The organism is Ruegeria sp. CDSA020, assembly GCF_059612345.1.
Map to the genome: position 1 here is coordinate 1 of NZ_JBXWQK010000009.1, position 55,067 is coordinate 55,067.

General features: G+C 58.9%; 58 protein-coding genes (1 of these 58 running past the window's edge). 32 read left to right on the forward strand and 26 right to left on the reverse strand.

Features of this window, described 5'->3' with window-relative positions; translation table 11 throughout:
* The first annotated feature begins 306 nt into the window (after positions 1–306).
* Genes AC2FJW_RS15465 through AC2FJW_RS15485 form a run of 5 tightly spaced genes read left to right on the forward strand, consistent with a single transcriptional unit; the run spans position 307 to position 4,081 of the window.
* Positions 307–957 (forward strand): histidine phosphatase family protein, encoded by a 651-nt coding sequence (locus AC2FJW_RS15465; RefSeq protein WP_142640087.1) that lies wholly within the window; start codon positions 307–309, stop codon positions 955–957.
* 21 nt (positions 958–978) lie between these two features.
* Positions 979–1,593, forward strand: coding sequence for a glutathione S-transferase family protein (locus AC2FJW_RS15470; RefSeq protein ID WP_496750581.1), 615 nt, complete (start codon positions 979–981; stop codon positions 1,591–1,593).
* Between the two features lie 15 nt (positions 1,594–1,608).
* Entirely contained in the window at positions 1,609–2,655 is a 1,047-nt protein-coding gene (locus AC2FJW_RS15475; protein WP_496750583.1) for a saccharopine dehydrogenase, read from the forward strand.
* A 12-nt stretch (positions 2,656–2,667) separates the two neighbouring features.
* Entirely contained in the window at positions 2,668–2,916 is a 249-nt protein-coding gene (locus tag AC2FJW_RS15480; RefSeq protein ID WP_142640081.1) for a SemiSWEET family sugar transporter, read from the forward strand.
* Positions 2,917–2,938: 22 nt separating this feature from the next.
* The gene (locus AC2FJW_RS15485; RefSeq protein WP_496750584.1) at positions 2,939–4,081 is read left to right on the forward strand and encodes a saccharopine dehydrogenase family protein; all 1,143 of its coding nucleotides are present in this window, start codon (positions 2,939–2,941) and stop codon (positions 4,079–4,081) included.
* A 41-nt stretch (positions 4,082–4,122) separates the two neighbouring features.
* Here the strand turns inward: AC2FJW_RS15485 and AC2FJW_RS15490 are convergent, their stop codons facing one another.
* The 3 genes from AC2FJW_RS15490 to AC2FJW_RS15500 all read right to left on the reverse strand — a co-directional run bounded on the left by AC2FJW_RS15490 (position 4,123) and on the right by AC2FJW_RS15500 (position 6,501).
* On the reverse strand, positions 4,123–5,070 hold the full coding sequence (locus tag AC2FJW_RS15490; RefSeq protein ID WP_496750586.1) for a tetratricopeptide repeat protein: 948 nt from the start codon (positions 5,068–5,070) through the stop codon (positions 4,123–4,125).
* A 257-nt stretch (positions 5,071–5,327) separates the two neighbouring features.
* Positions 5,328–5,645, reverse strand: a complete 318-nt coding sequence (locus AC2FJW_RS15495) for a DUF3775 domain-containing protein (protein ID WP_142640076.1) — start codon at positions 5,643–5,645, stop codon at positions 5,328–5,330.
* A 79-nt stretch (positions 5,646–5,724) separates the two neighbouring features.
* Positions 5,725–6,501, reverse strand: a complete 777-nt coding sequence (locus tag AC2FJW_RS15500) for a DUF1365 domain-containing protein (RefSeq protein WP_496750587.1) — start codon at positions 6,499–6,501, stop codon at positions 5,725–5,727.
* Between the two features lie 147 nt (positions 6,502–6,648).
* Here AC2FJW_RS15500 and AC2FJW_RS15505 point away from each other — a divergent pair, with 147 nt between their 5' ends.
* Entirely contained in the window at positions 6,649–7,305 is a 657-nt protein-coding gene (locus AC2FJW_RS15505; protein WP_496697722.1) for a sigma-70 family RNA polymerase sigma factor, read from the forward strand.
* A 10-nt stretch (positions 7,306–7,315) separates the two neighbouring features.
* Positions 7,316–7,966, forward strand: coding sequence for a ChrR family anti-sigma-E factor (locus AC2FJW_RS15510; protein WP_496697724.1), 651 nt, complete (start codon positions 7,316–7,318; stop codon positions 7,964–7,966).
* A 60-nt stretch (positions 7,967–8,026) separates the two neighbouring features.
* Here the strand turns inward: AC2FJW_RS15510 and AC2FJW_RS15515 are convergent, their stop codons facing one another.
* The 6 genes from AC2FJW_RS15515 to AC2FJW_RS15540 form a co-directional block, all read right to left on the reverse strand.
* Positions 8,027–9,256 (reverse strand): DNA recombination protein RmuC, encoded by a 1,230-nt coding sequence (locus AC2FJW_RS15515; RefSeq protein ID WP_496697726.1) that lies wholly within the window; start codon positions 9,254–9,256, stop codon positions 8,027–8,029.
* A gap of 52 nt (positions 9,257–9,308) precedes the next feature.
* The gene (gene mutL / locus AC2FJW_RS15520) at positions 9,309–11,159 is read right to left on the reverse strand and encodes a DNA mismatch repair endonuclease MutL (RefSeq protein ID WP_496750589.1); all 1,851 of its coding nucleotides are present in this window, start codon (positions 11,157–11,159) and stop codon (positions 9,309–9,311) included.
* 283 nt (positions 11,160–11,442) lie between these two features.
* The gene (locus tag AC2FJW_RS15525; protein WP_496750590.1) at positions 11,443–12,372 is read right to left on the reverse strand and encodes a metal ABC transporter permease; all 930 of its coding nucleotides are present in this window, start codon (positions 12,370–12,372) and stop codon (positions 11,443–11,445) included.
* The gene (locus AC2FJW_RS15530; protein ID WP_496697731.1) at positions 12,369–13,574 is read right to left on the reverse strand and encodes a metal ABC transporter permease; all 1,206 of its coding nucleotides are present in this window, start codon (positions 13,572–13,574) and stop codon (positions 12,369–12,371) included. Before AC2FJW_RS15530 ends, AC2FJW_RS15525 begins: the two co-directional genes overlap by 4 nt.
* A 3-nt stretch (positions 13,575–13,577) precedes the next feature.
* Entirely contained in the window at positions 13,578–14,381 is an 804-nt protein-coding gene (locus tag AC2FJW_RS15535) for a metal ABC transporter ATP-binding protein (protein WP_142640060.1), read from the reverse strand.
* Positions 14,382–14,384: 3 nt separating this feature from the next.
* Positions 14,385–15,338 carry a metal ABC transporter solute-binding protein, Zn/Mn family gene (locus AC2FJW_RS15540; protein ID WP_271952144.1) on the reverse strand — a complete coding sequence of 318 codons (954 nt, stop codon included), beginning with the start codon at positions 15,336–15,338 and terminating at the stop codon, positions 14,385–14,387.
* 198 nt (positions 15,339–15,536) lie between these two features.
* Between AC2FJW_RS15540 and deoC the strand changes: the two genes are divergently transcribed.
* The 3 genes from deoC to AC2FJW_RS15555 all read left to right on the forward strand — a co-directional run bounded on the left by deoC (position 15,537) and on the right by AC2FJW_RS15555 (position 19,789).
* Positions 15,537–16,535, forward strand: coding sequence for a deoxyribose-phosphate aldolase (gene deoC, locus AC2FJW_RS15545; RefSeq protein WP_281973768.1), 999 nt, complete (start codon positions 15,537–15,539; stop codon positions 16,533–16,535).
* Positions 16,536–16,546: 11 nt separating this feature from the next.
* Positions 16,547–18,880 carry an aldehyde dehydrogenase family protein gene (locus AC2FJW_RS15550; protein WP_496750591.1) on the forward strand — a complete coding sequence of 778 codons (2,334 nt, stop codon included), beginning with the start codon at positions 16,547–16,549 and terminating at the stop codon, positions 18,878–18,880.
* 177 nt (positions 18,881–19,057) lie between these two features.
* The gene (locus AC2FJW_RS15555; protein ID WP_281996041.1) at positions 19,058–19,789 is read left to right on the forward strand and encodes a Crp/Fnr family transcriptional regulator; all 732 of its coding nucleotides are present in this window, start codon (positions 19,058–19,060) and stop codon (positions 19,787–19,789) included.
* Positions 19,790–19,792: 3 nt separating this feature from the next.
* On the opposite strand, the gene AC2FJW_RS15560 is transcribed toward AC2FJW_RS15555, so the two are convergent.
* The 7 genes from AC2FJW_RS15560 to AC2FJW_RS15590 all read right to left on the reverse strand — a co-directional run bounded on the left by AC2FJW_RS15560 (position 19,793) and on the right by AC2FJW_RS15590 (position 28,253).
* Positions 19,793–21,097 carry a M16 family metallopeptidase gene (locus tag AC2FJW_RS15560; RefSeq protein ID WP_271952138.1) on the reverse strand — a complete coding sequence of 435 codons (1,305 nt, stop codon included), beginning with the start codon at positions 21,095–21,097 and terminating at the stop codon, positions 19,793–19,795.
* Positions 21,094–22,434: a M16 family metallopeptidase gene (locus tag AC2FJW_RS15565; protein WP_142640049.1), complete on the reverse strand. Its 1,341-nt coding sequence runs from the start codon at positions 22,432–22,434 to the stop codon at positions 21,094–21,096. The genes AC2FJW_RS15560 and AC2FJW_RS15565 overlap by 4 nt, the downstream gene beginning before the upstream one ends.
* Before the next feature lie 81 nt (positions 22,435–22,515).
* Positions 22,516–23,034: a DUF3035 domain-containing protein gene (locus AC2FJW_RS15570; protein ID WP_496750593.1), complete on the reverse strand. Its 519-nt coding sequence runs from the start codon at positions 23,032–23,034 to the stop codon at positions 22,516–22,518.
* Positions 23,035–23,084: 50 nt separating this feature from the next.
* Entirely contained in the window at positions 23,085–23,555 is a 471-nt protein-coding gene (lspA, locus tag AC2FJW_RS15575; protein WP_496750595.1) for a signal peptidase II, read from the reverse strand.
* Complete coding sequence (purH, locus tag AC2FJW_RS15580; RefSeq protein ID WP_496750597.1) at positions 23,555–25,144, reverse strand: bifunctional phosphoribosylaminoimidazolecarboxamide formyltransferase/IMP cyclohydrolase; 1,590 nt, start codon at positions 25,142–25,144, stop codon at positions 23,555–23,557. The genes lspA and purH overlap by 1 nt, the downstream gene beginning before the upstream one ends.
* Positions 25,145–25,166: 22 nt before the next feature.
* Entirely contained in the window at positions 25,167–26,906 is a 1,740-nt protein-coding gene (locus AC2FJW_RS15585; protein ID WP_496693042.1) for a heparinase II/III family protein, read from the reverse strand.
* Between the two features lie 90 nt (positions 26,907–26,996).
* A complete protein-coding gene (locus AC2FJW_RS15590; RefSeq protein WP_496750599.1) occupies positions 26,997–28,253 on the reverse strand; it encodes an RsmB/NOP family class I SAM-dependent RNA methyltransferase in 1,257 nt (418 codons plus the stop codon).
* Positions 28,254–28,342: 89 nt separating this feature from the next.
* Between AC2FJW_RS15590 and AC2FJW_RS15595 the strand changes: the two genes are divergently transcribed.
* Positions 28,343–28,525, forward strand: coding sequence for a DUF1674 domain-containing protein (locus tag AC2FJW_RS15595; protein WP_496703553.1), 183 nt, complete (start codon positions 28,343–28,345; stop codon positions 28,523–28,525).
* Here AC2FJW_RS15595 and AC2FJW_RS15600 read toward each other — a convergent pair whose 3' ends face one another.
* Complete coding sequence (locus tag AC2FJW_RS15600; RefSeq protein ID WP_496703552.1) at positions 28,526–29,383, reverse strand: LysR family transcriptional regulator; 858 nt, start codon at positions 29,381–29,383, stop codon at positions 28,526–28,528. It abuts the gene before it with no gap.
* 98 nt (positions 29,384–29,481) lie between these two features.
* Here AC2FJW_RS15600 and tmpA point away from each other — a divergent pair, with 98 nt between their 5' ends.
* The 3 genes from tmpA to AC2FJW_RS15615 are packed head-to-tail and all read left to right on the forward strand — an operon-like array spanning position 29,482 to position 31,870.
* Positions 29,482–30,618 (forward strand): 2-trimethylaminoethylphosphonate dioxygenase, encoded by a 1,137-nt coding sequence (tmpA, locus tag AC2FJW_RS15605; protein WP_496750601.1) that lies wholly within the window; start codon positions 29,482–29,484, stop codon positions 30,616–30,618.
* The gene (gene tmpB / locus AC2FJW_RS15610) at positions 30,615–31,205 is read left to right on the forward strand and encodes a (R)-1-hydroxy-2-trimethylaminoethylphosphonate oxygenase (RefSeq protein WP_496693045.1); all 591 of its coding nucleotides are present in this window, start codon (positions 30,615–30,617) and stop codon (positions 31,203–31,205) included. Before tmpA ends, tmpB begins: the two co-directional genes overlap by 4 nt.
* Positions 31,202–31,870, forward strand: a complete 669-nt coding sequence (locus AC2FJW_RS15615) for an ureidoglycolate lyase (RefSeq protein WP_496750603.1) — start codon at positions 31,202–31,204, stop codon at positions 31,868–31,870. The genes tmpB and AC2FJW_RS15615 overlap by 4 nt, the downstream gene beginning before the upstream one ends.
* A gap of 25 nt (positions 31,871–31,895) precedes the next feature.
* Here AC2FJW_RS15615 and dapB read toward each other — a convergent pair whose 3' ends face one another.
* The gene (dapB, locus tag AC2FJW_RS15620; protein WP_142640026.1) at positions 31,896–32,705 is read right to left on the reverse strand and encodes a 4-hydroxy-tetrahydrodipicolinate reductase; all 810 of its coding nucleotides are present in this window, start codon (positions 32,703–32,705) and stop codon (positions 31,896–31,898) included.
* A gap of 91 nt (positions 32,706–32,796) precedes the next feature.
* On the opposite strand from dapB, the gene rbfA reads away from it, so the two are divergent.
* The 14 genes from rbfA to AC2FJW_RS15690 all read left to right on the forward strand — a co-directional run bounded on the left by rbfA (position 32,797) and on the right by AC2FJW_RS15690 (position 43,397).
* Positions 32,797–33,192: a 30S ribosome-binding factor RbfA gene (gene rbfA, locus AC2FJW_RS15625; RefSeq protein ID WP_142640024.1), complete on the forward strand. Its 396-nt coding sequence runs from the start codon at positions 32,797–32,799 to the stop codon at positions 33,190–33,192.
* Positions 33,189–33,926 (forward strand): phosphodiester glycosidase family protein, encoded by a 738-nt coding sequence (locus tag AC2FJW_RS15630; protein ID WP_496697752.1) that lies wholly within the window; start codon positions 33,189–33,191, stop codon positions 33,924–33,926. Before rbfA ends, AC2FJW_RS15630 begins: the two co-directional genes overlap by 4 nt.
* A 60-nt stretch (positions 33,927–33,986) precedes the next feature.
* On the forward strand, positions 33,987–34,892 hold the full coding sequence (truB, locus tag AC2FJW_RS15635) for a tRNA pseudouridine(55) synthase TruB (protein WP_496750604.1): 906 nt from the start codon (positions 33,987–33,989) through the stop codon (positions 34,890–34,892).
* Between the two features lie 21 nt (positions 34,893–34,913).
* Positions 34,914–35,417 (forward strand): DUF1643 domain-containing protein, encoded by a 504-nt coding sequence (locus AC2FJW_RS15640; RefSeq protein ID WP_496707055.1) that lies wholly within the window; start codon positions 34,914–34,916, stop codon positions 35,415–35,417.
* 94 nt (positions 35,418–35,511) lie between these two features.
* Entirely contained in the window at positions 35,512–36,525 is a 1,014-nt protein-coding gene (locus tag AC2FJW_RS15645; RefSeq protein ID WP_496750606.1) for a calcium-binding protein, read from the forward strand.
* 145 nt (positions 36,526–36,670) lie between these two features.
* The gene (gene rpsO / locus AC2FJW_RS15650; protein ID WP_142640015.1) at positions 36,671–36,940 is read left to right on the forward strand and encodes a 30S ribosomal protein S15; all 270 of its coding nucleotides are present in this window, start codon (positions 36,671–36,673) and stop codon (positions 36,938–36,940) included.
* 688 nt (positions 36,941–37,628) lie between these two features.
* Entirely contained in the window at positions 37,629–37,838 is a 210-nt protein-coding gene (locus AC2FJW_RS15655) for a hypothetical protein (protein ID WP_142640013.1), read from the forward strand.
* 270 nt (positions 37,839–38,108) lie between these two features.
* Positions 38,109–38,462 (forward strand): ArsR/SmtB family transcription factor, encoded by a 354-nt coding sequence (locus AC2FJW_RS15660; protein ID WP_142640011.1) that lies wholly within the window; start codon positions 38,109–38,111, stop codon positions 38,460–38,462.
* Positions 38,443–38,865: an SRPBCC family protein gene (locus AC2FJW_RS15665; RefSeq protein ID WP_496707052.1), complete on the forward strand. Its 423-nt coding sequence runs from the start codon at positions 38,443–38,445 to the stop codon at positions 38,863–38,865. Before AC2FJW_RS15660 ends, AC2FJW_RS15665 begins: the two co-directional genes overlap by 20 nt.
* Entirely contained in the window at positions 38,862–39,230 is a 369-nt protein-coding gene (locus AC2FJW_RS15670) for a DUF1761 family protein (RefSeq protein WP_142640007.1), read from the forward strand. The genes AC2FJW_RS15665 and AC2FJW_RS15670 overlap by 4 nt, the downstream gene beginning before the upstream one ends.
* Before the next feature lie 236 nt (positions 39,231–39,466).
* Complete coding sequence (pnp, locus tag AC2FJW_RS15675) at positions 39,467–41,617, forward strand: polyribonucleotide nucleotidyltransferase (RefSeq protein ID WP_496697763.1); 2,151 nt, start codon at positions 39,467–39,469, stop codon at positions 41,615–41,617.
* Positions 41,618–41,790: 173 nt separating this feature from the next.
* Complete coding sequence (locus tag AC2FJW_RS15680) at positions 41,791–42,063, forward strand: PepSY domain-containing protein (RefSeq protein ID WP_142640003.1); 273 nt, start codon at positions 41,791–41,793, stop codon at positions 42,061–42,063.
* A gap of 23 nt (positions 42,064–42,086) precedes the next feature.
* The gene (locus AC2FJW_RS15685; RefSeq protein WP_496750608.1) at positions 42,087–42,617 is read left to right on the forward strand and encodes a helix-turn-helix transcriptional regulator; all 531 of its coding nucleotides are present in this window, start codon (positions 42,087–42,089) and stop codon (positions 42,615–42,617) included.
* A 48-nt stretch (positions 42,618–42,665) separates the two neighbouring features.
* Positions 42,666–43,397, forward strand: a complete 732-nt coding sequence (locus AC2FJW_RS15690; protein ID WP_496750610.1) for a glycosyltransferase family 25 protein — start codon at positions 42,666–42,668, stop codon at positions 43,395–43,397.
* A 70-nt stretch (positions 43,398–43,467) separates the two neighbouring features.
* On the opposite strand, the gene AC2FJW_RS15695 is transcribed toward AC2FJW_RS15690, so the two are convergent.
* Positions 43,468–44,118: a peroxiredoxin gene (locus AC2FJW_RS15695; protein WP_142639998.1), complete on the reverse strand. Its 651-nt coding sequence runs from the start codon at positions 44,116–44,118 to the stop codon at positions 43,468–43,470.
* A 207-nt stretch (positions 44,119–44,325) separates the two neighbouring features.
* Between AC2FJW_RS15695 and AC2FJW_RS15700 the strand changes: the two genes are divergently transcribed.
* Positions 44,326–45,765 carry an aldehyde dehydrogenase family protein gene (locus tag AC2FJW_RS15700; RefSeq protein WP_496750612.1) on the forward strand — a complete coding sequence of 480 codons (1,440 nt, stop codon included), beginning with the start codon at positions 44,326–44,328 and terminating at the stop codon, positions 45,763–45,765.
* A 12-nt stretch (positions 45,766–45,777) separates the two neighbouring features.
* Here AC2FJW_RS15700 and AC2FJW_RS15705 read toward each other — a convergent pair whose 3' ends face one another.
* From AC2FJW_RS15705 to AC2FJW_RS15715, 3 genes are all read right to left on the reverse strand, one after another.
* The gene (locus tag AC2FJW_RS15705) at positions 45,778–46,677 is read right to left on the reverse strand and encodes a cation diffusion facilitator family transporter (protein WP_496697771.1); all 900 of its coding nucleotides are present in this window, start codon (positions 46,675–46,677) and stop codon (positions 45,778–45,780) included.
* Positions 46,678–46,753: 76 nt separating this feature from the next.
* The gene (locus tag AC2FJW_RS15710) at positions 46,754–47,605 is read right to left on the reverse strand and encodes a bifunctional helix-turn-helix domain-containing protein/methylated-DNA--[protein]-cysteine S-methyltransferase (protein ID WP_281973788.1); all 852 of its coding nucleotides are present in this window, start codon (positions 47,603–47,605) and stop codon (positions 46,754–46,756) included.
* Between the two features lie 77 nt (positions 47,606–47,682).
* Entirely contained in the window at positions 47,683–48,726 is a 1,044-nt protein-coding gene (locus AC2FJW_RS15715) for a heme-binding protein (protein WP_496697776.1), read from the reverse strand.
* A 210-nt stretch (positions 48,727–48,936) separates the two neighbouring features.
* On the opposite strand from AC2FJW_RS15715, the gene nth reads away from it, so the two are divergent.
* Positions 48,937–49,581, forward strand: a complete 645-nt coding sequence (gene nth / locus AC2FJW_RS15720; protein WP_496750613.1) for an endonuclease III — start codon at positions 48,937–48,939, stop codon at positions 49,579–49,581.
* Positions 49,578–50,567, forward strand: coding sequence for an adenosine kinase (locus tag AC2FJW_RS15725; protein ID WP_496750616.1), 990 nt, complete (start codon positions 49,578–49,580; stop codon positions 50,565–50,567). The genes nth and AC2FJW_RS15725 overlap by 4 nt, the downstream gene beginning before the upstream one ends.
* A 56-nt stretch (positions 50,568–50,623) precedes the next feature.
* Here the strand turns inward: AC2FJW_RS15725 and trhA are convergent, their stop codons facing one another.
* Positions 50,624–51,271, reverse strand: coding sequence for a PAQR family membrane homeostasis protein TrhA (gene trhA, locus AC2FJW_RS15730; RefSeq protein WP_496750617.1), 648 nt, complete (start codon positions 51,269–51,271; stop codon positions 50,624–50,626).
* A 1-nt stretch (position 51,272) separates the two neighbouring features.
* On the reverse strand, positions 51,273–51,758 hold the full coding sequence (locus AC2FJW_RS15735; protein WP_496703528.1) for an RNA pyrophosphohydrolase: 486 nt from the start codon (positions 51,756–51,758) through the stop codon (positions 51,273–51,275).
* A 138-nt stretch (positions 51,759–51,896) separates the two neighbouring features.
* Between AC2FJW_RS15735 and AC2FJW_RS15740 the strand changes: the two genes are divergently transcribed.
* Positions 51,897–53,924, forward strand: a complete 2,028-nt coding sequence (locus AC2FJW_RS15740; protein WP_496750618.1) for an FAD-dependent oxidoreductase — start codon at positions 51,897–51,899, stop codon at positions 53,922–53,924.
* A 51-nt stretch (positions 53,925–53,975) separates the two neighbouring features.
* Here AC2FJW_RS15740 and AC2FJW_RS15745 read toward each other — a convergent pair whose 3' ends face one another.
* Both AC2FJW_RS15745 and AC2FJW_RS15750 read right to left on the reverse strand, forming a co-directional pair.
* On the reverse strand, positions 53,976–54,584 hold the full coding sequence (locus AC2FJW_RS15745; RefSeq protein ID WP_496697784.1) for a LysE family translocator: 609 nt from the start codon (positions 54,582–54,584) through the stop codon (positions 53,976–53,978).
* Between the two features lie 127 nt (positions 54,585–54,711).
* Positions 54,712–55,067 carry the 3' portion of a DUF4399 domain-containing protein gene (locus tag AC2FJW_RS15750; protein WP_281973795.1) on the reverse strand. The gene runs 85 nt beyond the window's last position, so only the last 356 of its 441 coding nucleotides appear in the window; the start codon falls outside the window, past its right edge — the gene reads right to left on this strand; the stop codon is at positions 54,712–54,714.

The following is a 55,067-nucleotide window of genomic DNA, read 5'->3' on the forward strand; positions in this document are numbered from 1 at the left end:
CAGCCCGCAAAATCAACCAACTTCCCACCCAACTCAACATGCAAACCATGCAAAGGCGTGCGCTTAATATCCGTCATAAATAAACCCTTTCCCAAGCCAGTTTTCCGAGGTCATCGAATAGCTTGCAACGATGAATTTGCAGGACAGTCTGATATCACCAAGGTTCCTGTGGACGGTCTTGCGAGTCAACAACAATACCGCCCGGCCAGATTCGGGGGTGAGCGAGAATAATTTCCAAACCGCAACGAACGGCTCTGGCCCCGGACCTAGACCTGTCCTAAGACTTGCCACGCAAGAGGGACCGACATGTCACATATCACACTGGTGCGTCACGGGCAGGCCAACACCACCGCGCGCGACGAAAAGAACTATGACAAGCTCAGCGATCTGGGACATCAGCAGGCCCGCTGGCTGGGGGCGCATTTGCAGGACACACGCAGCCATTTTCCCCGGGTCTATTGCGGCACCCTGATCCGCCACGCCGAGACCACCGCCAGCATGGGGCTGACTGATCCGATCCGCGATCCGCGGCTGAACGAGATCGAGTATTTCACCATCGCGCAGCTGTTCGAGGAACAGCACGGAGTGAAAGTGCCCACTGATCGCGAAGGTTTTGTCGAGCATCTGCCCCGCACCTTTGCCGCCTGGGCCGATGGCGCCATCAAAAACACACCGGAAACCTTCGAGGAATTCGAAACCCGGGTGCGCGACGCGCTGACCGATATCGGAACCGAAGGCGGCCCTGCCATTGTTGTGACCTCGGGCGGGTTGATTTCGATGGTTGTCCGGCAGGCGATGGGCCTGGATATCCCGGCCATGGCGCGGGTGGCTCTTGCCATCATGAACACGTCAATGCACCGTTTATACCCGATAGGTACTCAGCTCAGCCCGGTTCTGTTCAATGCCGTTCCGCATCTGGAAGCACCAGACCGGCAGTTTGCACAGACCCACCTGTAACCCCAAACCAGAGGCTTTGTGATGCAACTTTACTATGCCCCTCGCACGATTTCGGTCGCCGTTGCGATTGCACTGGAAGAGGCCGGGCTGGACTATGAAGCGATCCAACTGGGCTTTGCCGGTGGAGAGCAAACCAAATCCGCCTACAAGCAGATCAACCCAAAAGGCCGGGTTCCGGCGCTGGTGGTAGACGGTGGGATTTTGACCGAAACCGGGGCACTTTTGGAGTTCATCGCAGCAATGGCTCCGAAGGCCGGGCTGGTGCCTGCGGACCCGATCATGGCCGCCCGGATGCGCGAGGTGATGTATTACCTTGCCTCGACCATGCATGTGAACCACGCCCATAAGCTGCGCGGCGCACGGTGGGCCGACAAGAAATCCAGCTGGAAGGATATGACGGCAAAAGTCGCGCAGACCATGGCAGCGTCCTGCGACTATATCTGTTCGAACGGTCTGCGTGGACCGTTTGTGCTGGGCGAGGCGTTCTCGCTTGCCGATGCCTATTTGTATGTGGTTTGCAGTTGGTTGGAAGGCGACGGCGTCGACGTCGCAGCCTACCCCAAGATCGTCGCCTTTCGTGAGGCGGCAGAGGCGCGCGCTTCGCTGAAAGCCGTACGTGCCGCCGGAATGCTCTGATAAAGGGGACAAAATATGACGCATCTATGGGTCCGGGCCGAACAGCGCCCGAACGAAGAACGGGTCGGGCTGACCCCTGAAGGCGCTTTGGCTCTGATCGCTGCTGGCATCCGCGTAACGGTCGAGGAAAGCCATGTTCGCGCCATCCCCATCGACGGTTACAAGGCTGCTGGCTGCGAGATCGCGCCCGAGAATTCCTGGCCAGATGCACCTAATGACGCGATCATCTTTGGCCTCAAGGAACTGCCCGACGATGGCACGCCCCTGCCCCACCGCCACATCATGTTCGGCCATGCCTATAAGGGTCAGCATTCCGGCCGGGCGCTGCTAGAACGGTTCAAGGCCGGGGGCGGAACGCTGTATGATCTGGAATATCTTGTCGACGAAAACGGCCGCCGAGTCGCCGCCTTTGGCTATTGGGCCGGCTATGCCGGGGCTGCGGTGACACTCAAGACTTGGGCCGCGCAGCAGCGGGGCGCGGAATGCCCTCCGGTTGGTGTCTATCCCAGCAAGGACGCGTTGAATTCCGAGCTTCAGGCTGAACTAGATGCCATCGAGGCCAATAGACCAAGGGCCATCGTCATCGGTGCTCTTGGCCGCGTGGGTACCGGCGCCAGCGACCTTTGCACGGCGATGGGTGTCAGTGTCACCAAGTGGGACATGGCCGAAACCGCCAGCGGCGGGCCGTTCCCTGAAATCCTCGACCACGACCTGTTCCTGAACTGTATCTTCGCGCGCCCAGGTACGCCGATTTTTGTCCCACATGAGGCACTGGCCGCTGACCGCAAGCTGACCGCCATCGGCGATGTCGCCTGTGACCCCGACAGCGATTATAACCCTGTTCCGGTTTATGACCGAGCAACAACTTGGGACGCACCTGCCCTGCGCGTGGCGACCAATCCGGTTCTTGATGTAGTTGCAATCGACAATCTGCCGTCGATGCTACCGGTCGAAAGCTCGGAAGATTATGCAGCACAGCTTCTGCCTTCTCTGCTGACCCTGACCGATCTGGACAGCGGCGTCTGGGGCCGGGCCCGCGATACGTTCGACAACCATGTCTAGGAGTAGCCACGCATGGAACACCTGATCGGAGGCGCGGCAGCAGTTCTAGGCACTGTATGTTGGCTTCCTCAAACCCTAAAGACCTGGCGCTCCCGCGAGACCAAGGATCTGTCTATGCCGGCGAACCTGTTGATTCTGGCCACGTTGAGCCTGTGGCTGATTTACGGAGTGATGATTGCGGCATGGCCGCTGATATTGGGTAATGTGATCTCGATCCTGCTTGTCAGCGCGATCGTGATTGCAAAACTGAGGTTTGGCTGAACAGCCGTAAAGGAGTTTTCACATGACGATTCACTGGTGTGGCACCGGCCTGTCGGCCATTCCCGGCTTACGCCGCCTGATCGAAGGCGGGCAAAAGGTCACGGTCTGGAACCGGACAATCGAAAAGGCCAAGGCCGAAGTTGGTGACCTGACCAGCGATATCCGCGTTTTTGACATCGACGCCTTGGCGGCGGTGCTGGAACAGGGCGATGTCATCGTTTCGATGTTGCCCGGCGATTGGCACGTGCCCTTGGCCGAGCTTGCAATCGCGAAACAGGCGAATTTCGTCTCATCCTCCTATATCGCGCCCGAGATGCGCGCGTTGGACGACGCGGCCCGCGAAGCCGGGGTGGCGCTGGTCAACGAGGTCGGGCTGGACCCGGGCATCGATCACTTGATGGCTCATGCACTGATCGACGACTATCGCGCTTCGGACGCGTTCGACCCGCAGAACCACCTGAGTTTCATCTCTTATTGCGGTGGTATCCCCAGGCATCCGAACCCGTTCCGGTACAAGTTCAGCTGGTCACCGCTGGGTGTGCTCAAGGCGTTGCGTTCACCATCGAAATCAATTCGCAATTATGCTCCGCTGGACGTGGCGCGCCCATGGGATGCGATTACCAGCTATATCGCCCCCCTGCCCACACCCGAAAGCTTTGAGGTCTACCCGAACCGCGACTCGATCCCGTTCATGGCGCAGTACGATTTCGAGGATCACTGGCCGGTCAAGGAATTCGTCCGCGGTACGCTGCGTCTGAATGGCTGGGCCGATGCGTGGTCGGATGTGTTTGCCGAAATCGAAACCCTGTCCGGGCCCGAAGGCGATGCACGCCTGAAGGAGATGTCGGACCAGTTCTGGGCCGAAAACGCCTATGACGAGGGCGAGCCGGACCGTGTGGTTCTGTGTGTGGGCCTGAAGGCGGAAAAAGACGGCGTTCCGGTCTGGCACAAAACCTATGTGATGGATGCCTGGGGTGACGACCGCGGCACGGCAATGGCGCGGCTGGTCTCGGTCCCCGTTTCACTGGCTGTCGAAGCCGTCTTGAACCGCGCTATCCCGGCAGGCGTTCATGCGGCCCCCAATGATCCAAAGCTGGTGCAGAGTTGGATGGCTGAAATTGACCGGCTGGCGCAGCATCTGCAGGTGGTGGATCACGCGGGCTGAAAACTAAGCCCGCACCAACCTGGATTGGCCGGGTTGGTACATCAATTCAGATGCGTATACGCGAGATCGACAAGGTTTCTACGCAATTCCGGTCCAAACAAGTGTTCAGCTGCATAGCGGTGTTCTTCGGAGCCCTTATCCGAGCCCGAAAAGTAATATTCGCCACCCGAAACACACTCAAACATGGCGCTGTCTACTATCAACCTATTTGCATATTCTTTTGACGCAGTCTGCTCGAATCCGATTGCTGTGCCGAGGTAAACAACCTGCACCAGGACCTTTGCACGCCAATCACCTTGGTCGATCAGGTCATACGGCGTATCAAAACCAGCTCCGCTGTGAAAATCTGGATATTGCTCTGCAAACTGCAATGCAATGTCTTCGCAGCTAAGCTCAGCATAGCTCGCGCGTTTTTCAGGAAACAGAGGCGGGCAATCTGGGCCAGCAAGTCGGCAGGCCTCAAGGAACTTGCGGCGATCATATGCATTGTGTGGATCGGCATGTAACGCTTCGGAAAAGGCCAAAGCCGAGGGTCTATACTCCTTTGCCCGCAATCTGAAATAGCCAGCATAGCTCCAGGCCCACGGGCCCACTTTATGGTTGGCTATGGCGTCTTCAACCAGAGGCTCAACCTCTGACAACCGATCCATCCGGCGCAAGAGTTTGGCTTTTGTCTCTAGCGAATAGTCATTACCCGGGGCAATCTCCAGCGCTGCCTCAATTGCCTCCATCGCCGCTGGGTATTCTTCGGCGCGGGCGTGGGCCAGCGCCTTCCACTGCCACGGCACGCGGCTTTCAGGGTCTTCTGCAATAGCCAGATCAGCCTCGCTTTGGGCAGCCTCCCAGTCTCTATTCCACATATGTGCCCGCATCTTGTGTCGATGGATCAGCGACCGGGTTGACGGGTTATATGCCGCCCATATCAACAACGTATCACAGGCGGCCAACTTGTCTTCCAAGTCAGCCTTACTGAAGTTGCAGGTAGCCATCAGCTTTTTACGTTCTTGGCCTAGCACCAAAACCCCAGCGATTGCGATCAAGACAATACCCGTTAGAACACGGGCGAGCTTCGATTTTCTGTGTCGCAAAGAAGCTGGGGTATCGGATGTCATTCATTCAACCAAAAGTAGTTCACCCGAACCTAAATCAAACCTGGCTGAAATTGTCCACGACCATCCCTTTATCCGATTAAACCGCCAGACAAGAAGGTGTGGAAAACTCTGTCCTCGATCCGTTGCGCAATCGCCTACATCAGATCGTTTTCCACATCTTCCGCCGATACCCCCAGCGCATCCAAACCATTTTCCAGATGATCTGACATGTGCGGCGTGCCGATCAGGTAATCAGCGCAGGGGGTTGAGGCTTCGGCCCTTGCGGTGGCGATGGCTTCGACCAGATCCTCGGCGAAGAAGCTTTCGCGCCCGATCCACATGATAGCCACCAGTTCGGCCTGTTCGTCCTCGCTCATGTGATCAATGAACGCGCGCAACTCGCCCTCGGCCCGATTCAGCTCGCGCCCCATCAGCGCAACCTGAGCAACTTTTCTTGCTGAAATTTCCAACATGACCCGACTCCTGTGTTCGCGGCTTTCGAATGAAACAACCACTAGGCAGAGCTCGAGTCTTTGATCTTGAACAAACGCGTTAGCGCAGGCGCACACGCGAAACCGGCTGATCCGGCACCGGTGCGGTTCTGAACGGGCGAAAGGTGGCTTTTTTCACCCAAAGTTTAAGTGCCTGCCAGATGATCAGCGCAAAGGTCCGCCGCGCACCAAATGGGCGGCGCAGCAGCGACCACAGGATCACCCGGTTGGTCAGCGGACGGCGTGTCCCGGTTAACGTCGCGATCAAACCGCCCTCGGGGCGGGCATAGTCGATCCACACGCCGACACGCTCGGGGCGGTAATCGAACCGGAAGGTGTAACTTCCTTCGATCTTCTGGAAGGGCGAGACATGCAGCAGTTTGTCAGCCACCATCCTGTCGGTTGCCTTGATGGGTGAAAAGCCGGGATTGTGGCACAGATAGCTGTGGCGCGTGCCATAGGTATTGGTCACCTCGGCCACAACCGCATAGAGCGCACCCTGCCCATCGAAACAGAACCAGAAGCTGACCGGGTTGAAGACATGACCCAAAACCCGGGGCTGGGTCAGCAACATCAGGCGCGCCGGTTGCGCCACCTGCATCTGATCGAACTGGGTGCGCAGCCATACGGCAGCGCCGCCTTGGCCCGGCGCCCCCCCGTGGTCCTGCGACCGCCAGTTGGTAAGGTTGGCCCGGTTCACCGAAAACAGCACTGGTGTAGTCAGATCACATTCGGGGTTCAGAAGAATGTAGTCGACCGAATAGCGGAAGGCGTTTTCGATCGCCCCCTTGCGCCCGTGAAAAGTATGGCCCGCAACGTGATCAACGGTCTGTGTCATTCGATATGGTCCGACCCGCTTGTAACCGCCCGGAGGGGCGTGGTTTTCTGAAGGTTTCTGTTACTTAGAATACGGCATCCAGCCAGGATTGGATCAAAAATATCGCTTCAGAGTGATCCGGCTTGGGACACCAACCGTATTGTGGTTATGTTTACCGAGATAGACACCGTGACCTTGGACGAGCCGGCGGCTACACCCGCCGTCCTCAAGCCATGGCGCGCAAGAAAACGCATCAAGGGTAAACAGGTGAACGGAACACAAAGCAGTTGCGACACCAGGATTGAGTGGGTGGACCATGTCAGGCGCATTCGGGATGCGCAGGATCAGGCGGCTTTTGCCGAGCTGTTCCAGCATTTTGCGCCGCGTATCAAGGCGTTCCTGATGAAGTCAGGCTCGGACGCGACCATGTCCGAGGAATGTGCGCAAGAGGTGATGGCGACCTTGTGGCACAAGGCCCATCTGTTCGATCCGACCCGGGCAACGGTGGCCACATGGGTGTTCACCATCGCACGGAACAAACGCATCGACGCCCTGCGCAAGCAACGGCGCCCCGAACCGGAAGAACTGGGATGGGGCCCCGAGTCCGAACCTGATCAGGACGACGTGATCGTCTTGCAACAAGAAACCGCGCAGCTGCGCACTGCCTTGAAGGCGTTGCCTGACGCGCAAAGAGACTTGATCGAAAAGGCCTATTTCGGAGACCTGAGTCACCGGGAAATTGCGTCTCAGACTGGATTGCCTCTGGGAACGATCAAATCAAGAATTAGGCTGGCGCTGGATCGCCTGCGCCACGCAATGAACTGAGACAGAGACGATGAGCAAACAGATTAAGCATCACCTGACGGAAGATCTGCTGATGGCATATGCCGCCGGCAGCCTGCCCGAAGCGTTCGATCTGATGGTCGCGACCCATCTGTCGCTGTGTGACCATTGCCGCGCGCAGGCTGAAAGCTTTGATGCGGTTGGCGGACAGATACTGGACGAGCTGCCCTATCCTGCCCAAATGAGCGACAGCGCGCTGGCTGCGACGATGGCGCTGATCGCCCAAGGCGCACCGACCCCCAAGCCCGTGAACAAGGGCTGCGCCGTGCTACCTGCCCCCCTGCAGGACTACGTCGGCGGCACTGTCAATGACATCCGATGGCGGCCCATCGGAATGGGCGTCAGACAAGCTATCTTGCCGACGAGCGGCGACGCTTCGGCACGTCTGCTGTTCATTCCGGCCGGAACCGCAGTTCCGGATCACAGCCATAACGGTATGGAATTGACCATGGTTCTGCAGGGTGCTTTCTCGGATGAGGTTGATCACTTTGCACGCGGCGATGTCGAGATTGCCGATGAAGATCTGCATCACACCCCGACCGCAGACATTACCGCAGATTGCATCTGTCTGGCCGTTACCGACGCGCCGCTAAAATTCACCAAGCTCATGCCCCGCTTGTTCCAGCCCTTCCTGCGTATCTGATCTCTGGGACCTGACGCGGTGCGCTGGCCAAATCCGGCCAATGTCGCATCGAACAGCTTGTCAGATTTCGTGCCGCGCCAGCGGTACAACGCCCGGCGTGTCGTCAGGTGCGATCTCTTCGAAATCGAAATTGTCCAGTCGCTGCGCCCGGCGCCCTGCCTTTTCAGCGCTGATCTTGATTTCCGAGATATCCTTGGCCGCCTGCCCGAAATGACGGTCCAGATTGGAAACCCGATCGCCCAGGCGATCTACATCCTTGTGCAGCAGACCCAGCTCTTTGCGGATAGCACCCGCCTGTTCCCGCATCCTTGCGTCCTTCAGGATCGCGCGCATCGTGTTCAGCGTTGCCATGCAGGTGGTGGGCGAGACGATCCAAACGCGTTTGGTAAAGCTCTCCTGCACCAATTCGGGAAACTTGGCGTGCAACTCGGCATAAACCGCTTCAGAAGGTAGGAACATCAACGCGCCATCGGCGGTTTCCCCGTCCAGAATGTATTTCTCGGAGATGTCGTTGATATGCTTGCGCACAGTTGTTCGGAACATCTGCACCGCTGCTTTCAGCTCCGCATCATTGGTCGACCCGATCAGCGCCTCATACGCTTCCAACGGGAATTTGCTGTCGATCACAATGGGGCCTGGTGGGTTGGGCAGGTGGATCAGGCAATCTGCCCGACGCCCGTTCGACAAGGTCGCCTGCAGTTTGAAACTGTCCGAGGGCAACGCCTTGGAGACGATATCGTTCAACTGAATCTCTCCGAACGCACCGCGCGTCTGTTTGTTCGACAGAATATCCTGAAGCGACAGCACATCGCCCGACAGTTTGGTGATGTTATCCTGCGCCTTGTCGATGGCCGCCAGACGCTCCTGCAACTGGGTCAGTGACGTCGCCGTCTGTTTCGACGAGCCGTGAAGCGATTCCTTCATCCGCTCCTGCATCTCGGCCAGCGCACGCGCGGATTTCATCGCATTATCTGCCAGCCGATCGTTCATCTGCTGCTGCACCGAAGACAGGCGGGATTCAACCGTCTGGATCACCTGCAGCTGCGCATTGGCCTGCGTGTCCGAGACATGCTGCAGACCACCGCGCAGCTGCTCTTGTCCTTGTCCCAACTGCTGAACATGCTGACCCAGATGCGCCATTTGCCGCGACAGTGGCTCGGCCATCCTGGCTGACCGGTTGGCCGCTCGCAAAGACAGGAACAGCAGCAACAGGATCAATGCCACCACCCCGCCAACGACCAAGATCACGGGGTCGTTCAAGGCAAATTGGGTTCCTGCAATCTCGATCATATCGCCTCGGGTGTTCTTGTTTTATTCTTCATAGCCCGCGCACCCCGCGGGATCAACTGCGTCCGAACAAACGTTCGATATCGGTCAGCTTCAGTTCCACATAAGTTGGCCGCCCGTGGTTGCACTGGCCGGAATGAGGCGTTGCCTCCATCTCGCGCAGCAGGGCGTTCATCTCTTCGGCCCGCATTCGGCGGCCCGAGCGGATCGAACCGTGACAGGCGACACGACTGAGGATCGCCTCAATCCGCGCCTGCACCATCTGGCTTTCACCCTGATCGGACAGCTCATCCAGAATATCCAGAATCATTGCGCGGGCGTTGACCTCACCCAGAATGGCCGGGGTTTCACGCACGGCAACCGCACCGCCGCCGAAGGGCTCGAGCGTCAGGCCAAAGCGCGAAAGGTCATCTGCCACCGCCATAAGTCGCGCGCAGTCGCTTTCAGACAACTCTACGATCTCGGGGATCAGCAGCGCCTGCGCCGCCACGCCGTTCGCCGCCATCTGGGTTTTGAGCTTTTCATAGACCAGCCGCTCATGCGCGGCGTGCTGATCGACGATCACCATGCCATCAGCGGTCTGGGCGATGATGTAGTTTTCATGCACCTGCCCGCGCGCGGCCCCCAAAGGCAGGTCTTCGGTCGGCGCCTCGGAAGCGGGCTCCGCGACCGGCTCGACCACGCTGCCGCTGTAATCGCGGGTCAGTTCAGCAAAGCCCGGCGCCTGCGCCTGATAAGCCATCTGGCGCGCGGCGGGTGAGGGGCGATCCATCTGATACACCCGCGCCGGGGTGGAGTGAGACGGCTCGGGTCGCATCGCGCCAAGCGTCGCGTTTGCGACGGTCGAGGACGCCCGGTGCCCCGCTTCGGCCAGTGCGTGCCGCAGGGCCGAGACGATCAGCCCGCGTGCGACGCCGGGATCGCAGAACCGGACCTCGGATTTCGCGGGGTGCACGTTCACATCCACCAGCGTCGGATCACAGTCGATGAACAGAGCCGCCGCCGGATGCCGATCACGGCTGAGAAAGTCGAAATAGGCCGCCCGCAATGCACCGGTCAGCATCTTGTCACGCACAGGCCGTCCATTGACGAACAGGTACTGCGCCACCGCTGCGCCCCGAGAATAGGTCGGCAGAGCGGCATAGCCATACAGCCGGATACCCTCACGCGTGGCGTCAATTTGCAACGCGTTCTCGGCAAACTCGCGCCCGATCACGCGGGCCAGTCGGGCATGCAACGCGTTAAACAGATCACCATTCTCGCGGTCAGCACGGAAGGTTACGCGCCCCTCGCCGCCGCCCGAGACATCGCGCAGGGTAAAGGTGACCGAGGGCTCGGCCATGGCCAGACGTTTGACCGTATCGGCGATGGCCTGTGTCTCGGCGCGGTCGGTACGCATGAATTTCAGACGCGCAGGCGTGGCAAAGAACAGATCGCGCAACTCGACCACGGTACCCGCGCGCAGAGCCGCGGGTTTCACCGCGGACATTGTGCCACCAGCGACCTGAATCTGCGCCGCATCCGCCCCCGGAACACGACTGGTTATGGTCAAACGCCCGACCGCGCCCAGCGACGGCAACGCCTCACCGCGAAATCCGAAAGTATGAATGTTCAGCAGATCCGACCCGTCGATTTTCGAGGTTGCGTGGCGGGACAAAGCCAACGGCAAGTCCGTCGCCGCAATACCACAGCCGTCATCGGTGACGCGAATCAGCGTCTTACCCCCATCGGCGATCTCTATCGCAACCCGCGTGGCACCTGCATCAATGGCGTTCTCGATCAATTCCTTGACCGCAGAGGCCGGTCGCTCAACCACTTCGCCGGCTGCGATCCGGTTGATTGCAGCATCGTCCAACTGCCGAATTACCGGTCGAAACTCGTTGATATTGGGGTTTGCCTGCTCCATACCCCTAGACCTAGCACATGCGCACACGATTCTGCCACCGCTATGGTATTCAGATTTTGTGCAAGAGGGGGGGCGTTCGGACAATCGCGCCATGTCGGCCTGCAAGGCGACGACCTTGATCACGATTGCCCGAACAAGCCGGGGTGAGTGGTGGTCAGTTGCTTAACAATACAACAACCTTAGCACGATCTGCAGATTAAGGCTCATTAACTCTGGCCGCGCTGTTCGCGTTGGCAAAGTTCAGCCGAAATACGGCATCAGCCAACAGCAGGAATTTGCCGGATCAGACAGTGCCTGGAGCGCCCGCGCGGGTCCGGCAGGGGCCGAAAACAGCCGCAAGCGCCAGAATCACACCCGATACCGTTGCGATCATTCCGGCGGCACTCACGGCATCGCGGGCACCCAGCCATAATGGGCCATAGCCCGCCAGAACATAGCCCATCACGGCCGAAACAACGGCAAATACAACGCTCCATGCGATTTGAGTTTCCAATCGGTTGGTCATCAACCGCGCCGCAGCGGGGGGGCAAATGAACATGGCGATCACGATGATCGAGCCAACCGCGTCGAAGGCTGCGACGGCAGCTATCGCCGCTGTGATCACCAGCGCAAACCCCAAAGGACCGGTCCGAATACCAATCGTGCTGGCAAAACCTTCGTCAAAGGTCGAAATCTTCAATGGTCGCCAGAATATCCAGGTAAACAGGGAAACCCCTGCAAGTGTCAGCGCGATACGCGGCAATTCCGGGGGCAACCCTGCAAGCGCTGCCGGGTCCCACAGCGAGACCCATCCCGTTGCGTCCAGCCAGATCAGACTTTCGAGATTGCCATACAGCGCGTGTTCCACATCCAGATGCACGGTCGAGGTGTCCGTCTGCTCCAACAAAAGAACGCCCGCCGCAAATAGGGTAGTAAAGACCACGCCCATTGCCGCACCGGGTTCGATCTGACCCAGCCTGCGGATCGCCTCGATCATCACCACAGCAACCACGGCAGCACCCGCCGCGCCCAGCATCATTGGCCAGGTCGAGATCGCGCCGGTCAGAAGAAAGGCAACCACGATACCCGGCAGCACCACATGGCTGATGGCATCCCCGATCAGCGCCTGTTTGCGCAGAACCAGAAAGTTCCCCGGAAGGGCGCAGGCGATGGCCGCAAATGTCCCGATCAGCAGCGGTGTCAGTGACAGGGGAACGAATTCTTCGCCGCTCATGGTGCTATCCCCTGCGGGCCGCCGATCTGGCGGTCGATCTCGGTAATCTGGTCGCGGGTCAGCGCGGTTTCGATATCGCGCAGCCCATCATACAACGCCGCTGTTGCTTCGTGGGCCTGGTCCGTGCGAACGACCTCCCACCGCTTTTCGTCGCGCAGGGCTTTGGCGGCGCGGGCCTTGCCAGCCTCGGTTGCCACGCCGTCGGGGCGGGCCAACCCGGCCCGGCGTAACAAACGCAGGGTCAGCGGCTCATAGATTTTCTGCCCTTGTGCCAACGCAAGCAAGCCCTGCCGGATATGAACCCGACGCTGGAATTGCAGGTGCCGCAACACCGCCGCCAGAACACCGCGAACCGGCGCCAACAGCAACGACAGGACAAACACGGCAAAACTGACAAGAACGATAAGCGGACCCGTCGGCAGATTGGGAGCCGCCGCCGACAGCGCCGCACCGATATAGCCCGAGACGCCCCCGATCAGACCCGCCAGCAACACTACTCTTTCGGACCGCTCAGTCCAAAACCGGGCTGTCACCGGCGGAATGATCAAAAGCGCAACGATCAGGATCAACCCGACAACTTTCAGGCCAACCACTGTGACGGCCATTACCAGACCCATCATTGCAAGGTCGATGCGATGCACCGGCAGGCCCCTGGCTGCGGCAAATTCAGGGTCAAAGGCCACGATCGTCATTGGACGGCGGATAATCATGACAAGCGCCAGCGTTGCCGCGCCTCCGATCGCAATGATCATCGCATCTGCCCAAAGCATCCCAGCGGTCGAGCCCAGCAGAAACCCTTCAAGCCCCGCCTGTCGGCCCACACCCATGGTCTGGATCACCGTCAGCAGCACAATGCCGAAACCAAAGAATACAGATAGGACCGCTCCGATCGCGGCATCCTCGGCCAGCCGCGTGTGCCGCGTCAGCCAGTTCATACATAAAAGGCCGATCCAAGCGGATATTGCCGACCCAACGAGCAGGCCGATCAGGTTTCTGCCGTCCCCACCGAGGGCCACAAGCACCATAAAGGCCAGACACACACCCGGCAATGTCGCATGGCTGATCGCATCGCTGACCAGTGCACGTTTGCGCAAGAACAGAAATGTGCCGGTTACCCCGGCGGAAATGCCCAGCAGGCTTGCGCCGATTGCGACAAGCGTGGCGTTATAGCCAAGCTGAAGGGTCAGAGCATCCCAATGCATGACTCACCCCAGCGCGCGTGAGATCTGGTCGATCTGCGCAGTAGCCAGACGGCCGCCATAGGCAGATTGCAATGTCTTGGCCGTAAATGCCTCGGCCACGGGCCCCTCGGCGACTTTGCGCGTGTTGATCAGGAAAACATGGTCGAAATAGTCGGTGACGGTCGCCAGGTCATGATGCACCGCAACCACGGTCTTGCCCGCCTCTTTCAGCGATTTCAGGACGGAAATGATGGCCTTTTCCGTTGCCGCATCAACCCCGGCAAAAGGTTCGTCCAGCAGATACAGATCGGCGGCCTGCGCCAAGGCGCGCGCCAGAAAGACCCTCTGCTGCTGGCCGCCTGACAACTGGCCGATCTGCCGGTCGGCAAAGTCACGCATCCCTACACGGTGCAGGCAATCCATCGCCTGCGCCTTATGCCGGGCGCGCACCCGTCCCAACAGCCCCAGTTCGCGCGACAAGCCCATCAGAACCACGTCAATCACGCGCGTCGGGAAGTCCCAGTCCACGCTGGCCCGCTGCGGCACATATGCGATCCGGGACCGCTGTCGATCCAGCCGATCGCCAAACACCGTCACCTGACCGGACAGGGGTGAGACAATCCCCAAAGCCGCCTTCAACAGGGTCGATTTACCAGCACCGTTTGGCCCGATGATCGCTGTCATGGCACCCGGTTGCACGGTCATATCAACCGAGAAAACTGCCGGCTTCTGCCCGTACGAGACGGTCAGGCCACGAATGGCCAGCGGGCTTTTTCCAATGTCGTTTTCCGGAAGGGGGATGCCCTGATGTGCCGCCAGTTCCAGCATCTCTTAAAACCCCGCCGACAGATTGCCGCTCATGCCAGTTTTGGGAATATCAGCCCCCAGAGCGCCTGCGATTACTGTGATATTGTGATCCAGCATCCCGATGTAGGTACCCTCATAGGTGCCGGGCTCGCCCATCGCGTCCGAATAAAGCTGTCCACCGACTTCGACCTGATGTCCCCTGGCCGCTGCGCCCTCGATCAGCGCACGCATCGACCGATCCGAGACCGAGCTTTCCACGAAAACTGCCGTCAGTTGCCGGTCAACCAGCGTATCGACCAATTCGCTAATCCGGTTCAATCCCGCCTCGGATTGGGTTGAAATGCCCTGAATTCCAAGCACATCGTACCCGTATTCAGCACCGAAATACCCAAAGGCATCATGTGCCGTCACCAGAACACGGTTGTTTTCCGGGACCGCTGCAAGCACTTGCTTGCCATAAGTCTCCAGTTCCGCGATCTGCGCAAGAAAGGCCTCTGCGTTTGCCGCAAAGGTGTCCGCGGCCTCGGGGCGCGCTTGTGTCAGGGCTTTTTGCACCTCGACCACGACATCGCGCCACAGGGCCGGGCTCATCCAAAGATGGGGATCGTATTTGTCAGCATAATTGTCATGCGCGTGCAGCTTTGACTTATCAACGCCTTCGGCTACCGCAACGACCATGCGTTTACGCCCTAGGTCATGGAAGAACTCTTCCATCTGCGCCTCAAGATACAGACCATGCCACAGGATCAGATCGGACCTGGTCATAGCGACGATATCACTGCGGGTCTGACGATAGGCATGCGGGTCGACGCCGGGGCCCATAAGGCCCTTCACCTCGACCTGATCACCTCCGACCTGACGGGCGGCATCGGCAATCATACCGGTCGTGGCCACCACTTTCAGCGGCGCATCGGCCCAGGCCGAGAATGGGAATACAGCGGCGAATGCCAGCGCTGCAAGGAAACTACGACGAATCATATCAGACCCCGGAAATGGTATCTTGCTAAGATGAATATGAGAACCGCTCGCAACTAAGTCAATGCTATTGAGAATTATTCGCAAGAAAACGCCTATTTTGTCCATTTGGTCAAAAAATTTACCCTTCCAATGCCGGATGGCCTTCCATTTGCATCTTACCCGTGCGAATTTGATACAAACCTCCCAAAGGATGTGAAAATGGAAACGCAGAGCTCAGAAAGCCCCGTGCGCACCGCGCATCTGCCGCAAGTGACCGAGCCCCGGAACCCTGGAATGGAGCTTGATCTGGATTGGGTGCGGGCCGTACAGGTCAACACCTCGGCCGTTGAGCGCCGCGCAGCCACCCTGCCGGGTCGGCGCTCGGTGAAAAAGGACTACCAGGCGGCGTGGCTGCTCAAGGCGATCACCCTGATCGACCTGACCACCCTATCGGGAGACGATACCGTCGGCCGTGTCCGGCGCCTGTGCGCCAAAGCGCGGCAACCCGTGGCTTCTGCAACACTTCAGGCGTTGGACATGCCACCGATCACCACCGGCGCGGTCTGTGTCTATCACGACATGATCGAAACCGCTGTGGATGCGCTGAAGGGCACCGGGATTCCGGTGGCCGCCGTATCGACCGGATTCCCTGCAGGCTTGTCCCCGTTCCACCTGCGCGTGGCCGAGATCGAAGAAAGCGTCAAAGCCGGAGCCGAGGAAATCGACATCGTAATCTCTCGGCGTCATGTGCTGTCGGGCGACTGGCAGGCCTTGTATGACGAGATGAAAGCCTTCCGCGTGGCTTGTGGCGACGCGCATGTCAAAGCCATCCTTGCAACCGGCGAACTGGGCAGCCTACGCAACGTGGCGCGCGCCTCGCTGGTCTGCATGATGGCGGGGGCGGATTTCATCAAGACTTCGACCGGTAAGGAAAGCGTCAACGCCACGCTGCCCGTGTCGCTGGTGATGATCCGGGCGATCCGCGATTACTATGACCGCACCGGGTATCGTGTCGGATATAAACCCGCAGGCGGGATTTCCAAAGCCAAGGACGCACTAGTTTACCTGTCGCTGATCAAGGATGAGTTGGGCGACCGTTGGCTGGAGCCGGACCTGTTTCGCTTTGGCGCGTCGTCGCTTTTGGGCGATATCGAACGGCAGCTAGAACATTTCGTAACGGGTGCTTATTCCGCCGGTTACAGGCACTCGATGGGCTGAGGACGAAAACAATGACAGTCAAAGAGATTTTCGAGACCATGGATTACGGCCCTGCCCCCGAAAGCTCAGCCGAAGCGCTGGCCTGGCTGGTCGATCAGGGTGACAAATTTGGTCACTATATCGACGGGACCTTCACCAAACCGGGCAAGGGGTTCGACAGCCGCAACCCGGCGACCGGAGAGGTTTTGGCCAAGCTGACCCAGGCCAAGCAAGCCGATGTCGACGCCGCCGTATCCGCCGCCCGCAAGGCGCAGCCAAAATGGGAGAAGATGGGCGGTGCGGGTCGTGCGCGCTACCTCTATGCCATCGCGCGCCTGCTGCAAAAGCACTCGCGCCTGTTTGCAGTGCTGGAAAGCTTGGATAACGGCAAGCCGATCCGTGAATCGCGCGACATCGACATCCCTCTAGTACAGCGTCACTTTTACTACCACGCCGGCATGGCGCAGTTGATGGAAAGCGAACTACCCAACGCCGAAGCGCTGGGAGTGTGTGGACAAATCGTTCCTTGGAACTTTCCGCTGCTGATGCTGGCTTGGAAGATTGCTCCGGCGCTGGCCATGGGTAACACGGTCGTTCTGAAACCTGCCGAATATACCTCTCTGACCGCGCTGCTGTTTGCCGATATCTGCTCACAGGCCGGGCTGCCCAAGGGTGTGGTCAACATTGTCACGGGCGATGGCGCGGTAGGTGAGATGATCGTGGCCTCGGACGTGGACAAGATCGCCTTTACCGGCTCAACCGCAGTGGGGCGGCGCATCCGTGAGGCGACCGCCGGTTCGGGTAAGGCGCTGACTTTGGAGCTGGGCGGCAAGTCCGCCTATATCGTCTTTGACGACGCCGATATCGATTCCGCCATCGAAGGGCTGGTCGACGCGATCTGGTTCAATCAGGGTCAGGTTTGTTGCGCGGGTTCGCGTCTGTTGGTTCAGGAAGGCATCGCCGATCGGTTCCACGAGAAACTGCGCGCCCGAATGGACACTCTGCGCATCGGTGATCCATTGGACAAATGCATCGACGTGGGTGCTGTGGTCGACCCGGTCCAGTTGCAGACCATCAAGAGCATGGTCGACAACAACACCGCGGGTCACGTTTATCAGGCGGCTGGCGCGCTGCCCGAAAATGGCTGTTTCTACCCGCCAACGCTGATCTCGGGCCTCGAAACCTCTGATCTACTGATGCAGGAGGAGATTTTCGGTCCGGTGCTGGTGTCCTCGACCTTCCGTACTCCGGAAGAGGCGGTTGAGCTGGCCAACAACACCCGTTACGGGCTGGCGGCGACGGTATGGACCGAGAACGTGAACCTTGCACTGGATATCGCACCGAAGCTGGTCGCGGGCGTTGTCTGGGTGAATGCCACCAATCTGTTCGATGCCGCAGCCGGGTTCGGCGGTGTGCGCGAAAGCGGCTTTGGCCGCGAAGGTGGCTGGGAAGGTCTGACCGCTTACACCAAGCATAAAGGCAAAGGCAAGCCATTGGCCAAGGCCGAGGCAGCGATGGGCGAAGGTGCCCCGGTCGATCCGATTGACCGTACTGCCAAAATGTATGTCGGCGGCAAACAGGCCCGTCCTGACAGCGGATATTCGAAACCCGTCTGGGGCAAGTCTGGACTGCTGGGCCATGTGGGTCTGGCCAACCGCAAAGACGTCCGCAACGCGGTCGAGGCCGCAGCGGGGGCCAAGGGTTGGTCCAAGACCACCGGCCATCTGCGGGCACAGATCCTGTATTACATCGGCGAAAACCTCTCGGCCCGCGCGGGTGAATTCGCTGCGCGCCTTGATGCCATGACCGGCAGGAAAGACGGCGCGAAAGAGGTCGAAGCCTCGATCCAGCGCCTGTTCACCGCCGCTGCCTGGGCCGACAAGTATGACGGCCAGGTGCACGGCGTTCCGATCCGGGGCGTGGCCATTGCCATGAAAGAACCTGTCGGCGTGATCGGCGCGCTCTGTGCTGACGAGGCGCCGCTGCTGGGTCTGGTCTCGGCCATGGCGCCTGCGGTTGCGATGGGCAACCGGGTGGTTCTTGCGGCAAGCGAGCCTTACCCGCTGGCGGCGACGGATTTCTACCAAATCCTCGAAACCTCGGACGTGCCCGCTGGCGTGGTCAACATCCTGACTGGCAGTCACACGGAACTGGCGAAGCCGCTGGCTTCGCATCTGAATGTGGATGCGATCTGGTCATTCTCGTCTACCGATCTGTCGGCCGAGATCGAGCGGGCTTCGGCCGGGAACCTGAAACGGAGTTGGGTTAATAACGCCATGGCAACCGACTGGCACGAGGATCAGACTCGCCGCTTCCTGCAGGCTGTGACCGAGGTTAAAAACATCTGGGTGCCCTACGGCGAGTAGGGCCCCAGCCCTGGAAAACCCAGGGGTGCAAACAGTTTGTTCGGGTACAGATGGCGCGCTGCTGCATAGAGTGATCATTGAATGCACATAACGATGATTAACATGTGACATTGTTCATATACAGCGCCGCCACTATCCCTCAGCTTGGACCCAGTCTTTACAAGGTTGGATCGGGCCATGCTGAGTTTTCCATACGAGTTTCCAGAATTGGTACAGGTCGCCACGATGATCGGCGTCTTTGGCGCGGGCCTCTACATCACCAGCTATTTTCTGCTGCAGATGGGGATCATCCGGGGCAACGGCAGCCTCTACCCCCTGCTTGTGATCGCCGCAGCCGGATGTGTTCTGTTCAGCATGTCGGAAGAATTCAACCTCGCGGGCTCGATCATTCAACTGGCCTATATCTCGATCTCGATCCTGGGCCTGCTGCGCGGGTTTCTGTCCCGACATCTGCTTCGGTTCTCAGACGACGAACGTCAGTTCATCGCCCTGCACCTTGAATCGCTGAAACCCCATCAAGCCCGGAAACTGTTGAACACCGCCGCCGTCAAGACCTATGAAAACGGTGACATCCTGATCGAAGAAGGCAAGACAACCGACTTTTTGGGCTTTGTCTTAAAGGGGCGGACCACGATCCTGAAAAACGGCCGGGTCATCAACCAATGTGGAGAAGATGAGATTTTGGGAGAGCTGACCTTTGGCCTTGGGCTGCCTGCCACAGCCACGGTAATAGCCACCGAACCCACCAAATGCCTGGTCTTCGACAATATCAGCCTGATGCGCTTGCTGCGGCGGAGCCGCCATATCGACGATGCATTGAAAGCAGCGCATTTCCGACATACACGGCAAAAGCTGTTGAACAGCAACAAGCACACGCTGCAGGCCCAGAGAAGACCTGCAGCGGCCTAAGGGTCAGCCGTCCAGACCTTCGGGTTTGCCAACGATGGTAAAGTGCAAACCATCTGGGTCCAGCAGTTCGGAGGCCACCCGGTTCACATCCTCAAGCGTCACTGCATTCACCTTGTCATTGCGTGTGGCGATATAGTCGATAGGCAAATCCTCCATCTGCATACCCACCATGATCCCGGCGATCTGGCTGTTGCCATCAAAGCGCAGCGGATAGGCACCGGTCAGATAGGTCTTGGCGTCGTCCAACTCCTTCTGAGTGACCCCTTCGGATGCGGCGCGCGCCCATTCGTTGCGGATCACATCAACGGCTTCGGCGATACGGTCATTGGCCGAGGACACCGACCCAAGATACACAGAGGCCAGATCCTTTGGCACCAGATAGGTCGCCACGCCATAGGTCAGACCGCGTTTTTCGCGCACTTCCTGCATCAGGCGACTTTCGAAACCCCCGCCGCCAAGAATGTGGTTCAACAGATAGGCGGAAAAGAAATCCGGGTCGTCGCGGTCGATCCCGGCATGGCCGAACAGAGCCACCGATTGCGGCGTATCGAACTCGATCACGCTCACTCCGCCAGTGATCGTCACATCGGCCCGCTTAGGGATCGGTTTGCCGGTATCCGGCAGATCAAGCAAGAGCTCGTCCAGCACCGCGCCCAGTTCCTCTGGGGTGATATCGCCGACCGCGCCTACATACAGTCGATCCTTGGTAAACACGTTCTCATATGCCGTGACCACATCATCGCGGGTCAAGGCGCTGACACTCTCGATCGTGCCCTTGCCTTCGGAACCGTAGGGGTGATCGCCATAGGCCATTTCCGCGAAGCTGCGCCCGGCAATGTCACTGGGGCTGGTCTGATCTGACCGCAGACCCGACAGAACCTGAGCGCGAACACGGTCTACAGCATCCTGATCGAAACGCGGTTCGTGAATCGTGGTCCGCAACAGGTCAATCACCTCATCCCTGTTTTCGGTCAGAAACTGTGCCGAGATCGACACTGAATCGTCTGAGGCGCTATACCCGAACGACGCGGCCAGAGATTCCAGCTCGCGCGCATAGGTGCGGGCATCCATTTCGCCAGCGCCTTCTTCGATCAGGCCGCTCATCAGATACACCGCGCCGCGCTTTGTCGGGTCGTCCAGCGACGTGCCACCGCGGAACCGCAGCTCCAGGGCGGTGAAGGGGATCGAGTGATCCTCGACCAGCCATGCGGTGATGCCACCCGGCGAGGTGACTTCTTCAATCTCGATCTCGGCCCATGCAGGAACTGCGATGACCAAAGCAATCAGAGTTACAAATATCCGCTTCATTGCGTTACCTCATCGTCTCGCATCAGCCAGCCCGTGACCGAGGTTTCAGGCTGCAGCACCTCGCGCGCGGCGGCGATGATCTGATCACCGGTCACCGCCTGCAGGACATCAGGCCAAGCCTGTACATCTTCGACCGTCAGCCCGCTGGTCAGGGCACGGCCATAGCGATTGCCGATCCCGTCCACATTGTCACGCGCATAGGTCTGCGCGGCGCGCAGCTGCATCTTGATCCGATCCAGATCCTCTTCGTTCACACCTTCGGCGATGAAATCGGTCACGGCCTGATCCATCGCATCCTCGGCCTCTTGCAGCGACACGCCTTCGGCCGGAACAACCAGCAGATCAAACGTGGTATCGTCAAGCGACACGCCTCGGTAGAACGCACCGGTATAGACGACCTTTTGCTGCTCGAACTGCAGTTTTTCATTCAGGTACGACGTCGTGCTGCCCCCCAGTAATTCAGCCAGAAGGAACAGGGCGGCGGCTTTTTCCTGCGCACCTGCGTCCCGTTCGGGTGCTAGATAGCTGCGCTGAACATAGGGCTGCGATACGCGCGCATCCTTAAAGGTCAGACGGCGTTCAGCGGTTTGTGGCGGCTCCTGTGATCGCACCCGTTCGGGCAGGTCCGGGTTTGCCGGGATTACCCCGTAATATTGCTCGGCCAGGGATTTGACCTCGTCTGGCTCAACATCGCCGGTCACCACCAGGATGGCGTTATTTGGCGAATAGTGGATCTGATAGAAGGACAGTGCATCGTCCAGGTCCAGCGTTTCCATCTCATGTTTCCAACCGATAACGGGGACACCATAGCGGTGGTTGAGGTATTGCGCCGCGCTGACCTGTTCACCGAACAGGGCGCGCGGGTTGTTTTCGGTACGCTGGTTACGTTCTTCCAGGATCACGTCGCGCTCGGTGGCGATGTCATCATCGGACAGGCGGATATTGCGCATCCTGTCTGACTCCATCCGCATCATCAGCTCAAGCCGGTCGGCAGCAACACGCTGAAAATAGGCGGTGTAATCATACGAGGTGAACGCGTTGTCATTGCCGCCATTGGCCGCGACGGTGGCAGAAAACTCGCCCGCCTCCAGCGTGTCGGTGGCCTTGAACAACAGGTGTTCCAGAAAATGCGCCACACCGGACGAACCAACCGGCTCATCCGCCGATCCGGCGCGATACCAGACCATGTGCTGCACGACTGGGGCGCGGTGATCCTCGATCACGACAACGTCCATACCGTTATCCAGCGTAAAGGTGGTGACCGCCTCGTGCCCATCTTCGGCAAAAACCGGGGTGGCGGCGATCAGAGCAGCCGACAGTGCCAGAGCCCGAACCATGGGGCATCCTCCGTTTCGTTTCTGGTGTTCAAACTACGGTGGTGCCGCCCGGGTTCAACCCCGATGACGGAAAGTTAAGAATTATTCATTGACCGGCGGCGCCGATGGCGTTTCGATCCCAGCGTTCCGCGCAGCCTGGGTTTGCTTGTTCGGGTCGATAGCCCAGCGACGGTAAACCTGCGAATATCGATCTACGTTGAACAGCCGCAAACGGGTCCAGCGCCCCTGACGCTTGCGGAAATCCACATCTTCTTGGTTGACGACCTGCCGTGTGTTTGACGGAACGCCATATCGGCTAGAGGCCGTGACAAGCGCGCCATCAGAGGCAGGCACAGCGGTATTTGGATTCGAAGCAGCCGGATTCCCGCCCAGCGCGGCAATAGCATCCCCTGTGGGATTGGCATCGGTCAGGTTGGTGCCACCCGGTGTCGGTGCGGGCAAAGAGTTGTAGTTCTCGGGCTGGGTCAGAGGTTTGACCGGCAGAATCGCAAACTCGTCCGGGCCCGGGCCCGGCGGCTCGAGGTGGCGCAGACCGATATCCGAACATCCCGCAACCGCAAGACTCATAGTCACAACAAATATGGAACGCGGCAACCGCATGAAAGTCTCCAGCCTGTTTCAGGCGCTTTTATCGTATTTCCAAACCCGCGTCACGAGGGCTTTTTCCTATCAAACAGCACCAACCCGAACGCACCTGCGAATATGAATACATCGGCCAGATTGAACACATAGGGGTTGTCGAAACCACAGCAGGACATGTTCAGAAAATCCAGCACATATCCGTACAACACGCGGTCCACCACATTGCCAAGCGCACCGCCGATCAGCAGGCCGCCACAGACCAAGATGAGCTTTGAGGGGGCCGTGCGCATCAACCAAATCAACACGCCCACTGAAATCACCAGCGAAACTCCGATCAGAGCCCAGCGCGCGGCGTCGCCATTGCCCTGAAACAGGCCGAAATTGATGCCGCGATTCTCGCCATATCTGAACACCAGAAAGGGCGGCAGAACGCTGATCGGCCCTTCGGCCACGCGCATCACATGAACGACCAGGTACTTGCTGATCTGGTCGATCAGAAACGCGGTCAGCGCCGCCCAGAGGAGCAATCGGGCACGCATCAGTGACGGAAATGCCGCATGCCGGTAAAGACCATGGCCAGACCGGCCTCATCTGCGGCGGCGATCACGTCGTCATCTCGCATCGAGCCGCCAGGCTGAATCACGCAGGTGGCCCCGGCCTCTGCGGCCTCCATCAAACCGTCGGGAAAGGGGAAGAACGCGTCCGACGCCACCGCTGAGCCGATGGTCAGCGGCTGTGGCAGGCCTAGAACATCGGCCATGCGCTCGGCCTTTTTGGCCGCGATCAGGGCCGAATCCACGCGGCTCATCTGGCCAGCGCCGACACCCACGGTCGCGCCGTCCTTAACATAGACGATGGCGTTGGATTTCACGTGCTTTGCCACCTTCCAGGCAAACAGAAGGTCGCGCATCTGTTCATCCGTCGGGGCCTTCTTGGTGACAACCGTCAGGTCATCCATGCCGACGAAACCGTTATCCTTGTCTTGCACCAACAGACCGCCCGCGACCTGACGCACGGTTTTGCCACCGGCGGTCACATCCGGCAGGCCTTCGGTCGTCAGAAGGCGCAGGTTTTTCTTGGCGGCAAAGATCGCCTTGGCCTCATCCGAGGCGCCAGGTGCGATCACAACCTCGGTGAAAATCCCTGTGATCTCCTGCGCGGTTTCAGCGTCCAGCGGCTGATTCAGGGCCACGATCCCGCCAAAGGCCGAGGTACGGTCACAGTCGAACGCGGCCTTATAGGCGTCCAGCAGCGTGCCTCCTGTCGCAACGCCGCACGGGTTGGCATGTTTGATGATGGCACAGGCCGCACTCTTGACGGGATCGAATTCCGCAACCAGCTCAAACGCCGCATCAGTGTCGTTAATGTTGTTATAGCTCAGTTCCTTGCCCTGATGCTGAAGGGCGGTCGCCACACCGGGTCGGTTGGTACCGTCGGTATAAAATGCAGCGGTCTGATGGCTGTTCTCGCCATAGCGCAGTGTCTGTTTCAACTCGCCCGCAAAAGCGCGGCGTTTGGGGGCCTCAAGCAGCAGCGCATCGGCCATCCAGTTCGACACGGCGGTGTCGTAAGCAGCGGTGCGGGCATAGGCCTTTTGCGCCAGCCACTGACGGAAACCATATGAGGTCTTGCCATAATTCTCGTCCAGCTGATCCAACAGCGACGAGTAATCCTCGACATCGACCACGACATTGACAAACGCGTGGTTCTTGGACGCGGCGCGGATCATCGCCGGGCCGCCGATGTCGATATTCTCGATACATTCGTCATAGCCAGCGCCTTTAGCCACGGTCGCCTCGAACGGATAGAGGTTCACCACCAGCAAGTCGATCGCGTCGATGCCGTGTTCGTACATCGCGGCGACATGGGTGTCATTGTCACGCAAGGCCAGCAAGCCGCCATGCACCATCGGGTGCAGCGTTTTGACCCGGCCATCCATCATCTCGGGGAAACCGGTGATCTCGCTGACATCCTTCACCTCCAACCCCGCATCGCGCAACGCTTTTGCTGTGCCGCCGGTCGACAACAACTCGACCCCGCGGTCGGCCAGCGCCTTACCCAGCTCGATCAGCCCGGTCTTGTCGGATACGGAAAGCAACGCGCGGCGCACGGGGTGAAGATCGGTCATGGGTCCAAAGGTCCTTTTGGCGTCAGTCAAACTCGGGCTCGTCCCGGTGCAGGTCGCGCACGGCAAAGGCTGTATCCTGCGCCTTGCTCAACGTCCACCGGATGCGCGTCGCATACTCCATTGCGCGGCCAGATAGAACGATCTGTTTTGTCGCGCGTGGCTTCAAACGGCCCTTTTCAAGGTAAACACTTGGCTCGATTGACAATTTCCCCACACCATCATGGCGGAACACCCAAATCTCACCGCTTTTGAGCGCCATGGACACCGCCGCACCGCCCAAATCTATCGCCGCATCCACGTCCGGATGCAGATGGAACCGTATGTCAAAGCCGATACCAGTCAGGTTCGACGCATCCAGCGCCTTGTCAAATTGCCGCTTGGCCCTGTCACTTGTGGTAAGCAGAATATCTTCGCCGGTCAGCTCCCGCCCGTCAAAGCGCAGCTCGAACGTTCGGGCATGGGTCAGGCCGAACACTTTCGTATAGCCATCATGCCCGGCCATGAACCGGGTTCCCTCGAACGCGTCTTCGAACTCGACCGGAACATCCTTTGGCGCGTCGACCAGCCCTTCACGTTCCGTACCAGGAACAGCTGAGGTCAGACGCGCACTTGAAAAGCCGTCAAGACAAAGTGTCGAATGCGACGGCGTGGCGCGCCCGGCCCGACGCCATTCCAGCCCAAAGGTTTCCCCAGACCCACAATTCACAATCAGAGGTCGGCGGCCCGAGGTCAGCTCGAACGCCAGGGTCGACGCATGTGCGTTATATGACGCATCCCCTTTGGGCGGCGAACTGGCATCAATAATCACACTGGTCCGTGCCGCATAGAGACGGGCAAATCCCATGGACAGGCCGTTCTCGCTCTGCGGTCTGACGCCGCTTTGCGCCAGAGCCTGATCCAGACGCCCCTCGACCCCGCGCCCGCCCCCGTGGAAACGGGCCAGTGCACCATCCGAATGACGCAGATTGCGCATGGTCGGGGCCATCCGTTTAATCGCATTCGCCTGCGCCCCAGGTGTACCCCGCCCCAAATCGCTAAGTGCCGCCGATGTCCAGGCGAGCAAGGTGAAGACTTCCAGCAGCTCCTCGGGGTTACGCGTGGAGATACCACCTTTTTGATCTATCTGACTGTCACATTCCCGCGCCAGAGCGCGCAGGGCGGGCTCTGCCATCTGCTCAAGCCCTTCCAAAGCCAAACCGGCCTGCACCAGACCGGCTAGCGCCTCGAACCGGGGCAGGCCAGGCGTCGCAGCATGCCAGCGTTTCGACAGGAACCAGGCCTGCTGAGATAGCGAGCTGAAAAAGACCTTGCTTTGTTGCTCATCCACACCGCGCAGCAAAAAGATCGCGTGATTGATCCAACGCATCACTCGCCGGCCTGTCAGATCAGGTGCCCAACCGGGCCCGTGCCCGCGCCCATGTGCTTCGATCCAGCCCCAGACCCAGCGTTGCGCCTTTTCGCGCGCCCGGATGTCGCCAACAGCCGCCAGATCATCCAGCCAGGCAAAACCGTGGCGTTCATCGTCGAATCCGGTGCTGGGCGCGGTGACATCCCATAAGCCTGTATCCTGCGCCTCAACCAGATAGCCCGAGAACAGCAGGTTCCCAGCCACCAACTGACGCCCGCGCGCAAATGATCCAACCGTGCGTGGTTCCGGATCGCCCACAAATCCGGTAACGGCCTTGCGCCGCTGACTGAGCCGCGCATAAAGCCGGTTCTGAAACCGCGACCATCGGTTTGCCATGGTGTCCGAATTTGACATGACGCTCGTTACTCTGCCCCTTGCGCTCTGCTGGCGCCTGAGACCCAACGATAGACCGGAGCAATCGTCAAGTCATCGAAAAGCGTGCCTTCAGGTTGATTTCGTCAGGCAGGCGATATAGAAGCCGTCCATGCCGCCTGTCCCCGGCCAATAGTCAGGCCGCAGACGCAAACCGCCCTCTTCGGTGATCCAGCCGGCTTCGACCCCCGCGACCTGCAAAGCGGCCCGGTCCGCTTGCATATCAGGATACATCTGTAGCGCCTCTTCAACCTGCACCTCGCCCTCATCGGGCAGTAACGAGCAGGTGCAGTACACCAACCGCCCGCCCGGTTTCAGAAGGGTCCAGGCATGGGCAAACATCTGCGTTTGCAGCTCGATCAGCGCGCCGAATTCCGACCCGTCCTTGGCAAAGGGCAGATCAGGATGGCGGCGGATCGTGCCGGTGGCGGAACAGGGCGCATCCAGCAGGATGGCGTCATACTGACCCTGGTGTTCCAGCGCGTCAGCCGCGATGACCGTAGCCATCAGGCCCGTCCGCGCCAGGTTCTCGCGGACTCGTTCCAGCCGCGATTCCGAGATATCCAGCGCAGTCACATCGGCCCCCGCAGCCGCCAGCTGCAACGACTTGCCACCGGGCGCAGCGCAAAGGTCCAGAATTTTCTCTCCGGCCTTGGGCGCCAGGACTCGGACAGGCAGTGCGGCGGCGGCATCCTGAACCCACCAGTCACCGCGATCATATCCCGGCAGAGCGGACACCTGCCCCGCATCCCGAACCCGCATCGAACCGGTCGGAAGCATCTCACCCGGCGCGGTTGCCCCTGGCTTGACCGAAAGATCCAGCGGCGCGCCCTCGAAATGCGCCAGCTCCATGCCGGTCACGGCCTCGGCACCCCAGGCCATGATCAACGGATCGCGCAGCCACTCGGGCAGGCGCGGCACACGCATTTTCGGCCAAGTCTCTGGCCCTTCCGCCGCGACCTTGCGCAGAACCGCGTTCACCAACCCCTTGAGCCGTCCATGCTTGCGCGAGCGACCGACAATCTCAACCATGGAATTTACGACGCCATGCGCTGCCTCGCCATGGCACAGCTCAACCGCTCCCAGACGCAGGGCATTATGCACGGTCAGGGCGGGGGTGCGGTTCAGGTGATTGTCCAACAGACGGTCGGCGCGTTCGAGCCCACGCAGCGTTTGCAACGCCAGCCGCTGTGCCCGCGCCCGGTCTTCTGGTGCCAATCGCTCCAACGCACCTGCAGCCAGACATTCTGACATCAGCCGCCCCTCACCCAAGATCTGATCCAGAAGGTAGATTGCGCTGCGTCGCGCGGCCGTTGCGTTATCGGACATTGAATCGCCTTTGATGTGACCCTCGTCCGCATTGCCAAGGGCGGACGGGGGCGTATATCAAGCCAATGCACTGAAAGGAACCCGATGTCATGAATGACGAGCCCAAAGACCTGCCGCCTGCCGCACAACGCGCGCTGGCCGAGGCGGAGGACCGTCGCCGCAAGGCCGAAGCCGACGCAAAATCGCAACCCAAAGAGCTGGGCGGACGCGACGGCCCCGATCCTGCACGTTATGGCGATTGGGAAAAGAAAGGCATCGCGATAGATTTCTGATCAGTCCCCGCACAGGGCCTGCAGAAAATCCGCGATGAGCGCCCGTTGCTTATTGGATTTCGCACGCTCTTCGGGCCAAGTCAGCCAATAGCCATCTTTTGCGTTCAATTCGGGCAAATCCAGTCGACGCAACCGTCCCGCTCGCAAGTCCGATTGCGCCAAGGGCATGGATCCCAACACAACGCCCAAACCCTGCCGGGCCGCGGAAATCGCGTGTTCCATCGAATCAAAGCTGATTTTCGAAGGCGGCAGGTCGGTCTGAGTGGTGTTTTTCGCCCAATCACGCCAGCCGGGCCTTTCACCGCGCAGATCAATCAAGGGCGCGGACCAATCCACACCCGGCGCTGCCATCGGCACTAGCACTTCGGCCGCAATCAGTTCGGCATCGCGCCCGGGCCACGCCCCACGCCCATAGCGGATTTGAAGCCAAGTCCTCTCTTCATCCAGCGAAGACCGTCGCGCTACAGAATCTGTCAGCACCCGCACTTTGGGGCGCAGGACGTGAAAACGTGCAAGAGCGGGTATGACGAGGGCCTTAATATGGGAAGACAGGCCAGCCACCCGCAATTCGCGCGGGGATTTTCCGAAAAGGTCTTCGGTATTGCGCTCGAGCGCCTGCAAGCTGTCCTGAACCAGCGGCAGATAGCTTTCGCCCTCGACGGTCAGCGATACACCGCGCGCCTCGCGCACAAACAGCGTGCGGCCCAACCAGGCCTCAAGGTTGCCGATGCGCTGACTGACGGCAGCCTGCGTTAGACCGAACTCGCGCGCCGCTGCCGAGAATCCACCCAACCGCCCCGCCGCTTCGAATACGCGCAACCAGTCCAGAGGGGGCAAGCCGATCTTCTTTTTATCCATAAGTTTTTCCAGGCCTCAGCAGCAACAAGGATTAATTGTCGTGATGCCACAGGGGGCGTATATCCTCAAGCAAAGCCCGCGCGAACAGGAGAAACCCCATGCTGCGCTCTGCCACCCATACTCCGTCAATCGTCACCGTGGAATTCGATACAGGCCCAAGTACCCGCTTTCACGCCATCTGGCTACGCGACAACGCGCTTGATCCTGACACACGGGCACCGGGCAACGGACAGCGCCTGATCACCATTGGCGATATCCCCGCCGATACCATGGTCAGCGCTGCCTCAGTGGCCAACGGCGACCTCACCGTCACACTTCAACCCGAAAACAAGACTGTCACTTTCCCCGCTGATTGGCTGGCTGCGCATAGCTATGACCAAGAGGACAGCCGCACCTTTGGCCGCACCGCGCCCGGGATCACCACCTGGGAGCAAGGGCTCGACGCGCCCAGCGCTGACTGGAGCGACGTCCACGCCAACCCCGCAGCCAAGCGCGGCTGGCTGGCAATGGTCGCCGAATACGGGTTTGCCAAACTGACCAGCGGCCCGACCGAACCGGAATCTCTGTTGAAGGTGGCCGATCTGTTCGGATACGTCCGTCAGACCAACTATGGCCCCTATTTCGAGGTTCGAACCGAGGTGAACCCGACCAACCTGGCCTTTACAGGGCTTGGCCTTCAGGCGCACACGGACAACCCCTATCGCGACCCGGTACCGACATTGCAGATCCTCTACTGCCTGGAAAACAGCGCCGAGGGTGGCGATTCCATTGTTGTGGACGGGTTCCGGGCGGCGGAAAAACTGCGCGATCAGAACCCCGATGGATTTGCCCTGTTGGCAGGTTTCCCGGCCCGGTTCGAATACAAGGGCTCGGACGGGGTCTGCCTGCGGTCCCGCCGCCCAATGATTGAGCTATCGCCCGATGGCGAGTTGATCGGTATCCGCTTTAACAACCGCTCGTCGGCTCCGTTTGTGGACATCCCCTTCGATCTGATGGAGGCCTATTACGCCGCCTATCGCCAGTTGGGTGAGATAATCGACGATCCGGCCATGGGCGTGTCGTTCAAGCTGGAGCCGGGCGAAAGCTTCATCGTTGACAACACCCGCGTCCTGCACGCGCGTCTGGGCTATTCCGGCGCCGGGTCGCGGTGGTTGCAAGGCTGCTACGCCGACAAGGACGGCTTACTGTCAACGCTGGCGGCGATGGAACTGGCGACACTGGAGGCGGCGGAATGAAACCTGATTTCTCGACCCTGACCCCCGACAATATCGTGGCCTTCATCGAGGATATCTTTGACCGCCGCGGCGGCGAGGAATATCTGGGCGAACCCGTCACCATGGCAGAACACATGCTGCAGGGCGCGACCATTGCCGAACAGAACGGCATGCCCGAAGAGATCATCGTAGGGGCATTGCTGCATGATATCGGTCATTTCACATCCGAATTCGGCACGTACCACCCCGACGACACCGAAGACCGCCATCACGAAGATGCAGGCGCCGAGGTGCTGGAACAGTTCTTTCCGTCAGTTATCACCGATTGCTGCCGCTATCACGTGGCGGCCAAACGGTATCTTTGCGCTACCAAGCCCGAATATTTCAACCGCCTGTCCACGGCTTCGGTTCATACACTGGAACTGCAAGGCGGGCCGATGAGTGCCAGAGAAGTTGCCGAATTCGAGCAGAACCCGAACCTGAAAGAGATCATTCAGGTGCGTTATCTGGACGAAGCAGGTAAACGTGCAGACATGGAAACCCCCGATTTCAACCATTTTGCGCCGATGGTGCAGCGAATGGTCGAAAAATATCAGGAGCTCACATGAACGCCCCAGAATACATTTTTGAGGCCAACACCAAACCCTCCCTGCCTTGGCACGAGGTCCCCTTGATCCGTGCTACAGACAAGTCGGTCAAGGACTATGGCTGTCTGGTCGACGACCCCAAAAAATTCGAGATTGAAATCGTCCGTTGGCCGCAACAGGGTTGGCGGTCCATCGACGAAGGTACCGGCGATGAAGCCGGTTGGGTCGAAGGCACATTTCATGGTGAGTGGAAAGGGGACGTCCTTTACGGCGAGAACGAAGCGGTCAACGGCCACTATGTCCTCGGCTGGTCCACTGATCCGCAACAGGCCAACGCCAACCGGCAAACTGCTCCGCGCGATCAGGTTCTGCTTTGGCACATGAACTATCACCCCGATGGCGGACAGATGTTCTGGCCGATCGACAACAAGCCTTTCATCATCCCTGCCGCATTGCCGGGCGACAATCTGACACCGGAAAAGGTGGTGGCCTTTTGGTGTGATGGGTCACGCGGGCTGTATATCCATCCTGGCATCTGGCACGAGGGGATATTCCCGATCGAGGACAATCAGCGTTTTCTGGATCGGCAGGGCAAGGTTCACGCGCGGGTCAGTGCGGATATCGGCAAAGAATTCGGCGTCTATCTCGCCTGCCCTTTGCGCGCAGATAAGATCCGAGAGTTGTAGTCGGTCTGTCGGCTCCCGGGCGGTGTCAAAGCCCCAGAACGTCCACCATGTCATATTGGCCAGGCGCTTTACCCTGCCCCCAAAGTGCGGCTTTCAGGGCGCCGCGCGCGAAAATGGCGCGGTCAGTGGCCAGGTGGCGCAGCACGATGCGTTCGCCCGGTGCTGCGAATAGCACGTCATGCTCACCCACGATGTCGCCGCCGCGAATGGCATGGAACCCGATATCGCCCCGCTTGCGCGCGCCGGTCATACCATCGCGGCCCCGATCGGACACCTCAGCCAGATCTACACCGCGCCCTTCGGCAGCGGCCTCGCCCAGCATCAGCGCGGTGCCCGAGGGCGCATCGACCTTGTGGTGGTGATGCCCTTCGATCACCTCAATATCGAAATCTTCATCCAACGCGGCAGCGACCTTTTTGGTCAGCTGTACCAGCAGGTTCACACCCAGGCTCATATTTCCCGCCCGCACGATCACCGCATGACGTGAGGCCGGCTCCAGAGCGGCTATCTGCTCGTCACTCATCCCGGTGGTGCCGATCACATGCACACAGCGCGCCTGCGCTGCCAACGCGGCGAATTCCAGCGTCGCCTCGGGTGCGGTGAAATCAATCACGGCCTGCGCCTGGGCAAAGGCCTCCAGCGGATCGTCGGTCACCGTGACGCCCAGCGCTGCACCGCCCATGGCCACGCCCACATCCTGCCCAACCCAATCATGACCCGTGCGCTCAACCACGCCGACCAGGCGGGCCTGATCACTGTCGGTCACGGTCCTGATCAACATCTGACCCATACGGCCCGAAGCCCCTGTGATGACGATCCCCGGAATATGGGTCATTGCGCTGGTCCTTTTGCATTGATTGGCTCAAAGCCTCCTACCCGGTTCGCACCCGCTTGGCAAAGCCCCGCTTTGCGCTTAGATCGGGGATATGGCTAAGAACAAATTCCACGATGGCCCCGGCCCGTCCCAACGACAGCTGCGTGTCGGCGAACTGATCCGCCGCACCCTGTCCGAGGTTCTGGCGCGCGGAGATGTCCACGATCCCGACCTGAATCGCATGTCAATCACTGTGGGTGAGGTGCGCACCTCGCCCGATCTGAAGATCGCCACCGCCTTTGTGCTGCCCCTGGGCGGCAAAGGGCAGGAGGATGTGATCGAACTGCTGGCCCGCAACAAACACGAGCTGCGGCGCATGGTTGGTAAAAAGGTCGGGCTGAAATTCTCCCCCGATCTGCGATTCCGGCTGGATGACACATTCGACCGTCTGGATGACACCCGCCGCATGTTCGATCAGGACGCGGTGCGCCGCGATCTCGACGAGTGATCCGGGCATTTGTCACTTTGGTCGCTTTCCTGTGGGCGGCGCAAGCCGGGGCAGTGACATGCGAAAAGGTCACGCATAGTGACAAACGCTACACTGTCTGCGAGGTGGATGCCGCGAATGAGGACATGCGCTTGTTCCTCAATGACGAGAATGGCGACCTGCTAGGGCATTTCTCGGCGGTGAATGAGGCGCTGGAGCCCGTTGGCAAGCGTCTGGCCTTTGCGATGAACGCAGGCATGTATCACGACGACCGCTCGCCCGTCGGCCATTATGTCGAGGACGGGCAGGAGCAGATGCGTGTGATCCCGAACCCCGGTCCCGGAAACTTCGGCCTTCTGCCCAACGGGGTGTTCTGCATCCGCGAGGGCCGCGCCGACGTGTTTGAAACGCTCGAATTCATTGAACAGGCCCCCGAATGCCGCTTTGCCAGCCAATCCGGCCCGATGCTTGTCATCGACGGAGAGCTGCACCCAAGGTTCCTGCCTGATTCGACGTCGGTTTATGTGCGCAATGGCGTGGGCACCAGCGCCGATGGCACCCGCGCGGTGTTCGCCATTTCCGAGGATTACGTCACCTTCCACCAATTCGGCAGCCTGTTCCGCGATGTGCTGGAAACGCCGAATGCGCTGTTCTTCGACGGCAATATCTCTCGCATGTATGACCGGGCGAACAGCCGATCCGATGTCGGGTTCTCGCTGGGGCCGATTGTCGGTGTGGTTGAAGACACGCCCTGAAATTGACAGGGCCAGACCGATCCGCTAACTCGCGCGCCTCGGCATAGAACAAGGTGCACAATGGGACGCAAACGCAAGGGTCGCGACATTTCCGGTTGGCTGGTGGTGGACAAGCCCGCGGGCATGACCTCGACCGCCGTGGTCAACAAGGTGCGCTGGGCAATGGACGCAAAGAAGGCGGGACATGCGGGGACGCTGGACCCCGAGGCCACCGGCGTTCTGGCCGTGGCTTTAGGTGAGGCGACCAAAACCGTTCCCTATATCACCGACGCTTTGAAGGCCTATACCTTCACCGTGCGTCTGGGTCAGGCCACCAATACCGATGATGCCGAGGGCGAGGTGATCGCAAGCAGCGATACGCGCCCCTCGGATGAACAGATCAAAGAAGCCCTCGCGCCCTTTATCGGTGAAATCATGCAAGTCCCGCCGAAATTCTCGGCAGTGAAGATCGACGGGCAGCGTGCCTATAGGCTGGCCCGCGATGGCGAGGATGTGGAACTGGCTGCGCGCCCTCTGTGGGTCGAAGAGCTGGTTCTAGCCGACCGCCCCGACGACGACCACGTCATGCTGGAAATGACTTGCGGCAAGGGCGGTTATGTCCGATCGATCGCCCGCGATCTGGGGGCTGCGCTGGGGTGCTACGGCCATGTCCGCGAGCTGCGCCGTATCTGGTCCGGCCCGTTCGAGACCAAAGACGGACTGAGCATTGAACAGATCGACGAGATGGCCAAAACCACCGCGCTGGATGATTTCCTGCACCCGCTGGAAACTGGCCTATCGGACCTGCCCGAACTGAAATGCACCCCCGAAGGTGCGACCCGTCTGCGTAACGGCAACCCTGGTATGGTTCTGGCGTCCGATGTGGAATACGGGGATGAGGCCTGGGCCTCGCTGGATGGTCAGGCGGTGGCGGTCGGCATCTATAAATCCGGCGAATTGCATCCCAGCCGGGTGTTCGTCACGTAATCTGCGTGCTAGTCGAAACCCATGATCACGCGCACACATACCAAGGGCGACGCGCCCTCGACCGCTGTTTATTCGGATTGCGAGAGATACCGCTATAGCCTGACGCGCATCTGGGATCCGGCCGGGCGCAAGGCGCTGTTTGTGATGCTGAATCCCTCCACCGCGACCGAGGTGCAGAACGATCCCACAGTTGAACGCTGCGAACGCCGGGCGCGCGCGTTGGGGTTCGGCGCGTTTCAGGTCACCAATATCTTTGCATGGCGCGATACTGATCCACGCAAGATGCGGGCCGCCGCCGATCCGGTGGGGCCAGAGAATGACATGGCCATTCTGAATGGCGTGGGCTGGGCCGATCACGTCATCGCTGCCTGGGGCACCCATGGCGCGCATTTGGATCGAGGCACCGCCGTCGAAACCCTGCTGCGCGGCACCGGTCAGCCGGTGTACCACCTTGGGCTTACCAAGGACGGCCACCCCAAGCATCCGCTCTATATCGCTTACACGCAAAACCCCGAACCCTGGTGACAAAGGGTTAACCACAAGCTCAGCTAGGCTTTGACCAAAGCCCTGATTGCATGAGACATTTCACCCTCGAAGCAATGCGTTCAAGGAGGTTGTCATGTTTCTGATCGGATTGCTGAGTCTGGCGGCTGTCGGCGGGGCCGCCTATGCCATCGGCGATGTCTTTGACATAGATGAAGATCCCGGTGAGGACGATGTCGTCGACGACCAGCCTCCTGCGGTCGAAACAGGCGAATTCCTTGACGTCGGTGAGAATGTCGAGGAACCCGAAGCGCCCGAGATTTCGACCGGGACCATCATATCCGAAATCGAGGGCGACATGATCATCGCGGGTACCGAGGATCTGGACATCCTGACCGGCCAGGACGGCGACGATCAGATCAATGGATATGCGGGGGATGACACGATTTATGGTGGCGAAGGCGATGACACCCTGCATGGGGGAACAGGTGCAGACTCGATCTTTGGCGGCACTGGCCAGGATGTCATTCACGGCGAAGCGGGCGACGATCAAATCTCGGGCGGTGAGGGGGATGATGCTCTTTTCGGGCATTTCGGCGCAGATCACCTGGAGGGTGGGATGGGCGAGGATGAGCTGTATGGCGGGCAAGATGACGACATTCTGACCGGCGGTGAAGGCGATGATGCACTGCATGGCGGGTTTGGTGATGACCGGTTGAGCGGTGGCGAAGGCGAGGACGTGCTGTTCGGCGGTGATGGCGACGATATTCTGGACGGTCAGGATGGAGAGCACCCCGACGCGGTGGATTTCCTGAACGGTGGCGCCGGGGATGATACGATCATTGCTGAAAGCGGGGATATCGTAACCGGAGGCGAAGGTGACGATGACATCGTGGTTTCGCCCGAAGCGGATGATGACGCCGTCACCGTCATGGATTTTCAGCCCGGTCAAGACAAGTTGCTGATCTCATGGGAAGGTCAGGAAAACCCGGACATTCAGATCAAGACAGACACCGAAGACGAGAACCTGACCCATGTAATTGTCGACGGGCAGAACGTGGTGCAGCTGATCGGGGCAGACGGTGTCAGCGCCGATGACATCCAACTGATATCCTCAGGCGATCTGGCGCAGCTCAGCGCGCTGGGCTGACTTTCCAGAATCCCTTTGCCATTGACCGCAAATGCGCCTATACGCGCGCATCCGTGTCGGAATCGATGCGGTTTTCTCCATGGGCCTGCGCTGGACGACATCCCGGCCTGTGCCATCAACCCTAACCTTTTCAAAGGAGACCCCGATGTCGATTACTGCCGCTGAAAAAGATCGCGTCATGAAAGAATTCGCAACCAAGGACGGCGACACCGGTTCGCCAGAAGTCCAGGTTGCCATCCTGACCTCGCGCATCACCACCCTGACCGAGCACTTCAAGACCCACAAGAAAGACAACCACGGTCGCCGTGGTCTTCTGAAGATGGTTGCCCAGCGCCGTAAGCTGCTGGACTATCTGAAGGGCAAAGAAGAAGCACGGTACCAGGACCTGATCAAAAAGCTGGGCATCCGCCGCTAAGCGCGCGCTGCTGTTTTTGATACAGGCGCTGAAAAGCCAATAGATCATGATACGCTCGCCATTCGGCGGGCGTATTTGGTTTTGGGGTTCTCTCCGACCTTGAAGCAAAGCCTTTTGCTGCATTCTCGATGACCGATCACGACAACATCTCGGACGATGGAAACTTTTTTCGCGCCGTGTGATCCACTTCACCGACAAGCTGCTCAAATCGCTGCAGTCTAGGAACTGTAGTGAGTAGGCGCTTATTTTTTTTCGAGCGTTAGGTTTTTCATAGTCCTCCCTTTTCAAGGCGCGCCCGCAATGGGCGCGCCCGTTTTTATTGGGAGCCACGGTTCCGCCTGCTTGCACGATAGAATCGCCCCTAAAGACGGCCGCTTTTCTGCCTTCAGGACAGTTGAATTTGCCCGTGATGAACAGGTGTCAAATTGTGACGTAGCGTCGCAGAATCTCAGCGCTGGTTTAGAAAGTTGACGTAAACGTAAGCAACGTCGTGTTTTTTATCAGAGAGTCAAAAAATGACGCGAAAGGCCATTATCTTCCCCCTTTGCACAGGATCGGTCGGTTCCTAAATGCCGCCTGTCGCTGCGGGTACACACTCACGGCAATCGGTCTTTGAGCCCTCCCACCCTCGTGGTTCGGACTGGCCCGCAGCGACAGAGTCTGACGACTATTTTACTGGAGTTTAACAATGCCTCTAAAATCAGTTTTGAACCGCGTTTTTGCAGCTAACCTTTCCCAAGCTCCTAAATCAGAAAAAAAGTCAACAATGGTCTCTGGCACAGATGGCATCGTAAAAAGAATGTCCGAGGTGGAAACTGCCGCAATCCTCCGCGGCATACTGAAAGAAGAAGAACTGGGGTCTCCCCAACCGCGTAGCAAAGAAGATTCGTTGCAATAGGCCCAGACCCGCTTTGATCCCGGATATATGAAAACCGCTTTCTGCACGATCATAATAGAATGGATCTTTTTCTTTAAGCTGGAGACGGGGTCAATACGGTCCGATCTCACCCGTAATCAGTGGCTCCACCAACATCGGTAGCCACATCGTTACCGATCATGGCCAAACCCTTATCCAACAGGGTGCATTTGGCGACTGGTCAATCAGGGTTTCAACATGTTATTCACCCAAACGGTTGACTGAAGCAGAATAAGGTTGTAATTCATCCAAATGGTTGAACGAGAGAGTCGATATGACCTCAATGCAATATTGAAGGCCGCGTCCGACCCGACCCGCCGCGCTATTCTGACGATGCTTGCGCAGCAGGGACCATTGCGGGTGACGGACATTGCGCGGCAATTCGATATGAGCCTCAACTCGGTCTCCAAGCACATCAAGGTGCTGGAAAACGCCGAGCTGGTGCAGCGCCGGACCGAATGGCGCGAACATCTGATCGAGGTTCAGATGGCTCCTTTATCAGCCGTTGATTCTTGGTTTGCCGGGTTGCGTTCGATTTGGGCGCTTCGGCTGGACGCCTTGGAAACTGCTTTGGAGGACCCAGAAGATGACGGACCTGTCACTTGAAATAACGCGCGCCATTCCACATCCACCCGAAAAGGTGTTTGATGCCTGGCTCAACCCCGAGATGCTGGCAAAATTCATGCTGCCGGCACCGGGCATGACCGTGCCCGAAGCACATTCCGACGCCAAGGTCGGCGGCCGGTTCAAAATCATCATGCGCGCGCCCGAGGCTGGCGATCTGCCGCATGAGGGCGAATACAAGGTCATCGACCGCCCCAACCGGCTGCAATTCACCTGGAATTCGCCCTACAGCCAAGACGATTCCACGGTCACACTGGATTTCACACCCACCGAAAAGGGTACCGAGCTGCGGCTGCACCACATCCGCTTTCCCTCGCAGGAAAGCCGGGACAATCACGAGGGCGGCTGGTCCGCTATCCTTGCGGCGCTGGAGACGGCACTATGATCAACTGGCTGGCCCTCGGTGCAGGGGTGGTCGCTGCCTTTTTGTTGGGCTGGCTGGTCTACGGCCCTATGGGCTTTCAGAAACGCTGGGCCGAGGGCACCCGCATCGACCCGACGCCGCCCGAAACCCCGCCACTGGGCGCGATGGCCACACAGATCGTGTTCCTGATCCTGCTGGCTGCGGTAATCGCGGTGACCGAGACCACCAATAGCCTGGGCGTCGCCCTGCTTGCGATCCTTGCGGTGGCGGCGCAGACAGCCTCGGTCGGGACATGGGCGCAAAAAAGCGGCTTCGCCATTGCGGTCGACACCGGCTATGCGCTGGGCTGTGGTATCGTCATGATCCTGGCCCACGCGATCCTGTAGGATCGCAGCGCATGCCCGATCCTCGATGGATCGGGCATGCGCCCTTTATACCCTTACTCTTCCTCGGAACTCCTGCCTTTCCAAAGCCCCCAAACTGCTGTATGGGCGGTCCATCTGAGACGTTGTGCTCTGACTCCGGCACTCGAATGGAAGATAAAGTGGGGTCGGCGGCAATGGGGCCGCCACGCAAACGGGAGACCCGCAGGGGCGGGAGTGCTCCCTTCTAGGATACGCAAATGTTTGATGTAACAAAGAAATCAATTCAGTGGGGCGAAGAGACGCTGACACTGGAAACCGGCAAGGTTGCCCGTCAGGCGGACGGCAGTGTGATTGCCACGCTGGGCGAGACCAGCGTGATGGCAAACGTGACCTTTGCGCGGAAGCAAAAACCCGGTCAGGACTTTTTCCCGCTGACCGTCCACTACCAAGAGAAATATTATGCCGCCGGTAAAGTTCCGGGTGGCTTTTTCAAGCGCGAGGCGCGCCCGACTGAAAAAGAGACGCTGACCGCGCGTCTGATCGACCGGCCGATCCGCCCGCTGTTTGTTGACGGCTTCAAAAACGAAGTTCTGGTGATGTGCACCGTCCTCAGCCACGATCTGGTCAACGACCCCGACATGGTTGCGATGATCGCAGCCTCTGCCGCGCTGACCATTTCCGGCGCACCGTTCAGAGGCCCGATTGCTGGGTGCCGCGTTGGTTTCGAGGATGGCGATTACATCCTGAACCCGACCGTAGACGACATGCAGGACCTGCGCCTGAACCCTGAACAGCGTCTAGATCTGGTTGTTGCCGGTACCAAAGACGCCGTGATGATGGTTGAATCCGAAGCTTACGAGCTGTCCGAGGCCGAGATGCTGGGTGCGGTCAAATTCGCACATGAACAGATCCAGCCGGTGATCGACCTGATCATTTCGCTGGCCGAAGACGCGGCAAAAGAGCCGTTTGATTTCCAGGCGCCCGATTATTCTGAGCTGTCCGCTGCCGTTAAGGCCGCCGGTGAAGAGCAGATGCGCGCCGCCTTCGCGATCACCGACAAGCAAGAGCGCACCGCCGCTGTTTCCGCTGCCCGTGACGCGATCAAGGAAGCCCTGACCGAGGAACAGCTGGAAGACGCGAACCTTGGCTCGGCGATGAAAAAGCTGGAAGCAGGCATCCTGCGCGGCGACGTCGTCAAAGGCGGTAAGCGGATCGACGGTCGCTCGACCACCGATATCCGCTCGATCGTTGCAGAAACCTCGATGCTGCCGCGGACACACGGCTCGGCCCTGTTCACCCGTGGTGAAACACAGGCGCTGGCAGTGACCACGCTGGGCACCGGTGATGATGAACAGTTCATCGACGCCCTGCACGGCAACTTCAAATCGAACTTCCTGCTGCATTATAACTTCCCTCCGTATTCGGTTGGTGAAGCGGGTCGCGTGGGCCCTCCGGGTCGTCGTGAGATCGGTCACGGCAAACTGGCATGGCGCGCGTTGCAGGCGGTTCTGCCTGCGGCAACCGACTTCCCCTACACGATCCGCATCGTGTCCGAGATCACCGAATCCAACGGCTCCAGCTCGATGGCGTCGGTCTGCGGCGGTTCGCTGTCGATGATGGATGCGGGCGTTCCGCTGAAAGCACCGGTTGCCGGTGTTGCCATGGGTCTGATCCTGGAAGATGACGGCGATTACGCGATCCTGTCGGACATTCTGGGTGACGAAGACCACCTGGGCGACATGGACTTCAAGGTTGCGGGTACCGAAAACGGCATCACCTCTCTGCAGATGGACATCAAGGTTGCGGGCATCACGCCCGAGATCATGGAGAAAGCCCTGGCGCAAGCCAAGGACGGCCGGATGCACATCCTGGGCGAGATGGGCAAAGCCCTGTCCGAGACCAATGATTTCTCGGTCCACGCACCGCGCATCGAAACCATGAACATCCCGACCGACAAGATCCGTGAAGTGATCGGTTCCGGCGGCAAGGTCATCCGCGAAATCGTCGAAGTTTCGGGTGCCAAGGTCGACATCAACGACGATGGCGTGATCAAGATCGCCTCGCCCGATGGTGAATCGATCAAGAAGGCATACGAGATGATCCATTCGATCGTTGCCGAACCCGAAGAAGGCCAGATCTACACCGGTAAAGTGGTCAAGATCGTCGACTTTGGTGCTTTCGTGAACTTCTTTGGCAAGCGCGACGGTCTGGTCCATGTGTCCCAGATCGAAAACCGTCGCCTGAACCATCCGTCGGATGTTCTGAAGGAAGGCCAGGAAGTGAAGGTCAAGCTGCTGGGCTTTGACGACCGCGGCAAGGTGCGCCTGTCGATGAAAATCGTCGATCAGGAAACCGGCGAAGAGATCGCACCTGAGAAGAAAGAAAAGAAAGAGGAAGGCGCAGAATAATCTGCTCGCCCCTCTGATTTCTCGAAAGACCCCGGCTTTGTCCGGGGTCTTTTTTTGTTCAGTCAGCATAAACCTTGGACCAATTCCGCCCAATTCAACCGAAATCCAATCGCACCACCGGCAAGGCGAACCCACGTCTTCTACATCGACGCAACAAATCTAGGAGATGCGAAATGGAGACCTTCAAAATGCTGACTCTGACCGGACTGATCGCGACCGCCCCGGTGCTGGCTTTTGCCAACGTGACAGTCGGGGACAAGCTGGGCACCACCGAGACCGATATCCGCACCACTCTCGAGGCGCAGGGATACCAGATCGAAGAGATCGAATTCGAAGATGGCGAGATCGAGGTTGAACTCGTCAAGGATGGCGTGGAAACTGAACTGGTCCTGAACAAGACCGATGGCGTTGTCACCGCGATCGAGCTTGAAGAGGACGACGACTGACCAGACAATCTTAAAGGAGCGCTATGAAGATTTCACAGACGTCTTTACTCTGGCTCCTTCTGGTGGTGCAGGCTGTCTGCGCCACCTTTTTCCTGACCGATGCAGCGCTAGATTGGTTTGGCGGCGAAACTGCCGGGTTTCGGCATTTGCACCAGTTCGAATTGTTCCTGTCCCTGGCTCTGATCGGTGGTTTGGTGGCGACAATCACCCTGATCCGGGCTCAGGGCTTGCGCGTGCAGGACATGCAGCGTCAACTGGGCGTGGCGCAGGGCGCGTTTTCGCAGGTCATCGAAAATCAATTCACGCAGTGGCAGCTCAGCAATGCGGAACGCGATGTCGCAATATTGTCCATCAAGGGTTTGTCGATCGCAGAAATCGCCGAGCTGAGACAGACGAAAGAAGGGACTATCAAGGCACAAAGCGCTGCGATTTACCGCAAGGCGGGTGTCTCGGGACGGCTTCAACTACTCAGCTTTTTTGTCGAAGAGCTTTTGTCCGAACCTCTGGTCAACACGTCCTCGTCGTCAGAACCCGCCGACCAGGACCAGGCTTAATCCACGGTTGCTCTTTCCCCGCCTGACGCGGTGTTCTATGCACGGGGCATGCGATCCTTTGTCATCCATATGTCCTCGAGCACCGCGCGCCGTCCCAATGCTGATCAGCTCTGCGCGGCCCTGCCCAATGCTGAACTGTTTGAGGCCGTAAATGGCCGCGACCCTGACCAGATTTCCGGTGTCGAACTGCATTCCGGAAATCTGCACCGCCCGCATTACCCATTCCCCTTGCGACCCGCAGAAATCGGCGTGTTCGAAAGCCATCGACGCATCTGGCGCAAGCTGGTCGAGGACGATATCGACCTGGCCATCATCACCGAGGATGACCTGCGCATAGATCGGGCGCGAATGGAACAGGCGCTTGGGTTGCTGGCCTCAATCGCCACCCCCGATCACTATATCCGCATCCCCGTAAAACAGCGCGAAGTACCGGCAGAGGTCCTGGCAGAACAAGATGGGCTGCGGCTGATCCTACCCAAGGTGATCGGCCTGCAATGCGTATGTCAGATGGTGGGGAAAAACGCCGCCGAACGCCTTTTGGCGACCACCGACCAAATCGACCGCCCTGTCGATACCTTCTTGCAGATGCACTGGCTGACAGACCAGCCGGTTCACGCCTTGCAAGGCAGCGGAAATCAGGAAGTGGCCCAGGAAATCGGCGGCTCGACCATTCAGACAAAACCACCCCTGTCAGACAAATTAACCCGAGAGTTCAAGCGCGCAGCCTACCGCGCCAAGCTGCACCTGCACCCGCAGCGCCCGCCTGCTTCATCTGACTGAAAATACCTTCGGGGGGAATCGCGCCGCGAGGCGCGTTGGGGGGCAGACAGCCCCCCTGACCTGGGCCGTCTTACGACGGCGCCTTGGTCTTGCGCAGATAGGGGAAGATGGTCTCGAACTCGCCAAACTTTGCTTTGGCGTCGTCGTTTGAGACAGCAGGCGGAATGATTACGTCTTCGCCAGGCACCCAGTTCGCCGGGGTAGCCACGCCTTTCGACGACATCTGCAACCCGTCCAGTGCACGCAGAATCTCGGCAAAGTTACGTCCCACAGTCATAGGATAGGTCATCGACAACTTCAGTTGCTTATCTGGCCCGATGATAAAGACCGACCGCACGGTCGCGCTGTCGGCCGGGGTACGCCCGTCCGGCAAATAGGCCTCGGCGGGCAGCATGTCGAAGGCCTTTGAAACGGCCAGACCATCATCGGCAATGATTGGAAAACCGGGATGCGCGTTGCCATAGGCCTCGATATCCTTTTTCCACTTCTTGTGGTCTTCGACGCCGTCAACCGAAACGCCCAGGACCTTGGTGTTGCGCGCGGCCCACTCATCGCTTAGCTGCGCGACGGCCGAAAACTCGGTGGTGCAGACAGGAGTGAAATCCTTGGGGTGCGAGAACAGAATGGCCCAGCTATCCCCAATCCAGTCGTGGAACTGAATGGTGCCCTGATCCGTTTCTGCAGTGAAATTGGGGACTGTGTCGTTGATGCGCAAACCCATGAAGCATCTCCTTTGCTAATTACAAAACCGAGTCGGTTGTCCAGAACCTAATCACTTTGCGCCGATGTTAAACAGTCAGCAAGTCACTTTAGCCCTAGGCCAGACCTCAAAATTCCATTTGATCAAATCGCGCTTGCCGGTTTCCTGAAGGCCTGACACAGTGGCGCCGAACCAAGAATCCCCGTCGCATGGTCAGGAGGATGCACCATGATCGAGAAACGCAATTTTTACATCAACGGTCAGTGGGTTGCCCCATCGGTTACGCATGATTTTCAGGTCATCAACCCCTCGACCGAAGAACCATGTGCCGTGATTTCGCTGGGCGATCAGGCCGATACGGACGCAGCTGTTGCAGCGGCCAAGGCGGCGTTGCCCGGCTGGATGGAAACCCCGGCGGAAACCCGCATCGCGATGGTCGAAAAGCTGATCGCGCTTTATGCCGAACGGTCCGAGGATCTGGCCCAGGCAATGTCGTTGGAGATGGGCGCCCCGATCGACATGGCGCGTAGCCAGCAAGTCGGAGCAGGCAGTTGGCACCTGGCAAATTTCATCCGCGCTGCCAAAGCGTTTCCTTTCGAGCGGCCGCTGGGCGATCACGCTCCCAACGACCAGATCATCTATGAGGCCGTCGGTGTCGCCGCCCTGATCACACCGTGGAATTGGCCAATGAACCAGGTCACGCTGAAGGTCGGTGCGGCTGCGATTGCGGGCTGCACAATGGTTCTGAAACCCTCGGAGCAAAGCCCGCTGAACGCGATGATCTTTGCCGAGCTGATGGATGAGGCCGGATTCCCACCCGGTGTCTTCAACCTTGTCAACGGTGACGGAGTTGGCGTCGGGTCTCAGCTGTCCACGCACCCCGATGTGGATATGGTCAGCTTTACGGGATCCACCCGCGCGGGCACGGCGATTTCCAAAGCCGCAGCCGATACGCTGAAGAAGGTGCATTTGGAACTAGGCGGCAAGGGCGCAAACGTGGTCTTTGCCGATGCGGATGAAAAGGCCGTCAAACGTGGCGTGCTGCACATGATGAACAACACCGGTCAAAGCTGTAACGCCCCTAGCCGGATGCTGGTTCAGCGTCCCATCTATGACGCGGCGGTGGAAACCGCAGCTGAGATTGCCAAAGGTGTCACCGTTGGCCCGGCGATGGAAGAAGGCCGCCATATCGGCCCGGTTGTGAACGAGCTGCAATGGGGCAAGATTCAGGACCTGATCCAAAAGGGTATCGACGAAGGCGCGCGTCTTGTCGCTGGTGGCACTGGCAGGCCCGAAGGGCTGAACAAGGGCTATTACGTGCGGCCCACGGTCTTTGCCGACGTCAACAACCAGATGACCGTCGCCCGCGAAGAGATCTTTGGACCGGTTCTGACCATGATCCCCTTCGATACCGACGAAGAGGCCATCGAAATCGCCAATGACACACCTTATGGGCTGACCAACTATGTCCAAACACAGGATAACGTCCGTGCCAACCGCATGGCCCGCGCTCTGCGGTCGGGTATGGTCGAGATGAATGGCAAATCCCGCAGCGCGGGTTCCCCGTTCGGCGGCATGAAACAATCCGGCAACGGGCGCGAAGGCGGCGTCTGGGGGCTGGAGGATTTCCTTGAGGTCAAGGCCGTCGGCGGCTGGGCTGCCGAGTAACCCACCTGCCGTCTAACCTGTTTTCGGGGCCCGTGCGCTATCTGCGCCGGGCCCTTTAGACTCTGAATCCGGCTCAAGATGAATCACAAAAACCGATCCGGGGAACTGATCGGTCAAAGCGTCTTCGATATCGTCACAGATATCATGGGCCGTCGCCACGCTCATGCTACCGTCAACGACCAGATGGAACTCGACAAAGATCATGCTGGCGGATCGGCGGCCCCGCAGGTCGTGATATTCCAGCGCCCGGCCCAGATTTGCATCGATGATGCTCCGCACTTCATCCAGTTCGGGATCAGTAAGGGACACGTCCATCAGACCGTCAATCGACTTGCGAATGACCTTCCATCCCTCCCACAGAATGTTCAGGGCGACCAGAATGGCCAGGATCGGGTCCAGGATCAGCCAGCCGGTGGCAAGGGCCAACACCAATCCGATGACAACGCCCACCGAAGTGAACACATCGGTAAAGATATGCTTTGCGCTGGCCTCAAGCGCCGGAGAGGCGTACTGCCGCCCGACCCGCAGCAACATATAGGCCCAGGCACCGTTCAGAGCGGTTGCCAGCACATTGATTGCCACCCCGGTCAGCGGGGCCTGGTCCAGATGCGACGATGACAGCGCGGCAACGGCCTCTCGCAGGATTAGAAGCGCCGCCAGCACGATCAGCACACCTTCGACAACAGCAGACAGGTATTCGGCTTTCTTATGCCCAAAGGGGTGATTATCGTCAGGAGGTTTGCCGCCGATCGAAACCGCAAAGAACGCCAGCAAGGCCGCGACCACATTGACCACGGATTCCATCGCATCGGACAACAAGGCGACCGATCCCGTCAACCACCAGGCCAACAGTTTCAAGGCCAGAACCGCGATGGAAATCGGGATCGACCACAGGGCAAATTTCTGGATCATCGCTTTGGTGTCCTGCAACCTCGGCAAAGGTTTATCACTTTGTTCGAAGATCCCTATGGCTTTTTCTGATCAGAAATCAAGCGTCTGCTTGTGCCGCCTCATAGGCCAGCATGGCGCGTTTCACCGGCAGGCCCCAATGATAACCACCCAGCCCCCCGGATTTTCGCAGCGCGCGGTGGCAAGGGATCAGCCAACTGACCGGGTTTCGACCCACGGCCGTCCCGACGGCGCGCACAGCTTGCGGTGATCCCACCCGTTGCGCGATCTCGGAATAGGTTGTGACCTGGCCCGAAGGGATATGCATCAGCGCTTCCCACACTTTGATCTGCAGGGGCGAGCCTATCAGATACAGAGGCGTTGGTTCCAATCGGTCGCTCACCGCGCCAAATGCACTGAGCGCCCAGGGCCGCAGGCGCATCGGGTCCTCGACGAAATTGGCATTGGGCCAACGCGACAACATATCCGCCATGGCATTTTCTTCGCCGGTTTCGGCCCCAAAGGCCATTCCGCAGATGCCCTTGTCGGTGCCCATCACCAAAGCAGGACCAAAAGGACATTCAAACCATCCCCAATAGATGGTCAAACCGGCACCCCTACGGGCGTATTCGCCGGGGCTCATGGATTCCCATTTCAGGAACAGATCATGCAGGCGACCGCTGCCGGACAGGCCCACATTCAGGGCGGTTTCCAGTGTCGTGAACCGCTCGCGCAGCAACGCCTTGGCATGGCCCAGCGTCAGATATTGCTGATACCGCTTGGGCGATACCCCGGTCCAACGTGAGAACAGGCGCTGGAAATGCGCGGGGCTCATATCCATCTGCTGTGCCAGTTCCTCAAGACTCAGGGCCTCTCCGCCCTGATCAATCAGGTCAATCGCCCGGCGCATGACATTATAATGATAGCCGCTTTCTGGGGTCTGGACATTCATGGTCGCACTCCTTCGATAGACAGAAGATGGCCTGTTACCGACCAGAGTGCGACCCGATTCTTGCGCTATCTGCGCCCTCAGACCTGCGGGATAACGGTATAGGGTGCCGCCTCTTCCGGGGGTGCAACCTTTTCCATGACGTTGATGCTGACATGCGGCCAGCGGATCAGACCGGGTTTCCCGTCAAAGCGTGGGAAGAAATCCAGACCGACATTCTGCAGATACATCATCAGCAGCTTGGGTTCACCGCCAATTCCCGGCTCGTCCAGCTCCATGATCCAAAAGATCGAATCCATCACCGCCGCGTTGGCTTGTTTGACAACAAACGGAATGTTGACGATCCCGGCATCCTCAAGCGCGGTGTTGAACGGCAATATCGTGGTTTTTTTCACATTGTTCGGTATTCCAGCTGCCAGCAACAGATGCGGGTGCACAGGATCGAAGCCTGGGAACCCCGGGGCGGTCACAACGCCGTTGAACGGATTATCGTGATAATGTTTGTAGGGCGAAAGATATCCGCTGTTCAGGTCCTTTGTGGCCCCTTCGGGCAGCCCGTCGACCACCGGAATCGTTGGCGGTCCATCGATCTCGCTCGCTTCTCCAAGACCTAACAGCGAGTCGCCATGTGGCACCGTTCCCAAACGTGCAACGTTCAGATTGTTTGTGGTCAGATTGGTCATATGCAGGAACAGACCGGGCTCGTGATGGATGGCCAGATCGGCAGGTCCCGCCAGTCCGCTGTCGGGGCGATCTTCAGCCGAGAGCTGCGCGATGGACTGCTGATAATCCAGTGTAACCACAAACTGATCGGTGTTAACGGTCGGGTCTCCTGAGGCCGGGTTCGGACGCTCAATCCCGCGGTTTGGAACCGCTTTGTCAACGGTCGTGAATTGAAGCGTTTCCTCGAATTGATTAACCAGCAGACGATAGTTGAGACGGCTGCCAGGCTCGGTCGCAAACGGAAGGGCGATCATGTTCCAGCCACGTCCGCGCGTGCTGTCGCCGTTCTTCCAAACTCCGGGCAGTAATTTCAGGGGGCCGAGGTCTTCGTCACCTTGATGGGCCAGCTCAACAGACCGATAACGGGACTGCAGTTTTGCGGCAAGATCTGGGTTCGCCATGGATCAACCTTTCAATAATTAAATAAAATATCCGCCAATGCGGGAAAAATGCGCTGAAATAAAAATAGGCTGCGCATCGCGAGAATAACACGAATCAGGCTTACCCTACGTAATCCAAAACCCACAGCTATCCGCTAAGCAGATTCTTGCTTGTGTGGTTACCCGAGCCATCGGCTTGCCCTGCGCCGCAATACGTGCATACGTCGCCGCATGGCCAAGCAACTTGATTACCACACGATCCGAGAGATTTTTACCCGCTTTCAGCAGGCTGACCCGGAACCTGAGGGTGAGCTAGAGCATGTGAATGTCTATACTCTGGTCGTAGCGGTGGCGCTGTCTGCACAGGCCACCGATGTCGGCGTCAACAAGGCTACGCGCGCCCTTTTCAAAACCGCCGACACCCCGCAAAAGATGCTGGACCTGGGCGAAGATGGCCTGATCGAGCATATCAAAACCATCGGTCTATTCCGCCAAAAGGCAAAGAACGTCATCAAGCTCAGCCGTATTCTGGTCGAAGAGTATGACGGCGAAGTTCCCAATTCCCGCGCCGCGTTGCAATCGCTGCCGGGCGTCGGGCGTAAGACCGCCAATGTGGTGTTGAACATGTGGTGGCGCTATCCGGCGCAGGCCGTGGATACGCATATTTTCCGTGTCGGAAACCGAACAGGCATCTGTCCGGGAAAACATGTGGATGCGGTTGAACGCGCAATCGAAGATAACATCCCGACCGACTTCCAACTGCACGCACATCACTGGCTTATCTTGCATGGCCGGTATCACTGCAAAGCACGCAAACCTATTTGCGGAACCTGTATCATCCGCGATCTCTGCCAATTCGAGGACAAGAACCTATGAAAACCTACCAGCTCACCGGTATTGGAAACGCCGTTGTGGACGTGATCTCTCAGGCCGATGACAGTTTTCTGGAACTGATGGGCATCGAGAAGGGCATCATGCAGCTGATAGAACAGGAGCGGGGTGAACTTCTTTACGCCGCTATGGAAGGCCGCGTGCAAACGCCGGGCGGATCCGTTGCGAACACGATTGCCGGTGCCGGCGCACTAGGACTGAGCGCAGCCTTTATCGGACGCGTACATGATGATGCGTTGGGACGATTCTACGCAGAGGCGATGCACGAGGACGGTGTGGATTTCGTGAACCCGCCCGTACCGGGTGGAGAGCTTCCGACTTCGCGCTCGATGATTTTTGTCTCACCCGACGGCGAACGGTCGATGAACACCTATCTGGGAATTTCCTCGGAGCTTTCCTCGGCGGATGTGTCAGCCGAGGTCGCGGGTAACAGCCAGATCATGTTCCTTGAAGGCTATTTGTTCGACAAGGAAAAAGGCAAAGCTGCGTTCCTTCAGGCCGCACGGGATTGCCACAAGGGCGGCGGCAAGGCCGGGATCGCCATTTCTGACCCGTTCTGCGTTGAACGGCACCGGGTCGATTTCCTACTGCTGATCGAAAATGAACTGGATTTTGTGATCGGCAACGAGGCCGAGATCAAATCCCTATTCGAAACCAATGATCTTGAGGATGCACTGGCGAAAACCGCCGATATCTGCCCACTGGTGGTCTGCACCCGGTCAGGCGACGGGGTAACTGTGCTGAATGAAGGTCAGCGCTTTGACATTCCGGTGGAAAAAATCGTTCCCGTCGACGCCACCGGCGCAGGCGACCAATTCGCAGCCGGGTTCCTGTTTGGCATGGCCACGGGGCGAAACTATGAGACCTGCGCCAAGATGGGCAATGTCTGCGCCCGTGAGGTGATCAGCCATATCGGCCCGCGCCCCAAGGCGGATATGATCGATTTGCTCAAGCAGGGCGGTTTGCTTTAGTCGAATCAGGACTGGCCTATAATATGTGGGAGGGGGCAGAGCCCCTCCCCTCACGGTTATCCCTGCACGAACAGAGCGATCCAGATGCCTACGAACATGAATATGCCGCCAAGATTGACCCAAGCGTGCCAAATCGCATAGCGGAAAGGCAGTGCCTTGCGGGCATAAAAGACTGTGCCGATCACATAGCTTGCCGCCCCGGCCAGAATGCACCACAGGACTGAAACGGGGACATCTTTCAGATCGGGTATGGCGCACAGCCCCAGCGCGCCCAGACCCAGATAGGATGCTGTTGACCATCGGGATTTGACCGTCTTGTTGGCGATCTTGTTCCAGATGGCCACCACAGTCAGCCCCCAGCACAACCAGAGCAAAGTCATGGTCCAGCCGGTACCGGCCAGCAGGAAAAAGGGTGTGAAGGTGCCGCAGATACTGGAATAGATTGCGGCATGGTCTATGCGTCGCAGCAGCTGCCGACGCTGGTGCCAGCGGGAAAAGTGATAAAAACACGAGGCCAGATTAGAGCCCAACGCACAGGCTACATAAACCAGAACCGCAAGAATAAGCCCGCTGTCGAGCATCAGGTACGAATTGCGGATCAGCGCTCCGCCAGCGGTCAAAATCAACGCCAGACCGATAAGATGCACGACCAGATCGGCGCGGCGGTGGCGTGGGTCCGGACTGGGATAGGTCTGTGGGATCATGTCAGTTCAGGTGATCCGAAAACGCTGCAACCACGTGTTCATACACGTCGCGTTTGAACGGCACGATTTCGGCAACCAGCTGGCCCGGTTCCTGCCATTTCCATCGGGTGAATTCGGGATGCTCAGTCTGAATGTTGATCTGATCGTCGCGGCCAGAGAACCGCATCAGAAACCATTTCTGCTCTTGCCCCCGATACCGACCTTTCCAGATCTTCGGCACGATGTCATGCGGCAGATCATAGGGCAACCACCCCTCGGTCTCGGCGATGATCTCGACCAGATCTGCCGTGACGCCGGTTTCTTCCCACAGCTCGCGCAGCGCCGCATCGCGCGGGTCTTCACCCTGGTCCACACCACCCTGAGGCATCTGCCAGGCGTCCTTGTGGCGGTCGTTGCGCTGGCCGACGAATATCTTACCCTCGGCATTCATCAACATCAGCCCGACGCAGGGGCGGTAGGGCAGTTTGGCAATCTCTTCGGGGGTCATACGCGGCCTCGTGAACATGCTTTGGAGCTTCTGTAACAAGCAGCGGGCCCAAGGCAAAGGGTATGACGTTAGGTTTCGCGTGACAAAGATGACGCGAAGGTCAATCTGGCAGCCAAATTCTATAAGGGAGAGTTCTGGATGACTGCATACCCAAACATGCTGGCCCCGCTGGATCTGGGCTTTACCACGCTGAAGAACCGCGTGCTGATGGGCTCGATGCATACCGGGCTTGAGGAGACCGGCGATTGGAATCGGGTGGCCGAGTTCTATGCCGACCGCGCGCGCGGTGGCGTAGCGCTGATGGTGACTGGAGGGATTGGCCCAAATCTTGAAGGTTCGGTACTGCCGGGGGCATCAATGATGACCAACGACAAAGAAGTGGCAAACCACTCCATCGTCACCCAACGGGTGCATGAGGCCGGTGGCAAGATCGCGATGCAGATCCTGCATGCGGGGCGCTATGCCTATGGGCCGAAATGTGTCGCACCCAGCCCAGTGAAATCTCCGATCTCTCCGTTCCCGCCGACCGAGCTGGACGAAGAGGGTATCGAGAAACAGATCAGCGATATCGTGAACGCCGCGGTCCTGGCCCAGAAAGCGGGCTATGACGGGGTCGAGATCATGGGATCCGAAGGGTATTTCCTCAACCAGTTTCTGGTGACTCACACCAACAAGCGCGAGGACCGTTGGGGCGGCTCTTATGAGAACCGGATGCGCCTGCCGATCGAGGTCGTGCGCCGCACGCGCGAGGCCGTCGGCACGGAATTCATCATCATCTACCGCTTGTCGATGATTGACCTGGTTCCCAACGGATCTACTCATGATGAGGTTGTGGAACTGGCGCAGCGGATCGAACAGGCCGGCGCCACGATCATCAATACCGGCATCGGCTGGCACGAGGCGCGAATTCCCACCATTGCCACCAGCGTTCCGCGCGCGGCCTTTGCTTGGGTGACCAAAAAGCTGATGGGCAAGGTCTCGATCCCGGTCATTACGTCAAACCGGATTAACACTCCGGAGGTCGCCGAAGAGGTTCTTGCCACGGGGTGCGCCGACATGGTCTCGCTGGCCCGTCCGATGCTGGCAGATGCGGATTTCGTTAACAAAGCTATCGCTGCTGAGGCGGCGACGATTGCACCCTGCATCGCTTGCAACCAGGCCTGTCTGGATCACACATTCCAAGGCAAACTGACCTCGTGCCTGGTAAACCCGCGCGCTTGTCACGAAACCGAATTGGTGATCACACAGGCCGACAGCGTCAAGAAAGTTGCCGTCGTCGGCGCGGGCCCCGCAGGTCTGTCGACCGCAATGACCGCCGCCCAGCGCGGCCATGACGTGACCCTGTTTGACCGCGCCAGTGAGATCGGCGGTCAGTTGAACATGGCCAAGCAGGTTCCGGGCAAAGAGGAATTCTGGGGTCTGGTCGACTGGTACCGCGCCATGATTGCCGATTTGGGCATTAAGGTCGAGCTTGAGCGTGAAGTGTGCGCCGATGATCTGGCCGGCTATGACGAGGTGGTGATCGCCACCGGCGTCGTCCCGCGTGATCCGAAAATCCCCGGTCAGGACCGTGACAATGTCGTCGATTATATCGACGTCCTGCGCCACAAGACCCCGGTTGGCAAATCAGTGGCCGTGATCGGAGCAGGTGGGATCGGCTTTGACGTGTCCGAATTCCTGCTGGAAGAAGGCCACAGCATCACCACCGACTTGCCTGCCTGGATGAAGGAATGGGGCGTTACCGACCCGGCCGAGCATCGCTCGGGGCTGGCACCTGAAGGGCCACAACCTGCCGCCCCCGTGCGCCAGGTGACTTTGCTGCAGCGCAAGGCGCAAGCCCATGGCAAAGGGTTGGGCAAGACCACCGGCTGGATTCATCGCGCAACGCTGAAGATGAAAAACGTCAATTTCGTCGGTGGCGTGAATTATGAGCGGATCGACGATGACGGGCTGCATGTGAGTTTCGGCGAAGCACGCGAGAACCCGACGGTAATTGCGGCGGATACGATTGTTCTGTGCTCGGGCCAGATCTCTGACCGCAGCCTGGCCGATACATTGATCGAACGTGGCATTACCCCACATGTGATCGGCGGCGCGGATGTTGCAGCCGAATTAGACGCCAAACGGGCCATCAATCAGGGCACGCGGCTGGCAACCACTTTCTGATATGCCTTGGCCCGGTCCAGAACCGGGCCAATCGCTCTGCTGGTATTGGGGTCAGTCGGCCAGCGCCAGCTTTGCACCCAATGCCCCAAAGGCCCCGGCGAAACAGCGCCTGACCCAAGCCATGACAGTGGGCCGCTGGATCACATAGTCGCGTGCCACCGCAGCGAAAGCGCCATAGCCAACAAAGACGACAAAGGTCATGGCCATGAAGGACAAGGCCAACTTGATCAGCTCTGCTTCGGCGGCACCTGTACCGGCAGGAATGAATTGCGGCAGAAAGGCCAGAAAGAACAAAGATAGCTTGGGGTTCAACACATTGATCAAGGTGCCCGTGATTGCAATCTTCACATACCCTTTTGCGGGTTTCTGGCTCTGTACATCCAATGCTCCGCCTTGCCGGACGATCCCCCAGGCCATGTAAAACAGATACAGCACCCCAAGGTATTTTAGCACCAGAAAGGCCAGCGCGCTGGTATGCAGCAGGGCCGCAAGACCGACGATACTGGCCAGCGCAGCAGGTATGATCCCTATGGTACAGCCAATCGCCGCCGCAAAACTGGCCCAAAAGCCGCGCCCCAACCCAACCGCAAGCGTATAGATCACGCCGGTGCCCGGTAAAAGCACAACGATCAGAGACGTCAGTAGAAACTCTGTCGACATCCTAGCCCTCCCTTTCCTAGCACGCAGAATTTCCGGTTCGAAAGGAAAAGTAAACGCCATACATCACTGTGGCCCGGCGACATTCCTGAAAGCCCACCGGAAACCAACAGCAGACGTCTCTTATCGCTTATTCAACGGTTATCGTAATCACCTCGGACACGATGGGCGTGGAATGCGGTACATGACCTGCATCGCCCAGCACTAGCTGAAGCGTATGTTCGCCTGCAGCCATTTCCAGCGTCACCTCGGTCTGACCGCCGCCAAAATGGATATGATTGTCATCCGCGGGCAGACCATAAGACAACTCATCCGCACCGTCCTCTCCCTGCCCCAAAGGCGGTCGGTCGATCAGCAGATGATGATGCCCGGTGTTTTCCTTTTCAGTACCCGCCGGCGCGACCCCCATGCCGCTGAGGCCAAAGACCACGGTGACCGGAGATTGGACAACGTCGCCGTCAGACAATTTCACAAAATAGACCTGCG

Bases quoted from the DNA above. Each gene is read 5' to 3' on its own strand.
- AC2FJW_RS15725 (WP_496750616.1), top strand. From the start codon at position 49,578: ATGAAAACCTACCAGCTCACCGGTATTGGAAACGCCGTTGTGGACGTG.
- AC2FJW_RS15485 (WP_496750584.1), top strand. From the start codon at position 2,939: ATGACGATTCACTGGTGTGGCACCGGCCTGTCGGCCATTCCCGGCTTA.
- AC2FJW_RS15505 (WP_496697722.1), top strand. From the start codon at position 6,649: ATGTTTACCGAGATAGACACCGTGACCTTGGACGAGCCGGCGGCTACA.
- AC2FJW_RS15525 (WP_496750590.1), bottom strand. From the start codon at position 12,372: ATGAGCGGCGAAGAATTCGTTCCCCTGTCACTGACACCGCTGCTGATC.
- AC2FJW_RS15510 (WP_496697724.1), top strand. From the start codon at position 7,316: ATGAGCAAACAGATTAAGCATCACCTGACGGAAGATCTGCTGATGGCA.
- AC2FJW_RS15745 (WP_496697784.1), bottom strand. From the start codon at position 54,584: ATGTCGACAGAGTTTCTACTGACGTCTCTGATCGTTGTGCTTTTACCG.
- AC2FJW_RS15600 (WP_496703552.1), bottom strand. From the start codon at position 29,383: ATGGATAAAAAGAAGATCGGCTTGCCCCCTCTGGACTGGTTGCGCGTA.
- pnp (WP_496697763.1), top strand. From the start codon at position 39,467: ATGTTTGATGTAACAAAGAAATCAATTCAGTGGGGCGAAGAGACGCTG.
- trhA (WP_496750617.1), bottom strand. From the start codon at position 51,271: ATGATCCCACAGACCTATCCCAGTCCGGACCCACGCCACCGCCGCGCC.
- AC2FJW_RS15530 (WP_496697731.1), bottom strand. From the start codon at position 13,574: ATGCATTGGGATGCTCTGACCCTTCAGCTTGGCTATAACGCCACGCTT.
- truB (WP_496750604.1), top strand. From the start codon at position 33,987: ATGGGACGCAAACGCAAGGGTCGCGACATTTCCGGTTGGCTGGTGGTG.
- AC2FJW_RS15500 (WP_496750587.1), bottom strand. From the start codon at position 6,501: ATGACACAGACCGTTGATCACGTTGCGGGCCATACTTTTCACGGGCGC.
- AC2FJW_RS15740 (WP_496750618.1), top strand. From the start codon at position 51,897: ATGACTGCATACCCAAACATGCTGGCCCCGCTGGATCTGGGCTTTACC.
- AC2FJW_RS15700 (WP_496750612.1), top strand. From the start codon at position 44,326: ATGATCGAGAAACGCAATTTTTACATCAACGGTCAGTGGGTTGCCCCA.
- AC2FJW_RS15570 (WP_496750593.1), bottom strand. From the start codon at position 23,034: ATGCGGTTGCCGCGTTCCATATTTGTTGTGACTATGAGTCTTGCGGTT.
- AC2FJW_RS15550 (WP_496750591.1), top strand. From the start codon at position 16,547: ATGACAGTCAAAGAGATTTTCGAGACCATGGATTACGGCCCTGCCCCC.
- dapB (WP_142640026.1), bottom strand. From the start codon at position 32,705: ATGACCCATATTCCGGGGATCGTCATCACAGGGGCTTCGGGCCGTATG.
- AC2FJW_RS15475 (WP_496750583.1), top strand. From the start codon at position 1,609: ATGACGCATCTATGGGTCCGGGCCGAACAGCGCCCGAACGAAGAACGG.
- AC2FJW_RS15480 (WP_142640081.1), top strand. From the start codon at position 2,668: ATGGAACACCTGATCGGAGGCGCGGCAGCAGTTCTAGGCACTGTATGT.
- AC2FJW_RS15490 (WP_496750586.1), bottom strand. From the start codon at position 5,070: ATGGCTACCTGCAACTTCAGTAAGGCTGACTTGGAAGACAAGTTGGCC.
- lspA (WP_496750595.1), bottom strand. From the start codon at position 23,555: ATGCGTGCCCGATTGCTCCTCTGGGCGGCGCTGACCGCGTTTCTGATC.
- AC2FJW_RS15540 (WP_271952144.1), bottom strand. From the start codon at position 15,338: ATGATTCGTCGTAGTTTCCTTGCAGCGCTGGCATTCGCCGCTGTATTC.
- AC2FJW_RS15590 (WP_496750599.1), bottom strand. From the start codon at position 28,253: ATGTCCGATAACGCAACGGCCGCGCGACGCAGCGCAATCTACCTTCTG.
- AC2FJW_RS15660 (WP_142640011.1), top strand. From the start codon at position 38,109: ATGGTTGAACGAGAGAGTCGATATGACCTCAATGCAATATTGAAGGCC.
- AC2FJW_RS15670 (WP_142640007.1), top strand. From the start codon at position 38,862: ATGATCAACTGGCTGGCCCTCGGTGCAGGGGTGGTCGCTGCCTTTTTG.
- AC2FJW_RS15615 (WP_496750603.1), top strand. From the start codon at position 31,202: ATGAACGCCCCAGAATACATTTTTGAGGCCAACACCAAACCCTCCCTG.
- tmpA (WP_496750601.1), top strand. From the start codon at position 29,482: ATGCTGCGCTCTGCCACCCATACTCCGTCAATCGTCACCGTGGAATTC.
- AC2FJW_RS15585 (WP_496693042.1), bottom strand. From the start codon at position 26,906: ATGTCAAATTCGGACACCATGGCAAACCGATGGTCGCGGTTTCAGAAC.
- AC2FJW_RS15665 (WP_496707052.1), top strand. From the start codon at position 38,443: ATGACGGACCTGTCACTTGAAATAACGCGCGCCATTCCACATCCACCC.
- AC2FJW_RS15595 (WP_496703553.1), top strand. From the start codon at position 28,343: ATGAATGACGAGCCCAAAGACCTGCCGCCTGCCGCACAACGCGCGCTG.
- AC2FJW_RS15695 (WP_142639998.1), bottom strand. From the start codon at position 44,118: ATGGGTTTGCGCATCAACGACACAGTCCCCAATTTCACTGCAGAAACG.
- AC2FJW_RS15715 (WP_496697776.1), bottom strand. From the start codon at position 48,726: ATGGCGAACCCAGATCTTGCCGCAAAACTGCAGTCCCGTTATCGGTCT.
- AC2FJW_RS15710 (WP_281973788.1), bottom strand. From the start codon at position 47,605: ATGAATGTCCAGACCCCAGAAAGCGGCTATCATTATAATGTCATGCGC.
- AC2FJW_RS15555 (WP_281996041.1), top strand. From the start codon at position 19,058: ATGCTGAGTTTTCCATACGAGTTTCCAGAATTGGTACAGGTCGCCACG.
- AC2FJW_RS15735 (WP_496703528.1), bottom strand. From the start codon at position 51,758: ATGACCCCCGAAGAGATTGCCAAACTGCCCTACCGCCCCTGCGTCGGG.
- nth (WP_496750613.1), top strand. From the start codon at position 48,937: ATGGCCAAGCAACTTGATTACCACACGATCCGAGAGATTTTTACCCGC.
- AC2FJW_RS15535 (WP_142640060.1), bottom strand. From the start codon at position 14,381: ATGCTGGAACTGGCGGCACATCAGGGCATCCCCCTTCCGGAAAACGAC.
- AC2FJW_RS15680 (WP_142640003.1), top strand. From the start codon at position 41,791: ATGGAGACCTTCAAAATGCTGACTCTGACCGGACTGATCGCGACCGCC.
- AC2FJW_RS15640 (WP_496707055.1), top strand. From the start codon at position 34,914: ATGATCACGCGCACACATACCAAGGGCGACGCGCCCTCGACCGCTGTT.
- tmpB (WP_496693045.1), top strand. From the start codon at position 30,615: ATGAAACCTGATTTCTCGACCCTGACCCCCGACAATATCGTGGCCTTC.
- AC2FJW_RS15685 (WP_496750608.1), top strand. From the start codon at position 42,087: ATGAAGATTTCACAGACGTCTTTACTCTGGCTCCTTCTGGTGGTGCAG.
- AC2FJW_RS15560 (WP_271952138.1), bottom strand. From the start codon at position 21,097: ATGAAGCGGATATTTGTAACTCTGATTGCTTTGGTCATCGCAGTTCCT.
- rpsO (WP_142640015.1), top strand. From the start codon at position 36,671: ATGTCGATTACTGCCGCTGAAAAAGATCGCGTCATGAAAGAATTCGCA.
- AC2FJW_RS15565 (WP_142640049.1), bottom strand. From the start codon at position 22,434: ATGGTTCGGGCTCTGGCACTGTCGGCTGCTCTGATCGCCGCCACCCCG.
- mutL (WP_496750589.1), bottom strand. From the start codon at position 11,159: ATGGAGCAGGCAAACCCCAATATCAACGAGTTTCGACCGGTAATTCGG.
- AC2FJW_RS15690 (WP_496750610.1), top strand. From the start codon at position 42,666: ATGCGATCCTTTGTCATCCATATGTCCTCGAGCACCGCGCGCCGTCCC.
- AC2FJW_RS15470 (WP_496750581.1), top strand. From the start codon at position 979: ATGCAACTTTACTATGCCCCTCGCACGATTTCGGTCGCCGTTGCGATT.
- purH (WP_496750597.1), bottom strand. From the start codon at position 25,144: ATGACCGATCTTCACCCCGTGCGCCGCGCGTTGCTTTCCGTATCCGAC.
- AC2FJW_RS15465 (WP_142640087.1), top strand. From the start codon at position 307: ATGTCACATATCACACTGGTGCGTCACGGGCAGGCCAACACCACCGCG.
- deoC (WP_281973768.1), top strand. From the start codon at position 15,537: ATGGAAACGCAGAGCTCAGAAAGCCCCGTGCGCACCGCGCATCTGCCG.
- rbfA (WP_142640024.1), top strand. From the start codon at position 32,797: ATGGCTAAGAACAAATTCCACGATGGCCCCGGCCCGTCCCAACGACAG.
- AC2FJW_RS15705 (WP_496697771.1), bottom strand. From the start codon at position 46,677: ATGATCCAGAAATTTGCCCTGTGGTCGATCCCGATTTCCATCGCGGTT.
- AC2FJW_RS15515 (WP_496697726.1), bottom strand. From the start codon at position 9,256: ATGATCGAGATTGCAGGAACCCAATTTGCCTTGAACGACCCCGTGATC.
- AC2FJW_RS15645 (WP_496750606.1), top strand. From the start codon at position 35,512: ATGTTTCTGATCGGATTGCTGAGTCTGGCGGCTGTCGGCGGGGCCGCC.
- AC2FJW_RS15655 (WP_142640013.1), top strand. From the start codon at position 37,629: ATGCCTCTAAAATCAGTTTTGAACCGCGTTTTTGCAGCTAACCTTTCC.
- AC2FJW_RS15495 (WP_142640076.1), bottom strand. From the start codon at position 5,645: ATGTTGGAAATTTCAGCAAGAAAAGTTGCTCAGGTTGCGCTGATGGGG.